48 protein-coding genes, 1 tRNA gene and 2 pseudogenes (2 of these 51 running past the window's edge) are annotated in these 57,671 nt (G+C 61.9%); 23 read left to right on the forward strand and 28 right to left on the reverse strand.

Going from position 1 to position 57,671, the window contains the following annotated elements:
• Together HF916_RS26735 and HF916_RS26740 are read right to left on the reverse strand one after the other, a co-directional pair.
• A protein-coding gene (locus HF916_RS26735) for a glutathione S-transferase C-terminal domain-containing protein (RefSeq protein ID WP_168791740.1) crosses the window boundary here: on the reverse strand, positions 1-463 show its 5' portion. It extends 254 nt beyond the left edge of the window; only the first 463 of its 717 coding nucleotides appear in the window; it begins with the start codon at positions 461-463; its stop codon lies beyond the left edge, outside the window.
• Positions 464-667: 204 nt separating this feature from the next.
• The gene (locus HF916_RS26740) at positions 668-1,687 is read right to left on the reverse strand and encodes an SGNH/GDSL hydrolase family protein (RefSeq protein ID WP_168791741.1); all 1,020 of its coding nucleotides are present in this window, start codon (positions 1,685-1,687) and stop codon (positions 668-670) included.
• Between the two features lie 495 nt (positions 1,688-2,182).
• Here HF916_RS26740 and ansB point away from each other — a divergent pair.
• Positions 2,183-2,471, forward strand: a pseudogene (ansB, locus tag HF916_RS51745) (L-asparaginase 2); the annotation flags it as partial.
• Positions 2,472-2,523: 52 nt separating this feature from the next.
• On the opposite strand, the gene HF916_RS26750 reads toward ansB, so the two are convergent.
• Entirely contained in the window at positions 2,524-3,111 is a 588-nt protein-coding gene (locus HF916_RS26750; RefSeq protein ID WP_168791742.1) for a hypothetical protein, read from the reverse strand.
• Positions 3,112-3,611: 500 nt separating this feature from the next.
• Entirely contained in the window at positions 3,612-4,001 is a 390-nt protein-coding gene (locus HF916_RS26755) for a hypothetical protein (RefSeq protein WP_168791743.1), read from the reverse strand.
• Between the two features lie 465 nt (positions 4,002-4,466).
• Here HF916_RS26755 and oxlT point away from each other — a divergent pair, with 465 nt between their 5' ends.
• The 8 genes from oxlT (at position 4,467) to HF916_RS26795 (ending at position 14,434) form a co-directional block, all read left to right on the forward strand.
• Positions 4,467-5,798, forward strand: a complete 1,332-nt coding sequence (gene oxlT / locus HF916_RS26760) for an oxalate/formate MFS antiporter (protein WP_168791744.1) — start codon at positions 4,467-4,469, stop codon at positions 5,796-5,798.
• Between the two features lie 64 nt (positions 5,799-5,862).
• A complete protein-coding gene (gene oxc / locus HF916_RS26765) occupies positions 5,863-7,605 on the forward strand; it encodes an oxalyl-CoA decarboxylase (protein WP_168791745.1) in 1,743 nt (580 codons plus the stop codon).
• Positions 7,606-7,629: 24 nt separating this feature from the next.
• On the forward strand, positions 7,630-8,880 hold the full coding sequence (gene frc, locus HF916_RS26770; protein WP_168791746.1) for a formyl-CoA transferase: 1,251 nt from the start codon (positions 7,630-7,632) through the stop codon (positions 8,878-8,880).
• Between the two features lie 106 nt (positions 8,881-8,986).
• Positions 8,987-9,418 (forward strand): PAS domain-containing protein, encoded by a 432-nt coding sequence (locus HF916_RS26775; protein ID WP_168791747.1) that lies wholly within the window; start codon positions 8,987-8,989, stop codon positions 9,416-9,418.
• Positions 9,419-9,514: 96 nt separating this feature from the next.
• Positions 9,515-10,441 carry a LysR family transcriptional regulator gene (locus tag HF916_RS26780; protein WP_168791748.1) on the forward strand — a complete coding sequence of 309 codons (927 nt, stop codon included), beginning with the start codon at positions 9,515-9,517 and terminating at the stop codon, positions 10,439-10,441.
• A 354-nt stretch (positions 10,442-10,795) separates the two neighbouring features.
• Positions 10,796-12,013, forward strand: coding sequence for a YbfB/YjiJ family MFS transporter (locus tag HF916_RS26785; RefSeq protein WP_168791749.1), 1,218 nt, complete (start codon positions 10,796-10,798; stop codon positions 12,011-12,013).
• A gap of 49 nt (positions 12,014-12,062) precedes the next feature.
• On the forward strand, positions 12,063-13,166 hold the full coding sequence (locus HF916_RS26790; RefSeq protein WP_168791750.1) for an NAD(P)H-dependent flavin oxidoreductase: 1,104 nt from the start codon (positions 12,063-12,065) through the stop codon (positions 13,164-13,166).
• Positions 13,163-14,434: an MFS transporter gene (locus HF916_RS26795; protein ID WP_168791751.1), complete on the forward strand. Its 1,272-nt coding sequence runs from the start codon at positions 13,163-13,165 to the stop codon at positions 14,432-14,434. Before HF916_RS26790 ends, HF916_RS26795 begins: the two co-directional genes overlap by 4 nt.
• An 18-nt stretch (positions 14,435-14,452) precedes the next feature.
• Here HF916_RS26795 and pstS (HF916_RS26800) read toward each other — a convergent pair whose 3' ends face one another.
• On the reverse strand, positions 14,453-15,487 hold the full coding sequence (pstS, locus tag HF916_RS26800) for a phosphate ABC transporter substrate-binding protein PstS (RefSeq protein WP_168791752.1): 1,035 nt from the start codon (positions 15,485-15,487) through the stop codon (positions 14,453-14,455).
• Positions 15,488-15,956: 469 nt separating this feature from the next.
• Here pstS (HF916_RS26800) and HF916_RS26805 point away from each other — a divergent pair, with 469 nt between their 5' ends.
• Positions 15,957-16,919 carry a CHAD domain-containing protein gene (locus tag HF916_RS26805; RefSeq protein WP_240975514.1) on the forward strand — a complete coding sequence of 321 codons (963 nt, stop codon included), beginning with the start codon at positions 15,957-15,959 and terminating at the stop codon, positions 16,917-16,919.
• Between the two features lie 49 nt (positions 16,920-16,968).
• Here the strand turns inward: HF916_RS26805 and HF916_RS26810 are convergent, their stop codons facing one another.
• Positions 16,969-18,006 carry a transporter gene (locus tag HF916_RS26810; RefSeq protein ID WP_168791754.1) on the reverse strand — a complete coding sequence of 346 codons (1,038 nt, stop codon included), beginning with the start codon at positions 18,004-18,006 and terminating at the stop codon, positions 16,969-16,971.
• A gap of 309 nt (positions 18,007-18,315) precedes the next feature.
• On the opposite strand from HF916_RS26810, the gene pstS (HF916_RS26815) reads away from it, so the two are divergent.
• Positions 18,316-19,341, forward strand: coding sequence for a phosphate ABC transporter substrate-binding protein PstS (gene pstS, locus HF916_RS26815; protein ID WP_168791755.1), 1,026 nt, complete (start codon positions 18,316-18,318; stop codon positions 19,339-19,341).
• A 71-nt stretch (positions 19,342-19,412) separates the two neighbouring features.
• Here pstS (HF916_RS26815) and HF916_RS26820 read toward each other — a convergent pair whose 3' ends face one another.
• The gene (locus HF916_RS26820) at positions 19,413-22,262 is read right to left on the reverse strand and encodes a DNA-binding protein (protein ID WP_168791756.1); all 2,850 of its coding nucleotides are present in this window, start codon (positions 22,260-22,262) and stop codon (positions 19,413-19,415) included.
• Between the two features lie 395 nt (positions 22,263-22,657).
• Here HF916_RS26820 and HF916_RS26825 point away from each other — a divergent pair, with 395 nt between their 5' ends.
• Together HF916_RS26825 and HF916_RS26830 are read left to right on the forward strand one after the other, a co-directional pair.
• A complete protein-coding gene (locus HF916_RS26825; RefSeq protein ID WP_240975515.1) occupies positions 22,658-23,272 on the forward strand; it encodes an arylsulfatase in 615 nt (204 codons plus the stop codon).
• Between the two features lie 319 nt (positions 23,273-23,591).
• Positions 23,592-24,224 (forward strand): helix-turn-helix domain-containing protein, encoded by a 633-nt coding sequence (locus HF916_RS26830; protein ID WP_168791758.1) that lies wholly within the window; start codon positions 23,592-23,594, stop codon positions 24,222-24,224.
• 30 nt (positions 24,225-24,254) lie between these two features.
• On the opposite strand, the gene HF916_RS26835 is transcribed toward HF916_RS26830, so the two are convergent.
• Both HF916_RS26835 and HF916_RS26840 read right to left on the reverse strand, forming a co-directional pair.
• A complete protein-coding gene (locus HF916_RS26835; protein ID WP_168791759.1) occupies positions 24,255-27,254 on the reverse strand; it encodes an FAD-binding and (Fe-S)-binding domain-containing protein in 3,000 nt (999 codons plus the stop codon).
• Between the two features lie 40 nt (positions 27,255-27,294).
• Positions 27,295-28,332, reverse strand: a complete 1,038-nt coding sequence (locus HF916_RS26840; RefSeq protein WP_168791760.1) for a DUF1338 domain-containing protein — start codon at positions 28,330-28,332, stop codon at positions 27,295-27,297.
• A 168-nt stretch (positions 28,333-28,500) separates the two neighbouring features.
• Between HF916_RS26840 and HF916_RS26845 the strand changes: the two genes are divergently transcribed.
• Entirely contained in the window at positions 28,501-29,433 is a 933-nt protein-coding gene (locus tag HF916_RS26845) for a LysR substrate-binding domain-containing protein (RefSeq protein ID WP_168791761.1), read from the forward strand.
• 19 nt (positions 29,434-29,452) lie between these two features.
• On the opposite strand, the gene HF916_RS26850 is transcribed toward HF916_RS26845, so the two are convergent.
• Together HF916_RS26850 and pcaQ are read right to left on the reverse strand one after the other, a co-directional pair.
• Positions 29,453-30,586 (reverse strand): 4-hydroxyphenylpyruvate dioxygenase family protein, encoded by a 1,134-nt coding sequence (locus tag HF916_RS26850; protein ID WP_168791762.1) that lies wholly within the window; start codon positions 30,584-30,586, stop codon positions 29,453-29,455.
• Between the two features lie 252 nt (positions 30,587-30,838).
• Positions 30,839-31,822 carry a pca operon transcription factor PcaQ gene (gene pcaQ / locus HF916_RS26855; RefSeq protein ID WP_168791763.1) on the reverse strand — a complete coding sequence of 328 codons (984 nt, stop codon included), beginning with the start codon at positions 31,820-31,822 and terminating at the stop codon, positions 30,839-30,841.
• Positions 31,823-31,930: 108 nt separating this feature from the next.
• Between pcaQ and pcaH the strand changes: the two genes are divergently transcribed.
• Positions 31,931-32,635 (forward strand): protocatechuate 3,4-dioxygenase subunit beta, encoded by a 705-nt coding sequence (pcaH, locus tag HF916_RS26860; RefSeq protein ID WP_168791764.1) that lies wholly within the window; start codon positions 31,931-31,933, stop codon positions 32,633-32,635.
• 3 nt (positions 32,636-32,638) lie between these two features.
• Positions 32,639-33,226 carry a protocatechuate 3,4-dioxygenase subunit alpha gene (gene pcaG, locus HF916_RS26865; RefSeq protein ID WP_168791765.1) on the forward strand — a complete coding sequence of 196 codons (588 nt, stop codon included), beginning with the start codon at positions 32,639-32,641 and terminating at the stop codon, positions 33,224-33,226.
• Between the two features lie 148 nt (positions 33,227-33,374).
• Here pcaG and HF916_RS52095 read toward each other — a convergent pair whose 3' ends face one another.
• The 3 genes and pseudogenes from HF916_RS52095 to HF916_RS26875 form a co-directional block, all read right to left on the reverse strand.
• On the reverse strand, positions 33,375-33,593 hold the full coding sequence (locus HF916_RS52095; RefSeq protein WP_431311418.1) for a hypothetical protein: 219 nt from the start codon (positions 33,591-33,593) through the stop codon (positions 33,375-33,377).
• Positions 33,594-33,678: 85 nt separating this feature from the next.
• A pseudogene (locus HF916_RS52100) lies at positions 33,679-33,816 on the reverse strand (serine hydrolase); the annotation flags it as partial.
• Positions 33,817-34,215: 399 nt separating this feature from the next.
• Complete coding sequence (locus HF916_RS26875; RefSeq protein WP_168791766.1) at positions 34,216-34,479, reverse strand: H-NS family nucleoid-associated regulatory protein; 264 nt, start codon at positions 34,477-34,479, stop codon at positions 34,216-34,218.
• A 466-nt stretch (positions 34,480-34,945) separates the two neighbouring features.
• Here HF916_RS26875 and HF916_RS26880 point away from each other — a divergent pair, with 466 nt between their 5' ends.
• The 3 genes from HF916_RS26880 to HF916_RS26890 all read left to right on the forward strand — a co-directional run bounded on the left by HF916_RS26880 (position 34,946) and on the right by HF916_RS26890 (position 36,595).
• A complete protein-coding gene (locus tag HF916_RS26880) occupies positions 34,946-35,581 on the forward strand; it encodes a LysE family translocator (RefSeq protein ID WP_168791767.1) in 636 nt (211 codons plus the stop codon).
• A gap of 296 nt (positions 35,582-35,877) precedes the next feature.
• Positions 35,878-36,081 (forward strand): cold-shock protein, encoded by a 204-nt coding sequence (locus HF916_RS26885; protein WP_012428559.1) that lies wholly within the window; start codon positions 35,878-35,880, stop codon positions 36,079-36,081.
• A 289-nt stretch (positions 36,082-36,370) separates the two neighbouring features.
• On the forward strand, positions 36,371-36,595 hold the full coding sequence (locus HF916_RS26890) for a hypothetical protein (protein ID WP_168791768.1): 225 nt from the start codon (positions 36,371-36,373) through the stop codon (positions 36,593-36,595).
• A 133-nt stretch (positions 36,596-36,728) separates the two neighbouring features.
• Here HF916_RS26890 and HF916_RS26895 read toward each other — a convergent pair whose 3' ends face one another.
• Positions 36,729-38,360 (reverse strand): acyl-CoA synthetase, encoded by a 1,632-nt coding sequence (locus HF916_RS26895; RefSeq protein ID WP_168791769.1) that lies wholly within the window; start codon positions 38,358-38,360, stop codon positions 36,729-36,731.
• Between the two features lie 92 nt (positions 38,361-38,452).
• Here HF916_RS26895 and HF916_RS26900 point away from each other — a divergent pair, with 92 nt between their 5' ends.
• Complete coding sequence (locus tag HF916_RS26900; protein WP_431311419.1) at positions 38,453-39,262, forward strand: Crp/Fnr family transcriptional regulator; 810 nt, start codon at positions 38,453-38,455, stop codon at positions 39,260-39,262.
• 180 nt (positions 39,263-39,442) lie between these two features.
• Positions 39,443-41,002, forward strand: a complete 1,560-nt coding sequence (locus tag HF916_RS26905) for a methyl-accepting chemotaxis protein (RefSeq protein ID WP_168791771.1) — start codon at positions 39,443-39,445, stop codon at positions 41,000-41,002.
• 106 nt (positions 41,003-41,108) lie between these two features.
• Here the strand turns inward: HF916_RS26905 and HF916_RS26910 are convergent, their stop codons facing one another.
• The gene (locus tag HF916_RS26910) at positions 41,109-41,462 is read right to left on the reverse strand and encodes a transposase (RefSeq protein ID WP_168791772.1); all 354 of its coding nucleotides are present in this window, start codon (positions 41,460-41,462) and stop codon (positions 41,109-41,111) included.
• A gap of 274 nt (positions 41,463-41,736) precedes the next feature.
• Between HF916_RS26910 and HF916_RS26915 the strand changes: the two genes are divergently transcribed.
• The gene (locus HF916_RS26915; protein WP_168791773.1) at positions 41,737-42,876 is read left to right on the forward strand and encodes a porin; all 1,140 of its coding nucleotides are present in this window, start codon (positions 41,737-41,739) and stop codon (positions 42,874-42,876) included.
• 139 nt (positions 42,877-43,015) lie between these two features.
• Here the strand turns inward: HF916_RS26915 and HF916_RS26920 are convergent, their stop codons facing one another.
• The 9 genes from HF916_RS26920 to HF916_RS26960 all read right to left on the reverse strand — a co-directional run bounded on the left by HF916_RS26920 (position 43,016) and on the right by HF916_RS26960 (position 53,051).
• A complete protein-coding gene (locus tag HF916_RS26920; protein WP_168791774.1) occupies positions 43,016-44,149 on the reverse strand; it encodes a porin in 1,134 nt (377 codons plus the stop codon).
• Positions 44,150-45,098: 949 nt separating this feature from the next.
• Positions 45,099-45,272: a hypothetical protein gene (locus HF916_RS26925; RefSeq protein ID WP_168791775.1), complete on the reverse strand. Its 174-nt coding sequence runs from the start codon at positions 45,270-45,272 to the stop codon at positions 45,099-45,101.
• Between the two features lie 203 nt (positions 45,273-45,475).
• Positions 45,476-45,682 (reverse strand): hypothetical protein, encoded by a 207-nt coding sequence (locus HF916_RS26930; RefSeq protein ID WP_168791776.1) that lies wholly within the window; start codon positions 45,680-45,682, stop codon positions 45,476-45,478.
• Between the two features lie 466 nt (positions 45,683-46,148).
• Positions 46,149-46,236 (reverse strand) — tRNA-Ile (locus HF916_RS26935).
• 156 nt (positions 46,237-46,392) lie between these two features.
• Entirely contained in the window at positions 46,393-48,798 is a 2,406-nt protein-coding gene (gene rpoD, locus HF916_RS26940) for an RNA polymerase sigma factor RpoD (protein WP_168791777.1), read from the reverse strand.
• 113 nt (positions 48,799-48,911) lie between these two features.
• Complete coding sequence (dnaG, locus tag HF916_RS26945; RefSeq protein WP_168792172.1) at positions 48,912-50,783, reverse strand: DNA primase; 1,872 nt, start codon at positions 50,781-50,783, stop codon at positions 48,912-48,914.
• Positions 50,784-50,863: 80 nt separating this feature from the next.
• Positions 50,864-51,310, reverse strand: coding sequence for a GatB/YqeY domain-containing protein (locus tag HF916_RS26950; RefSeq protein WP_168791778.1), 447 nt, complete (start codon positions 51,308-51,310; stop codon positions 50,864-50,866).
• A gap of 235 nt (positions 51,311-51,545) precedes the next feature.
• Entirely contained in the window at positions 51,546-51,713 is a 168-nt protein-coding gene (gene rpsU / locus HF916_RS26955) for a 30S ribosomal protein S21 (RefSeq protein WP_168792173.1), read from the reverse strand.
• 120 nt (positions 51,714-51,833) lie between these two features.
• A complete protein-coding gene (locus HF916_RS26960) occupies positions 51,834-53,051 on the reverse strand; it encodes an NAD(P)/FAD-dependent oxidoreductase (RefSeq protein ID WP_168791779.1) in 1,218 nt (405 codons plus the stop codon).
• Positions 53,052-53,172: 121 nt separating this feature from the next.
• Here HF916_RS26960 and tsaD point away from each other — a divergent pair, with 121 nt between their 5' ends.
• The gene (tsaD, locus tag HF916_RS26965) at positions 53,173-54,201 is read left to right on the forward strand and encodes a tRNA (adenosine(37)-N6)-threonylcarbamoyltransferase complex transferase subunit TsaD (RefSeq protein ID WP_168792174.1); all 1,029 of its coding nucleotides are present in this window, start codon (positions 53,173-53,175) and stop codon (positions 54,199-54,201) included.
• Positions 54,202-54,276: 75 nt separating this feature from the next.
• On the opposite strand, the gene folE2 is transcribed toward tsaD, so the two are convergent.
• The 3 genes from folE2 to HF916_RS26980 all read right to left on the reverse strand — a co-directional run.
• Positions 54,277-55,083, reverse strand: coding sequence for a GTP cyclohydrolase FolE2 (gene folE2, locus HF916_RS26970; protein ID WP_168791780.1), 807 nt, complete (start codon positions 55,081-55,083; stop codon positions 54,277-54,279).
• A 252-nt stretch (positions 55,084-55,335) separates the two neighbouring features.
• Entirely contained in the window at positions 55,336-57,243 is a 1,908-nt protein-coding gene (gene dxs / locus HF916_RS26975; RefSeq protein WP_168791781.1) for a 1-deoxy-D-xylulose-5-phosphate synthase, read from the reverse strand.
• 85 nt (positions 57,244-57,328) lie between these two features.
• On the reverse strand, positions 57,329-57,671 hold the end of the coding sequence (locus HF916_RS26980; RefSeq protein ID WP_168791782.1) for a polyprenyl synthetase family protein. Its footprint extends 539 nt past the window's final position; the window shows 343 of its 882 coding nt (coding positions 540-882); its start codon lies beyond the right edge, outside the window; the stop codon is at positions 57,329-57,331.

Here is a 57,671-nt window from a genome sequence, read left to right on the forward strand (position 1 = left end):
GCTCATAGCGGCCAATGCCTTGATAGTGATACCGCAACCGGTTGTATTCGCGCGCGGCTTCGAGATCGCCCGCGCTCACGTCTGCGTGTGTTGCGAGAATGGCGTCGCGGAAAGACGGCCAGAAGCGGTCGTCGCGCCAGCGTGAAAAGCTCATCGGCCAGTACAGGTCGTCGAGCGTTCTTCGGACCAGGAAGTCGAGATTCAATTGTCCCGGCGAAAGCGCGTGGTCGATGCGTAGATCGTACCGACGCTTTAAATGGGCGATGATGCGGTCGCTATCGCCGATCGTTTCTTCGCCATCCACCAGATACGGCAACTGTCCACGCGGCGCGAGGCTCGTGTCGAGGATGTGCCGATGCTCGAAGTCCATCCCGCACAGACGCATAAACGCGAATACCTTGAGACCGAAGGGATTGTTGTCGGCGACGCCAAACAGGTCGGGATAGGAATTAAGCGTCAGCATGAGGCACTCCTCGCCATGGGCCGTCACTCTACGAAGTAGTCGCTACTGCGGAGTGCGGAAGTGAGCGGGTACGATGCTCCCAAGCTTACTCGACTCGTGGTTGACCGTCATGTCATTGGCGTGCGAACGCATCGCGCGTGCGCGCGATGCCGATATATCGACGTGATCGGTTTTTCGCACGCGCCGTACGCCATCTCCCCTGCCTCAGTGACCCAGACCGCTCTTGGCGAGCTGCTGCTCCACGAACTGCGCGAACAGTGAATGCAGATGCGTCGTCGGATGAAGGTCGTCGGCGAACATGTATGTCTGGTCCGCGTTGCTGGTCGCGTAGGTTGGCGGCGAGCAGAGCAAGGACGTGTTATCGGGCGTTTTCTTGGGGTCGCAGGCCTGGCCGGTGTTCGACACGGCAAAGCCATTGGCCTGAAAGTTCGCGATGATCCCGTTCAACCACGTATAGGCATCGACCTGGATGACTTTCGCTTGCAGACCAGCGGTCTGCAACGCGCTGTTCAGGGTATCGTTGAACAGTTGCGATAACTGGGTCAAGTTAGCCCCGCCATCGGATGAGGCAAGACCGGTTGGCGAGAGCCCGACGTTCGGAAGATTCACCACCACGACGTGCGCGCCGCCGTTCTGGACAATCTGCCCGATTATCTGAGCCAGGGTGTTAGCCGCTGTCTGCACGGTCGGTGCAGCAGCCGGCAGTTGCCCGGCGCGAAGCACGTCGTTCGCGCCGGCCCAGACGAGCACCAGCTGATTGGCGTTAAAGCTCCCGTGCGCGGCCAGGTAGCTCGAAACCTGCTGATTAACCGGCATTTCGACGTTGCCGATCACTGCGGTCAGAAAATCGGACTGGTTTGCCGGCGTGGCCACGGTGGCGCCGCCTTCCGAATAACCGAGGCCGCCCTGCGCAGTGAGCTTATGTGTGATGTCGATCGTGTAGGCAGCCTTTAGCGTATCGCCGTAGTACTGCGCGACATTCTGACTCCACACCTGTCCGGGATTCGTCGTGAAACGCCCGCCGCCAACCGCGCTTGCGAGCGGCGCGTAGGTTCCAACGTCGGAAAGGCTGTCGCCGAACGAGACGATTTGCAGATTGATGCCGCCTGCCGGTGTGGCTGGGCTACTGTTACTCGAGTCGCCTCCGTGCCCGCCGCAAGCCGTAAGCAGTGAGAGCGCCACTGCAAAAATTGCAGCGCGTACCGTGTCATTTATTCCTCGCATCGCAACGTCTCCCTAGGTGGCCGGAGAGCCATTGCGACGTTGCGGCTTAACCGCCGGTCGCTCTCTCCCGCTAAGCCCTCTCCTTAAGCAAAAAGCGTGCGCTATCGTGGCTGGCGCTGCTGTGACGTCGTACAGCCTTCTAGGAACGGCGAGCGACGCGAAGCAATTAGGGAAACAGAGCCACCGTCAATCGAAGGATTCCGTATCAATCCGCTGTCCGGGTTTCGGCACGCACCTCATGGCGTATCGGACGCATTTCGCCAGCGTAGAATCACACACTCACTTCGAAACACGCACTCGCTACTACGCACAAAACCGATCCGACACGGAAATCAAGTGGATCGAGGACTTCATCGCACTTTCCCAGTATCAAAGCATCTCGCGCGCGGCGGAGTTCCGGAATGTCGCCCTCGACCCGATCAGGTACGAGCAGTTCACTGTGGGCGTCGATGTACTGCTGCCCGTTTGCCGACCCAATCCACGCGGTGCGCCTATCCGGCGAGCATTCGTTTCGTCGCGCCTGCGCTTGCCTCGACACGCGACACGCGACACGCTTGGCTTGCCGGCGAATGGCCGCTTGCCGCGCGTAGAAATCGTCGACGCGCGCAGCAACATGGACGGAGCGCAGATCGACCACGCGATCGCCGATGGAGCGAAAGGTATCGTGCTGGCGGGCGAAGGCGATGGAGATGCATCCAGGGAGGCGCTGGCCGCCCTCGATCGGGCCGCCAAGAAGGGCATTGTGGTTGTCCGCTCGACGCGTGTGATGTCGGGGTTCGTCAACGACGGCCCCGCGGCCGTCTTCGGTTGGCGAACTGCGATACCCGATCCGGACGTTAGTCTCGCGCCCGGTCGATCGCGCTGACAGCCAACTCCCGCGCAAGGTCCGCGTACAGTTCGGCCCACTTGCCTATTAAGCTGGGATCATCGGTCAGGAAAAGCGGGTGTTCGGCCCAGGCGCTGACGTCCGCACCTTTCCAGGCCATTTCGAATATCCGCAACTCCTCATCCTCGCTGACGCCGACGTCGACCAGCTCGCCGAACGAGGCGAGATTGGAGAGCGACACATTTTCGGCCGCAATGCCGTGGATAGCGGCCAGCGCGCCGGTCGCCCGTTTTCGCGCATCGTCGCGGCTGCCGGCAAACAGGAACACGATGCTTTCGTCGCGTGCGTTGTTGACCACCGCCCGATACAGCGAGGTTTTGCAGCGATGGCTCAGTTGCGTGCCCATGGTTGCCCCCGGTTCCGAAAACTGTTCGTCGTTTTGCTCCGCCGCCTGGGTTACGCTGGTTTGCGTCTCCAAGCGCTGCTGCCGGTCGCGGTATCTGTCGCTGCTCCAGTACAGGTAAATACCGCACACGACCAGGCAGGCCAGCGCGAGAATCCCGACGCCCCCAAGTATCGCCAGATCCGCATGCGCCATTTCGGGCCTCCTCTAGTCTCGCGCGTGCCGCGCCCGCCGTTTGCGGGATCTTGCCGGCACACCATCTATCAGAATACGGCGGCCCCACTCGACTTTTTAAACCGTCCCACGCATGAACCGGGCGTGAGCGGCGAAGAATCGGTCTGCTCGCATCGCCGGCGTGGCCATGATCTTGCGAGCGCAGGGAGGACGATGCTTCGAGTATCTGATGGGAGTGGCTAATGATCAACAGAGCACACCTCTCTATTGACCAATCGATCGCGCTATAGGACGCTATCAGGCTTACGCCAATACGCCGGACGGCAGTCACGCCGCGACCCCCATCTTCCGAAACTGCCCCGCCGCAGAAACGCCGGACCTAGATCGCGGCAACCAAGTCCAGCGGTTTCTCTTGCAGTTCGGCCGCGATGAAGTCGACGAATACTCGACCAGCCAGACGGGTGGCTCGCGCCATCGGCCGATAGGCCTGCACGGGCTGGCGCGCATGCCGTCCACCGCATCTACACGCCAGCCAGCGCCGGCAGTTCCACGTCGTACGAAACGCGTTCGCGCCAGCTGCTCATCTCTGGCTGATGAGCCACGCGACTCTGACGCGGCGCGCTTTCGACGCGTCTCGGCAGCGGCGCCGGATAACGCGCACGCTTCTTCTCAAGAATGGCCTGGCTCAAAAATTCTGCGCTATACGCTTTCAACAAGTGCGCATGATGCGCTTCGATGTACGCGGCGATCTGCGCCTGTTCACCATCGATCATGGCTAACAACGCCAGCGTCTGCGCATCCCAACGAAAGCGCAGGCCGAGTTCGTCGAAAGCGGCGTTATAGGCGCACAGTTGCGCCTGGATTTCAGCATGGTGCGCGCTGTCGCCAGCGTCGAATTGCAAGGGGGTCATGGTCGTCTCCATCAGGCATGGTGGCACGACCAAAGAGTAGAAGAGCCTATGAATAAACAATAGTTAAAGTTTTTTCGAAAAACGATAGTGCTTTGTTTATATATTGGTTTACCCCAAGTAGCCACAGCATCGAGATCTGCGCACCTTGGACAGCGAGTCGTCGCCCGCAATCAAGCCATGGTTAAGGCCGACAGCGCATCCATTAGGAATGCCGAATGCAAACCATAAAATGTTTTAACTTTTACTTATTGCTGTTCTCGCGCAGCATCCTCTCAGACGCGCTGCACGACCCATTGCCTCTCACCCGGCGGTTCTGCGCTCAACGGGTAAGGGTTTTCGTTAGTGCAGCTCCCTCTGGCCGACCATTGGCGCCTCGTTGCCGCAAATAAAACGGCGATGAAGCGGTTCGATCACGTAAGTCCAACGCGCCGCTTGAGCGCGACGGAATATACAGGAGACGGAGACATGGGACATTCCGGTGCATCGGAAAGAGGCCGCACTGCATTCACGCATCACCGCTGGGTGCAACTCGCGATCGGCATTGTGTGCATGGGACTCGTCGCGAATCTTCAATATGCGTGGACGCTGTTCGTCGTACCGATGGACAACGCGCACCATTGGGGACAAGCGGCGATCCAGACCGCGTTCACGATCTTCATCGTCACCGAAACCTGGCTCGTGCCCGTTGAAGGCTGGCTCGTCGACAAGTTCGGGCCGCGCCCGGTCGTAATCGGCGGCTCGCTGTGTGCGGCGCTCGGCTGGATCATCGACGCCCATGCGAGCAGTCTCGCCGAACTGTACGCCGCGGCAGTCATCGCCGGGATCGGCGCGGGCTGCGTGTACGGCACCTGTGTGGGCATGGCGCTCAAATGGTTTCCGGACAAGCGCGGTCTCGCCGCCGGTTTGACCGCGGCGGGTTTCGGCGCCGGCGCGGCCGTCACCGTGATCCCGATCGCCGACATGATCCAGCGCTCGGGCTACCAGCACACCTTCATGTTCTTCGGCATTTTCCAGGGCGTCTGCATTCTGTTGCTCGCCACCATGCTGATTCGGCCGAAGCCGCCCGCAACCGCCGTCGCCGCTAAACGCGTGGTGTCGAGCAAGATCGACTACACACCTGGCGAGATGATCCGTTCGCCGCTCTTCTGGGTGCTGTATCTGATGTTCGTGTTCGTTGCAGCCGGCGGCATCATCGCGACCGCGCAGCTCGGGCCGATTGCGAAGGAATTCGGCTTCGCCAAGCTGCCCGTGAGTCTGATGGGCATCACGCTGCCGCTCCTCACGATGACACTGTCTATCGACAACCTGTGCAACGGTTTTACCCGTCCCTTGTGCGGCTTTCTGTCGGATCGCATCGGCCGGGAAAACACGATGTTCATGATCTTTCTCGGCGAAGGCGTCGCGCTGCTGGGCCTCATGCAGTTCGGCCATAACCCGTACGCCTTCATGTTCTTCGCGGCCGCCGTGTTCCTGTGCTGGGGCGAAATCTTCTCGATCTTCCCGGCGACCTGCGCGGACACGTTCGGCAGCAAATACGCCGCAGCCAACGCGGGAACGCTTTACACCGCGAAGGGCACCGCATCGATGCTGGTGCCGCTTGCATCGGTGCTGTCGGCAAACGGCGGATGGAGCACGGTGTTCATCTCGGCCGCCGTGGTGTCGATCGCGGCAGCCGTGTCCGCGAAGTTCATCCTCGCCCCCATGAGAAAGCGCTGGATCGAAAACTCAGGCGCGCCGGCCAGCGTCGTCATCGCCGAAGCACGGCTGCAGCCGTTGCCCGGCGGCTCGCCTGATTGACTGACCACGTGAGCGCACCGCTCACGACACACCACACAACGCCCCGCCACCAAGGAGAGATGTCATGGCAGAAGCCGACCAGCCCACAACAGACAACACGTCGACACAACAGGCGACCGAGACGACCGACGGATTCCATCTCGTCATCGACGCGCTGAAACTGAACGACATCAACACCATCTTTGGCCTGGTCGGCATCCCGATCACCGACCTGGCGCGTCTTGCCCAGGCGGAAGGCATGCGTTTCATCGGCTTTCGCCATGAACAGCACGCAGGCAACGCAGCGGCCGTGTCCGGTTACATGACGAAGAAGCCGGGCATCTGCCTGACGGTGTCAGCGCCGGGCTTTCTGAACGGACTGACTGCACTCGCCAACGCGACTACCAACTGCTTCCCGATGATCCTGATCAGCGGTTCGAGCGAGCGCGAAATCGTCGATCTGCAGCAGGGCGATTACGAAGAGATGGATCAGTTGAATGCAGCCAAGCCGTACGCGAAGGCCGCATATCGCGTGTTGCATGCGGAAGATATCGGCATCGGCGTAGCGCGCGCGATTCGAGCCGCCGTATCGGGCCGCCCCGGCGGCGTGTATCTGGACTTGCCCGCCAAGCTGCTCGCGCAAACCATGGACGCCGTGAAAGCACAGCAATCGCTGGTGCGCGTGATCGACGCCGCGCCGCGTCAGTTGCCCGCACCGGAATCGGTCAAGCGCGCGATTGACGTGCTGAAGAGCGCCAAGCGTCCGCTGATCCTGCTTGGCAAAGGCGCGGCGTACGCGCAGGCCGACGCGGAGATTCGCGGGTTCGTCGAAGAAAGCGGCATTCCGTATCTGCCGATGTCGATGGCCAAGGGCCTGCTGCCCGATACACACGAGCAATCGGCGTCGGCGGCGCGTTCGTTCGTGCTGCAGGAAGCCGACGTCGTCGTGCTGATCGGCGCGCGTCTGAACTGGCTGCTCTCGCATGGCAAAGGCAAGACGTGGGGCGCCGAGCCGAAGAAGTTCGTCCAGATCGATATCTCGCCGACGGAAATCGACAGCAACGTCGCGATTGCCGCGCCGGTGATCGGCGATATCGGTTCGTGCGTGGCGGCGTTACGCGAAGGCCTCGATGCGAGCTACACGAAGCCGGGCGCCGAGTGGACCGGCGCGATCGCCGAGCGCAAGAACAAGAACCTCGCCAAGATGGCCGCGACGCTCGACAAGGACCCGTCGCCGATGAATTTCCACAGCGCATTGCGCGCAATCCGCGATGTGCTGAAGACGCGCCCGGACATCAACGTCGTCAACGAAGGCGCAAACACGCTCGACTACGCGCGCAGCATCATCGACATGGTCGAGCCGCGCAAACGCTTCGATTCGGGCACGTGGGGAATCATGGGCATCGGCATGGGCTTCGCGATCGGCGCGGCGGTGACGAGCGGCAAACCGGTCGTCGCCATTGAAGGCGACAGCGCGTTCGGCTTCAGCGGCATGGAACTCGAAACCATCTGCCGCTACGACTTGCCAGTGTGCACGATCGTCTTCAACAACAACGGCGTGTATCGCGGCACCGACGTGAATCCGACCGGCGGCAAGGACGTCGCGCCGACCGTGTTCGTGAAGAACGCGCGCTACGACAAGATGATCGAGGCATTCGGCGGCGTCGGCTACCACGCGACCACGCCGGAAGAACTGACGAAGGCGCTGCTCGAATCGATCGCCTCGGGCAAGCCGAGCCTGATCAATGCCGTGATCGACGAAGCGGCCGGCACCGAAAGCGGTCGACTGACCAATCTGAATCCGCAAAGCGCGGCAATGAAAAAGTAATCCAGGCAACCACGGAGATTCAACATGACCAAACCTCTCGACGGCATCAGGATCATCGACTTCACCCACGTTCAAGCGGGCCCCGCCTGCACGCAGTTGCTCGCCTGGTTCGGCGCGGACGTCATCAAGGTTGAACGGCCGGGTTCCGGCGACGTCACGCGCAATCAGTTACGCGATATCCCTGACGCCGACGCGCTGTACTTCACGATGCTCAACAGCAACAAGAAGTCGCTCACGCTGGACACGAAAAAACCCGAAGGCAAGGAGGTGCTCGAAAAGCTGATCCGCGAATCGGACGTGCTGGTCGAGAATTTCGGCCCGGGTGCATTGGACCGGATGGGCTTTTCGTGGGAACGCCTGAACGAACTCAACCCGAAGATGATCGTCGCCTCGGTGAAGGGCTTCAGCGACGGCCACCATTACGACGACCTGAAGGTCTACGAAAACGTCGCGCAATGCGCGGGCGGCGCGGCCTCCACCACGGGCTTCTGGGACGGCCCGCCGACCATCAGCGCGGCGGCCCTCGGTGACAGCAACACCGGCATGCATCTGGCCATCGGCATTCTGACCGCACTGCTGGGACGCGACAAAACCGGCAAGGGCCAGAAGGTCGCGGTGTCGATGCAGGACAGCGTGCTGAATCTGTGCCGCGTGAAACTGCGCGACCAGCAGCGGCTGGAACGTGTCGGTTACCTGGAAGAATATCCGCAGTATCCGCACGGCGAATTCAGCGATGTCGTGCCGCGCGGCGGCAATGCGGGCGGCGGCGGCCAGCCGGGTTGGGTGCTCAAGTGCAAGGGCTGGGAAACGGATCCGAACGCGTACATCTATTTCACGATCCAGGGCCATGCGTGGGAACCGATCTGCAAGGCGCTCGGCAAGCCCGAGTGGATCGACGACCCGGCCTACAAGACAGCGGAAGCACGTCAACCGCATATCTTCGAGATCTTCAAAACGATTGAAGGCTGGCTGGCCGACAAGACCAAGTTCGAAGCGGTCGATATCTTGCGCAAGTTCGATATTCCGTGCGCGCCGGTGCTGACAATGAAGGAACTGGCCAACGACCCGTCGTTGCGCGCGAGCGGCACGATTGTCGAAGTGCAGCACAAGAAACGCGGCTCGTATCTGACCGTCGGCAGCCCGATCAAGTTTTCGGATCTGAAGCCGGAAGTCACCGCCTCGCCGCTGCTGGGCGAACACACCGAAGAAGTGCTCGCGAGCCTCGGTTACAGCAAGCAGGACATTTTCAACCTGCGCGAAGTGAAAGCGGTTTAAATGCTGCTACGCAAGGCCGGGTATAAGCCCGGCCTTGCCGATGCGGTGCCCCTGGCGGCGCCGCATCTCATCCAGGCATTCGTGTTGTCACATTCGGGGGAGCGCCATGCAAAACGCCATCGACTTCCAGCAACTTGCCAACGCAATCGGCGACGCGATCATCATTTCAGACGCCCAAGGCAGCATCACATTCTGGAACCCCGCGGCTGAACGCATGTTCGGTTTTACGCAGAGCGAGGCGCTCGGCAATTCGCTGGACCTGATCATCCCGGAACGTCTGCGCGGCCGCCATTGGGACGGCTATCACAAGACCATGGCAACCGGCGAAACCCGCTATGGAAACGACGTGCTGCGTGTACCCGCCGTGCACAAGGACGGACGGTCGCTGTCGATTGCCTTTTCGGTCGCGTTGCTGCACTCGCCACAAAACGAACTCACCGGCATCGTCGCAGTGATCCGCGACGAAACCAGCCGCTTCCAGGAGGATCGCCTGCTGCGCAAGCGGCTTGCGGAACTGGAGGCGTCCGCCGGCGCTTGAGCGCTTGGCCGCTCGAGCGCCCCTGCTCCACTCCCTTTCGGTCCATCGCTGTAGACTCTGCCAGATCGCGTTTTCAATCACACCGGATCAGGCAACATGGATCGCATCGACGCAATGAAGGTGTTCGTCGCCACGCTCGACGAAGGCAGCCTGGCCGGCGCGAGCCGTCGACTCGGCCGCTCGCCCGCCGCGGTTAGCCGCGCTATTGCGTTCCTCGAAGAGCATGTCGGCACGGCCTTGCTGCATCGCACGACGCGCACCATCAAACTGAGCGAAGCCGGCGAACGCTATGCCGCCGCCTGCCGCCGCATTCTCACCGATCTCGAAGAGGCCGATCTGCTGATCGCCGGCGAGCGCTCCGCGCCGCGCGGGCTGCTCACGATCACTGCGCCGGTGGCGGCCGGCCAGGACATGCTGCAGCCGATCATCGACGAATTCGTCGACCGCTACCCGGCTGTGTCGGTACGCCTGAATATGCTCGATCGCCCGGTGAGCCTCATCGACGAAGGGATGGACCTGGCGTTGCGCATCGCTCATCTGCCCGATTCGACGCTGGTGGCGATCCCCGTCGGCGAAGTGCGGCGTGTTGTTGCCGCGTCGCCTCATTACCTGGCGAAGCACCCTCCAATCACCGAACCCGGCGATCTGGCCCAGCATCAGATCATCTCCATGACCCACTTCGGCCTGGATTCGTGGAGCTTTCCGCCGCCGAACGGCTCGACGATCCCGCGCGTCGTGCAGTTCACGCCTCGTTTTATCGTCAACAGTATTCAGGCGGCCGTGGCCTCGGCGGTCGCGGGACATGGCGTCACCCGCATGTTTTCCTACCACATCGCCGAACAGGTCAAGGAAGGCTCGCTCAAGATTGTCCTGAGCGACAACGAGCCCGCCCCGCTGCCGGTCCACCTGCTGACGCCGCACGGGCGCCTCGCCGTGCCCAAGGTGCGCGCGTTCGTCGATTTCGCGGCGCCGCGTCTGCGCCGGCATTTCACGCAGTCCCAGCGGATTACGACGCGAAATTGAACCGTTTCGCGGAAGAATGTCTGCCGAGTCGCGTGGATTCTCTCTTCAATCGGTTCAATCTAGACTTACCTCCATCGAGATCACCTGGCGCAAGCCGTCGGCCACCCCGGCAACTCACTGACACGACCGACGCCACGCTCGACTCGAATCGGCAATCTTCGTAACGGACAAACACCCCGCACATGGACGGCGGCCATAGCGTCGGCGCTCCAGGCATCGTTTGTCACATTGCGAGGTATTGCGGATTCAGTTTGCAATCCTCATGAGAGGCATTGCGAGCGGTGACCTTCGTACCTATCGTGTCGAGCCCGCCAGCAAGATGAGTCGGCGCGTAACCGAACAGTGGAGGCAGTAATGCAACGTGCAGTCGTCAACGAACCGATCCCGCCGGCATTCAATGTCTGGCGCGGCACGCGGGCAGGCGCCAGCGCGAGCCTTGTTGGTATCGGCCTCGCGCGCTTCGCCTATACCCCGTTGTTGCCGGCGATCGTCAGCGCGCACTGGTTTCCGGCGTCGACCGCCGCGTATCTCGGCGCGGCCAATCTCGGCGGCTATCTGGCGGGCGCGCTCGCAGGCGGTTGGCTGGCACGGCGCTTCGATGCCACATTTGTTTTACGCGCGATGATGCTGCTCGTGACCGTCGCGTTCGTCGCCTGCGCCTTTCCGGTTTCATTTCTCTGGTTCTTCGGCTGGCGCTTCGCATCCGGCCTGGCGGGCGGCGCGCTGATGGTGCTGGCCGCGCCGACGGTCCTCGCGCACGTGATCCCATCGCGCAGGGGCTTTGCGAGCGGCGCGATCTTCAGCGGTATTGGTCTTGGCATCGTGGCATCGGGGACGGTCGTGCCGATCCTGCTGCGTCAGGGCCTGATGCAAACGTGGCTGGGACTGGCCGCGATCTCCCTCGCGCTGACGGCCGTCGCGTGGAACGGATGGCCCGGGCGTGGCGAATCCGCCGCGCAGCACACGACGCATCACGCACAGCATGGCCAGACTTATCCGGCTGCGTCGCTGCGCGCGCTCTACACCGAGTATGCGTTGAACGCCGTCGGCCTCGTTCCGCACATGATCTTTCTCGTCGATTTCGTGGCGCGCGGCCTCGGCAAGGGTCTCGATGCCGGCGCGCAATACTGGGTGCTGTTCGGACTCGGGGCGATTGTGGGCCCGCTGCTGACGGGTCATCTGGCTGACCGCACCGGGTTCGGTCCGGCATTGCGTGTGGCCTATGTCCTGCAGATCGTCGCGGTCGCCTTGCCGGCTGTCGTGCGCGGGCCTGCGGCACTGATCGTGTCGAGCGTCGTAGTCGGCGCATTCGTGCCGGGCATCGTGGCACTCGTGCTCGGCAGGATCAATGAATTGCTCGCGCATCATCCAACTGCCCAAAAAGGCGCCTGGAGCGCGGCGACCACCAGTTTCGCCGTCTTGCAGGCCGTCGCGGCGTACGGTTTGTCGTTTCTGTTTGCGCACGACGGCGGCAATTACGCGACGCTGTTCGTGATCGGCGCGGCGTCTTTAGCACTTGCTCTCGCGGTGGATCTGTTCGCGGCGCTTCGCTTCGGTCCGAAGCAAGCCTAGCCACTCCGCTGCAGGCGACTCTACCCATTGCTCCAACTGTGAGAAACCCATGACCTCCAATACCCGCTTTCTGCAGGCACTCGGCGTACAGCATCCCATCATTCAGGCGCCGATGGCAGGCATCTCGACGCCCGCCCTCGCCGCCGCGGTCTCCAATGCCGGCGCGCTTGGCTCGATCGCCGTGGGTTCGAGCACCGCGCAGCAGGCGCGCGAACTGATCGTCGCGACACGCGCGCTCACGAGCCAGCCGTTCAACGTCAACGTGTTCTGCCATCGGCCGGCGTACAGCGATCCGCTTCGCGAAGCGACCTGGTTGGCGCATCTGCAGCCGCTGTTCGCCGAGTTCGGCGCCAGAACGCCCGTTGCGCTCAAGGAGATTTACACGAGCTTCGTGGTCGACGAGGCGCTGCTGCAGGGTTTGGTCGAAGAGCGTCCGGCTATCGTCAGTTTCCATTTCGGGCTGCCATCGCGCGAATGGATCAATGAACTGCATCGCGCCGGCATTCTGCTGTTAGGTTGCGCGACCACGCCGCACGAAGCCATGCAGATCGAGCAGGCCGGACTCGATGCGATCGTCGCGCAAGGTGCGGAAGCAGGCGGTCATCGTGGCGTCTTCAATCCGGACGACGACGCGATGATCGGCACCCTGGCGCTGGTCCGGCTGATCGCCAAACAGTCGACGCTGCCGATCATCGCCGCGGGCGGCATCATGGACGGTCAAAGCATTGCCAGCGCATTGCTCCTCGGAGCTAGCGCGGTGCAGATGGGCACCGCGTTCGTGCTGTGTCCGGAATCGGGTGCGGATGCCGCCTACCGGCACGCATTGACCACCCAACGCGCGTACCGGACGGCCGTGACGGCCGCGATCTCCGGTCGCCCTGCACGTGGTTTGAGCAACCGGTTGTATATCGACGTAGACTCGCCGGACGCGCCGCCGCTGCCCGACTATCCGATTGCCTACGACGCCGCCAAGGCGCTGAACGCCGCGGCCCGTGCAAAGGGCAACACCGAATTTGCCGTCCAGTGGGCCGGCCAGGGCGCGCCGCTCGCGAGAGCATTGCCTGCAGCGGAGTTGGTTGCCACCTTGGTGAACGAACTTGCCGAAGCAGAGGGCCAGTCACGCTCGCATGCAATTGCCGGGAAGACGATATGAACACCCCTCCGCAAGTTTCCCTGCCGTCCGGTCAGGCAACGCGCGGCCTCGATTATTCCGCGCGACATGAACGTTACTGGCGCCGCAATCTGGCTGTGTGCGTATTCGGCTCGTTCACCACGCTCGTCAGCCTGAGCATGCTGCTGCCGTTCTTGCCCATCTACGTCCAGCAACTCGGTGTGCAGTCGCAGGCCGCCGTCATCCAGTGGTCGGGCATCGCGTTTGGTGCCACGTTTCTGGGCACTGCCGTCACCGCGCCCGTGTGGGGACGCCTTGCCGATCGTTATGGCCGTAAGCCGATGCTGGTGCGCGCGGCCGTCGGCATGGCCGTGGTGATGTCGCTGATCGGCATTGCGCACAACGTGCATCAACTCGTCGCCCTGCGTTTGCTCGCGGGCCTCGTGGGCGGCTACTCGTCGGCGTCGACGGTGATGGTCGGCACACAGGCGCCGAAGGAACGCGCGGGCTGGGCGCTGGGCGTGCTGTCGACGGGTGCGCTGGCCGGCAACCTGATCGGGCCGCTCGTCGGCGGTTTTTTGCCGGGCTGGCTCGGCATTCGCGGCACGTTCTTGGCCGGCGGCGCCATGATCGCGGTCGCCGCGCTGCTCACGATTTTCGTCGTCAAGGAAGATTTCGACCCGGCCGCCCATGCCAAACGACGCCCGGCCGAGCGTGCGCCGGCGAGCACGCATCGCAACAACTATCCGGTCATCGCCGCGTTGCTCGTCACCGCGATGATGGTGCTGCTCGCCAACATGTCGATCGAGCCGGTCATCACCGTCTATGTCGGCAGTCTCGGCGTGCCGTCGCTGCATCTGACACGCGTGGCGGGAATCGTGATGGCCTGTTCGGCGCTCGGCAGCGTGCTGACAGCCGCCCGCCTCGGTGCATTGGCCGATCGGATCGGCAGCTGGAACGTGATCGTCGCTTGCCTGGTGTTGACCGGTCTGGTGATGATTCCGCAAGCGTTCGTTCACGCGTGGTGGCAACTGGCGGGATTACGCGCGCTGATGGGCATGACGCTGGCCGGTCTCTTGCCTGCGATTGCAAAACTGGCCCGGCATGCAGTGGAAGAGCACAAGACCGGTCAGATGCTCGGCTACCTGCAGTCGGCGCAATTCAGCGGACAGGTCATCGGTCCGATTATCGGCGGCGTGATTGCTGTCCATCTCGGGTTGCATTCCGTGTTCTTCGTCACCGGCTCGTTGCTGGTGGCGTGCGCCGCGCTTGCGCAGTGGGCGCGGACTCGTCAGGGCGTGGCTGTTTGATCGGAGACACTGCCGCCGTCATTCGCCCGCGACTGTTTTACCCGACGGATTCTTTACCCTCGCGTGCAACTGCGTGCGAATCTCACTCGCGACCGCCGGCGGCAGCGGAATATAGTCCAGGTCCTCCGCCGCCCGGTTGCCGTTCGTCAGCGCCCAGTCGAGGAATCTCAGCGTAGCCTCGCCGCGCTCCGGTTTGTCCTGCGCGCTGTGAAGCAATACGTACGTCGCGCCGACAACGGGCCATGCGTTCGCGCCCGCTTCGTTGGTCAGGATCGGAAAGAGCGATTTGGACCAGTCGGCGCTCGCGGCGGCGGCCTTGAATGTCTCCGGCCCTGGCTGAACCACGGCACCCGAGGCATTTTCCATGGCCGCGTACGACATATGATTCTGCTTCGTGAAATCCCATGCAACGTAGCCGATTGCACCAGGCAAATGTTGTACGAAGGTAGCGATCCCTTCGTTACCTCTTCCGCCTATTCCGCGCGGCCAGCGCACTGAAGTCCCCTCGCCGACCTTGCTCTTCCACTCCGGGTTAACCTGCGCGAGAAAGTGCGTCCAGATCAGCGTGGTACCTGAACCGTCGAGCCGACGGACCACGGCGATAGGCGTGTCGGGTAGCTTGATCGTCGGATTGATGGCGGCGATGGCCGGGGCATTCCAGCTGATGATTTTGCCCAGATAGATATCTCCGAGCACGCGTCCGGAGAGAATCAATTCGCCTGGCTTGATACCAGGTAGATTGATGACCGGCACGACACCGCCGATTACGGTTGGAAACTGAATCAGCCCATTCTTCGCCAACTCGTCGTCGCTCAGCGGCGCGTCCGACCCGGCGAAATCGACCTGGCTGACCATGATCTCCTTCAAACCTTCCGTCGACCCGACAGCGCGATAGCTCACCGTGCCGCCACCCGCACGCTGGTAGGCGTTGGCCCATTTCGTATAGATCGGCGCGGCAAAAGTACTGCCTGCGCCGGTGATGTCAGCGCTGTGCGCCGCGACCGCTAAAAAAGCGCCGGCCACGCTGGCCAACAATGTTTGTGTATAGCTCACGAAAGACCTCACTCGGAATTGTTGTTGAAGCTCGTGAAGTGAAGCTCGCCGGGTAACGACGCGTGGCGCGATGAAACTATTGTCTGGCGGGCTCTTTTAGACTTTCTATTTCCACCAGTTTGCCGTCGCGCTGCTGTGTGCCGATTTGAAAGAGGGCGGGCGCAGCGCTGAAATAACAACTTTTCTTATTACAGGACGATGAAGAGCGGGAGGCAAATTGAATCGCTCTATCACCACGGCATGAAAATGACTGTGATTCCGATTCGCCGTCCTGAACAGCGCGGCCTCTCCCTTCAAGCGAAAGTTCGTTGGAGGGTCGCGTGGACTCCGCTTCGTGCACAGCGCGGGCATGGCTCTCGAGATTTTTACGCTGTAGGATGGGTATCGCAGTTTGCTAAACGACCCGCCACGCGTCACCTTACGTTCACCTCACTTCCGTCCGCTTTTGGGACTCATGCAACTCGAGCCGATGAACTCCACACCTGACACGCGTGATCCCGCATCTGCAACCGCATCTGCACAAGAGCGGAACGCAGACAATCCCGGCAAACGAGGCGGCACGATTGCGCCGGACATGTCGCCGGCAGTGGCTTTTTCGACGCTGGCCACGCTAATGGCCGCGCAAGTGGCGCAACGCATCGGCAGCTTGTGCGTGAGCGCGGATGCGGAAAGTCCGCACAAACTGCGTGTCGTGCTGCGTCGCTTGCGTTCGCTGTGGTGGGCTTACGATCCGCTTATCGACAGATCGCAGGCAAGATGGCAGCGGCGCGAATTCAAGGCGCTCGCTGATTCCGCCGGTCAAACGCGTGACTGGGATATCCTGAAACACTTACTGGCGGAAGATGCGTCGACACTGCATTCTTTCGCGGCGCTGATCGAACGTCTCGATCTATTGCGTGGCAATGCGCTGTTGCGCAGTCGCGCAACGATCGCCGACGCGAACGCCGAAGCCATGCTGACGCAGCGAATAGCGGGCGTGATTCAGCAACTCGACGCGTGCTCGTTCGACGAACCGCTCGCGGTATTCGCCGCGAACCGTGTTGCAACGGCCAAGCAGGCACTGCGAAAACGGTTGAAGCGTGTGCTGGGAAATCCGGACGCCGGCTACGCCGAACTTCACGACGTCCGCATCGCGGGGAAGAAGGTGCGCTATCTGCTGGAGTTTTTCGCGCCGCTGCTCGATAGCGGTAACGAGATCAGCGTCGTGGAACTCACGCAATTGCAGGACGAACTGGGCAAGCTCAACGATATCGTTTCGAGTGAAGCGCTACTCCTGGCGCATGCGGATCGGCTGGGTGAGCCCGGCGTAGTCGACGACGCAATCGCGTATCTGAGGCATCGCAAAGGCCAGCACATGCAGCGCACGGATGCAGAGTTACACGCACTCAGCGACCGGCTTGCCGTCGAGCGTCCCGGCGCCGGCATGAACTGACGATATCGCGTTACACGGCCACTGATGCTGAAGCCGGACGCAACGTCCCTTATCGTTCCTTGCGTCGACGAAAGGCCCACCATCCCGCGAGCCCCGTAAAGCCGGCGACGAGTAACACCATCACCCAGAAGCCGTGCCGGTTTTCAGCGAGCGGAATACCGCCCACATTCATGCCGAAAAAACCCGCGACGATATTGATCGGCATAGCCAGAACCGTCACCAGCGTGAGCGTAAACAGCGTGCGGTTGTTCTGCTCTTCGAGGCGGGAGATGATTTCCTCCTGCAACAGTCTGACCCGTTCGATCAGCCCGGCCACATCGGAGAGAACCACGGAAAACTCTTCCGTCGACTCGCGCAGGTCCTGTACGTCCTCCGAATGAAGCCAGCGCGGCGGCCTTGCGAGCAGACGGAAGATCGCGCCGGGTTCAGGCGCGAGCATGCGCTGTAAGCGCGTCAGCATACGACGCATTGCGCCCAGGTCGATCCGGTTCTGTGTCGGCCGCTGCGACAGGAACCGGTCCTCGATCCGGTCGACGTCGGCGCTGGTTCGCCGGACGATCTGCACCAACAGGTCAGCCTGGTCATGCATCAGGTGAACCAGCAATTCCGCTGGCGACCTGAATACTTCGCCCTCCCGAACGGAGGCGCGCAATCGGTCGACCGAACGCAGTGGCTTGAGACGCGCGGTCACGATGATCCGCTGATTCGCGTAAATCCACAGCGTCGCAATCTCGGAGGGCGTGAACTCGAGATTGAACATGACGTCGTTCACGACCGCGCGAAGTGCGCCGTCCGCATGTTCGATACGCGTCGAGTGCGAGCCTTCGCGCAGTGCGTCGAAAAACGTCTCGGGCAAATCGAGCTGGGCTCTCATCCAGCGTTCGCTGGCACTATGCGCCAGATTGAAGTGAAGCCAGAGAAACTCGCTGCCTTCCTTCGCTGGGCCGTTTGCGTCGTGGGCCCGGAGCCATTCGACGACTTCGTCGGCGTCGACAGAGCGGCCGGCGCGAGTCGAAGAAAAAAGAAAGCCGCAGACCATGCCGGACGGGTCCGCGCCGTAGGTTTGCAGTAGCAGATCAGATTTCATAGGTCATTCAGCGTTTGCTTCCCATGCGGGATTGGCCTATCCAGCAATCTGGCGGCCGAAATCAGAACCGTGGTGATCGCCATACGATTCCAACTCCACGCGCCGCACAGATTGAACCGGAATCAAAGGCCTGAGCATATCGCGGCCGATCGAAAGAAGGTTAACCCGCTAGTTTTCACGACGTCGACTTAGCAAATGCTTAAGGTTAGGCAAGCGGATCATTTAATTTGAGTAGTCACAAGAACGTCATATTTCACCCTTAAGTTGCAGCCCATCGAAGGCGATCGCATCGCCATGAGGAGTCTCGCCATGAATCTCAAGCAACTTACGCTGGCTGTGTGTGCGCTGTGTGCCAGCGCCGCACATGCCGCCGACATCACCGGCGCGGGCAGTACCTTCGCCGCACCGATCTATACGAAATGGGCCGACGCCTATCAAAAGACCGGCGGCGGCAAGGTCAACTATCAGGGCATCGGCTCGTCGGGCGGCATCAAGCAGATCATTGCGAAGACCGTGGATTTCGCCGGCTCGGACGCTCCGCTCAAAGACGACGAACTGGCCAAGGACGGCCTGTTCCAGTTCCCGACGGTGGTCGGCGGCGTGGTGCCGGCAATCAACGTGCCGGGCGTGAAGGCCGGCGAACTGGTGCTGTCGGGCGAAGTGCTCGGCGGTATCTATCTGGGCAAGATCAAGAAGTGGAACGATCCGGCGATCGTCGCGCTGAACCCGAAAATCAAGCTACCGGATACCGACATCGCCGTGGTTCGCCGTGCCGATGGCTCGGGCACGAGCTTCATCTGGACGAATTACCTGTCCAAAGTGAGCCCGGAGTGGAAGTCGAAAGTGGGCGAAGGCGCGACGGTGAGCTGGCCGACGGGGACGGGCGGCAAGGGTAACGACGGCGTTGCCGCTTTCGTGCAGCGTCTGCCCGGCGCGATCGGCTACGTCGAGTGGGCGTATGCGAAGCAGAACCATATGACCTATGCTGCGCTGAAAAATGCAGCGGGTACGGTGGTCGTACCGGCGACTGACACCTTCAAGGCAGCGGCAGCGGGCGCGGACTGGTCGAAGTCGTTCTACCAGATCCTGACGAACGAGCCGGGCAAGAACGCGTGGCCCGTGGTCGGTGCGACGTTCGTGCTGTTGCACACGACGCAGGACAAAGCACCGCAAGGCGCCGAAACGCTGAAGTTTTTCGATTGGGCGTTCAAGAACGGCGGCAAGGCGGCGGATGATCTCGACTACATTTCGCTGCCGGAATCCGTGACGGCTGAAATCCGCGCGCAGTGGAAACAGAAAGTGAAGGACGCGTCGGGCAAGCCGGTCGCGCCGTAAGCGTTGGATTCATGGGGCGCGCGTCGCATGCGCGCGCCTTTGTTTACCAAGCCTCTGACCGACGGCACACGTCAGGTCGCGACCTTCGACATTACCGCCGTCGCTGGATCATAACGGTAGCCCTTCTGCGCAAGTTGGTGCGTCATCGTCGCGGCGATCAGTTTTTGCTGCATCTCCCTGGAGATCAATTCGTGATCCGGTTTGAGCCGCTCCAGTTCGGATGAAAGCCGCCTGACAAGTGCCACCTCGCCGGTGCTGCGTGCGTCGATGAACAAGATCTTCTCGCTTGCCAGGCCGAGCCGTTGTTTGAGGTCTTTTGCGTGCGCGACCCACTGTTCCGCCGTCGTGCGAAGCTCGCTCATGGCCTTTGCTTGGGCTTTGGCTTGCGTCGACACTTGACGTTGCAATGCCGCGACCTCCTCCGTACTGTCGTTCTCCTCGGCGCGGGCTGCTAGCTGCTGGGCGCGCTGAGTGTGTTGCGCGATGGCCGCAGTTTGCGCCGCGACGCGCTGCTCCAGTTGCACGACATGGCGTTCGGCGGCCTCTGCGCGTTCCCTTACGGCGGACGCATCCTGCGATAGCCGAGCGAGGTTCGCGCTGACGAGTGTCTTCGCCTCGGTCACGGCGCTGATCTGCTCCCGCGCCTCGTCCAGTTCACGCGTGACGCGCTGCAACTCGCTGAGTTGGGCCGACGTTTCCTCGGCCCGCGCTTCGGCTGCCTCGCGCTCTGCTGTCAGCACAGCGCGGGCTTGTTTCAACTCAGCTTCCACTGCGACGAACTGTGCGTGGTTCTCGCTTGCCTGCGTTTCAGCGGCTTTTGCGTGCGATGAAGCCGCGCTCAACTCCGCCGACAACCGTGCCGATTCTTCTTCCTTGGCTTGATAGGCGCTGCTCAGCGTTGCGATCTGCTGCTGGGCTTGATCGCGTTCCTCAGTGGCTCGCGCTATTTCATCGTTCTTGCTTGATATCGCTGCGGCCAACTCCGCTCGTGCCTTGCGTTCTTCCTCTAGCAAAGCCGTCGCGGCTTGCTGTTCGGCAGCTTGCGATGTTGCGCGCTGCGCGAGTTCCTCTACGCGTGCTTCGGCTGCTTGCGCGCGCGACGTTGCCGCGCTCAACTCCTCGGACAGTCGCGTCGCTTCTTCCGACTTCGCCTGATGGGCGTCACGCAAAGTGGCGAACTGCTGTCGCGTTTGATCGTGTTCCTGAGTGACTCGCGTTACATCGTCGTTCCTGGCTGAGACAACCGCTGTCAACTCTTCACGTGCTTTACGCTCCTCTTCCAGCAACGCGTTCGTCGCTGTCAGATTGGCATGATCCACCGATGCACGCTGTTCGAGTTCTTCTACACGTGTCTCTGCGGCTTGAGCGCGTGACGTCGCCGTGCTCGCTTCCTGCGACCATCGTGCCGCTTCCTGCGAGCTCGCCTGATACGCGGCGTCCAACGTCGCGACTTGCTGCAGCGCCTGGTCGCGCTCCTGAGTGACTCGCGTTATTTCGTTGGTTTTGCGGGAGACAGCCGAGGCCAATTCTTGACGTGCCTTGCGTTCCTCTTCAAGCGACGCCTTCGTGGCTTCCAGGCTGGCATCTTGCGACGACACGCGTTGCGTGAGTTCTGCCACGCGCGCCTCTGCCGTTTTCGCGCGTGACGCAGCAGCGTTCGCCTCGTGCGACTTGGCCTCATAGGCGTCGCGCAGCGATGTGATTTCCTCCAGCGCAAGATCACGCTCTTGAGCGACTTGCGTCATCTCATCGTTCGTGACGGAGACGATCGAAGCCAATTCCTCGCGTGCCCGGCGTTCCTCTTCGATCGATACCTTCGCAGATTCCAGGTCGTCATCTTGCAACGACACACGCCGCGTGAGTTCTTCCACGCGCGCCTCTGCGGCTTGTGCACGCGACGACGCGGCGCTCGCCTCTTGCGACCATTGCGTCACTTCTTGCGACTTCGCCTCATGGGCGTCGCGCAACGCGGCGATTTCCTGCTGAGCGTGATCGCGTTCCTGCGTGACTCGCGTTACTTCATCGTTCTTGCTCGTGACAACCGCGGCCAGCCCTTCGCGTGCCTTGCGTTCCTCTTCAAGCAACGCGTTCGACGCTTCCAGTTTGGCCTGGTCCACGGACGCGCGCTGCACGAATTCCTCGATGCGTGCCTCCGCCGCTTCAGCGCGCGACGTGGCCGCGCTCGCGTCTTGCGCGAATCGCGTCGCCTCCTCCGTCTTCGCCTGACAGGCATCGCTCAATGTCGCGGCCTCGTGCCGCGCCTGATCTCGTTCCTGAGTGACCTGAGCGACTTCATTGGTTTTGCCGGTCAGCGCCGTGGCCAACTCTTCACGCGCGACGCGTTCCTCGTCGAGCGAGGCCTTCATACCTTCCAGTTCGGCGCCTTGTGCAGACGCACGCTGCACCAGTTCGTCGACGTGCGTTTCAGCCGCTTCGGCACGACCGGCGGCGGTCGCGCGTTCCGCTTCGAGGCGTAGGGCCGCACTTTCCGACGCACTCAGCGCGTCCGTCAGCGCGCTGAGACGATTGCGCCCCGTTTCGATTTCATCGATGCTCTTTTGATACTCGGCAAGCGCTTCGTCCCGTTCCGCGAGGGCTGCTTCGAGGTCCTGGTTCACCGCGGCGAGACGTTGATTGAACGCCTTCTCCGCATCGTGTTGGGACGCCGCCCAGATCCGATCCGCGGCGCTGATGACCGTTTCGGCGAGGCCCTCCGGCAATCCGTGCTGGACCTGCGCTTGCGGTGTTTCGGCCTGCCGCGCTTCGCGCCAGCGTTGCAAGGCCGCGACTATCGCCACCAGCGAACCGCCGCGAACCTCTTTCCAGATTGTCACTGGCGAAACTCTTCTGCCCTCTTCGACCATGCGATCGGCGATTGCAGCGATCTGTTCATCGGTGATTGTGTCTGTGTCCGTGGACATATGCGCCTCAAGAATCAATGTAACGGGGCGAAAGGTTAAATTTTCAATACGTTACTACGTCTGCGGACGTCCGGCGACGTTCGGGATACAAGCTAAATGACAGCTAACAGCATGCGGACCGATGATATTAGGGCTCAACGGTCTTCTCGAATGCACGGAACAACGGACCATAAGGCGCCTATATCGTCGCTGATCGCTCGCGTGAGAGAGGTAGCAGCGATACCGGTAGAGGAGCTTGCCTTGTTAGCCCGCACCGACGTTGCAACAATGCAGCGGAACCGATTGGGGCGCCCGTCGGCGTGGAAATACGGAGCGGCGTCGACACGACACACCTGATACCGAGGCATACGGCAATGCGTATTTCGTTTCTGCATACGATGGATGGAAACCGCCAAGTGTTTGAGCAGGCAGCAAAAACGCTTGGACTGCGGGCCGAAGATCTTCACCATGAAGCGAGAGCGGATCTTCGCGAGGCCATCGACCAAACGGGGACCTTTTCGGACGAGTTGCGCGCCCAGACAAACCAGCGTCTTCTCGCGCTGGCAGCCGATTCCGACGCTGTCATTCTCACTTGCGCCACGCTCGGGCCCGCCGTGGCCGATATCAAGAGTCCGCCTGTGCCCATCGTCCGGGCGGATGTCGCTTTGGCTGCGGCGGCGGCAGAAGTGGGCGGGAGAATCGTCGTATTGTGTGCCGCTGAATCAGCAATCGAGTCGACCAGGAGGCTCTTCGCGGAGCACGCAGGCAAAAGCGCAGCGTCGGTGGAGATCGTTCACGTTGGCCACGTTTGGGCGCTGTTCAAAGAGGGGGACATTCAAGCATGCCTCGTAGCGACCGCGTCATCCGCCGATGCGGCGTATGAGGCAGGCGCGACCGTTGTCGCATTCGCTCATCCGTGGATGGCGCCCGCCGCCGACCTCGTCCAGAAGGGTAGACGGCCGCTCGATAGTCCGAGCGCGGCGCTGCACGCTGCAACACAGCGATTCAGCGAACGCTCGGGTCACGCCTGACCGGGATCGGCGCTAAATCAGCCACATCAGCCACAACTGGACTGAAGACAGCGGGTGTCAAAAGAGGAATCACGTTGCCCGACTCCTCGATAAATGCCAGCGCGCCGCCCGTCCGCCAAGAATCAAAGTTTCCGATGAGAAAAGCACGCGAACTTCGATCTCGCCGATTCGCTTCGCCGCTCAGGCCACGCGCGACGGCTCAAAGCGCCGCCGACCACCCCACCGCCTGACTCTCGCCTCCAAACTTGCCGCTCGCCTCAAATGTTATTATCGGAAACAACATCGTCCCTCCAAGCGCGCATTTAGAGCATCAAGCCCCATGGACACCCATCTCGCCAAATCCGCCGATCCGTCCATCACCGACCTCGGCCGCCGCGTCCGCGCGGCCCGCCAGGCGCAGGACCTGACGCTGGAAACCGCCAGCCGCCTGTGCGGCGTGTCCCGCTCGACGCTCTCGAAGGTCGAAAACGGCCTGATGTCCCCCACTTTCGACGTGCTGCAGAAAATCGTCCTCGGACTGAAGATTGAAATCGGCGAGCTGTTCGGCTCCACGCCGAAAGTGAGCGCCAGTGGCCGCCGCGCGCTGACCCGAAAGAACGAAGGCCAGCGCCACGCGTATCGCGGCTACCAGATGGAATTGCTTGCCACTGACCTCGCGCACAAGGCGATGCTGCCGTTTCGTATCCGCATCTCCGCGCACACGCTCGATGCTTTCGACGACTGGGGCCGTCACGAAGGTGAGGAGTTTCTGTATGTGATCAGCGGCAGCGTCTGCCTCTATTCGGAGTTGTATGCGCCGACGCATCTGAACGCCGGCGACAGTCTCTACTTCGACAGCCGCACTGGTCACGCAGCGGTCTCCACGAGCGAAGAAGACGCCGAAGTGTTGTGGATGGCGACCAGCGCCGACATTCCGCAAGCGCCGGCCACCCTCGAATCGACAAAGAAGTAACGCAAGCGCGTCAGCGCGCCTGAAGGCGCTTTAGCGCGTCGCCAACGCCCGCTGCGCGAGTTGCGCGATATGCATTGCGTGACGCCCCGTCCCCTGCTCGATCTGTTCGCGGCAACTGAAGCCGTTGGTCAACACGATCGTCTCCGTGGCCGCCGCACGCACCGCCGGAAATAGCTTGTCTTCGCCGATCTTCGTGGACAGCGCGTGGTGCTCCGCGTTGAACCCGAACGATCCGGCCATGCCGCAACATCCCGTATCGAGCAGTTTCCATTTCACGCCGAGCTTGTTCAGCAGCGCGGTATCGCCCTGCATGCCGAACAGCGCCTTCTGATGACAATGTCCGTGCACGATCACGTCCGCGGCGAGCGTCGGCCAATCGAACGGCTGACGGGCGACGAAATCGGAGAACAGGAAGGTTTGCGCCGACAGCTTCTTCGCCAACGCATGATTGGGCAGTTGCTTCAGCAATTCGTCCTTGAACACCGACAAGCAACCCGGTTCGAGACCGACTAGCGGCACGCCGGCGGCGATATCGTCCGCGAGGTCGTCGAGAATGTGCGTGAGCAGTTCGCGCGCGCGTTCGAGCAGCCCGAAGTCGTACAGCGGACGCCCGCAGCACAAACGGTTCTTCGGCAACACGACATGCCAGCCCAATTGCTTCAAAACATCGGCAGCGGCCTGCGCGATCTCGGGCGTGAAGTGATCGTTGAACGTATCGACCCACAGGATGACTTTTTTCATGTCGCCGCGAGCATCACGCGCCGCTTGCGGCGAACGTCGAGCGATCTGCCTGTATGTGGCATCCGCGAATCGAGGCAGTTCGCGCGTTTGCGCCACGCCGGCCACCCACTTGCCGAACGAAGACAAACCCGGCGCCGACGTCATGAAGTTCGTCAGACGTGGAAAACGCGCCGCCCACGGCGCCCATTCGCCGATACGTCCCATGAACAGCGCCTGCCGTGGCCGACGATTCGTCTCGTAGTAATGCGAAAGAAATTCCGCCTTGTATGAAGCCATGTCCGTATGCGTCGGGCAATCGGATTTGCAGCCCTTGCATGCGAGGCATGTATCGAGCGCTTCCTTCACTTCGCGGCTTTGCCAGCCGTCGGCGATCACGTCGCCTTGCAGCATTTCCCAGAACAGATGCGCGCGGCCGCGTGTCGAATATTTCTCTTCGCGTGTCGCGCGATAACTCGGGCACATCGTGCCGCCTTCGAGCGAGCGGCATTTGCCCATGCCGATGCATCGCTCGATCTCGCGCTGAAAACCGTCGCCTTCCTGGCTCGCAAACGTCAGTCTGGTTTGCAACGTGACCGGCTTGTAGGCCGGCCCCATGCGCAGGTTCTCGTCGGCGCGATACGCGTGCACGACCTTGCCCGGATTCAGACGATTGGCCGGATCCCAGATCGCCTTGAACTGCTCCATCGCCCGCATCAACTCGGGGCCGTACATGATCGGCAGAAACTCGGCCTTGGCCTGCCCGTCGCCGTGTTCGCCCGACAGCGAACCGCCGAATTCGACGACCAGTTCGGCCGCTTCGCGCAGAAACTTGCGCCACGTCGCGACACCTTCCGCACTGCGTAGATCGAAGGTAATGCGCGCGTGCACGCAGCCATCGCCGAAATGGCCGTAGAGACTCGTCTCGTAACCATGGCGATCCACCAGCGCCTGGAACGCGCGCAGATAATCGCCTAGACGCAGCGGATCGACCGCTGCATCTTCCCAGCCGACAATCGGGTCCGGCGTCCCGGAATCGACCGACAACGCCACCGCCGACGCGCCCGTCTCACGGATCGACCACACCTTGGCCTGTAACGCGCGATCTTCGACGAGCATCGCCGAGACGTTCGGCCCGGCTTCGCCCGAAGAGAAGTAAGCCGCGGCGGCTTGCGCTTCAAGCATCGCCGCCTCTTGCGTGTCCGCGCCGAATTCGAGCACGACCCATGCATCGCCTTCGGGCAGCAACGCGATCTCGTCCTTCTTCAAACCGCGCGCCTGCAAACCGCGAATGATCGCGCGGTCGAGTCCTTCGATGGCGATCGGATTGCAGCGCATGAAAAGCGGCACAGCATCCGCCGCCGTGTAGATATCCGTGAAGCCGACCACGACGATCACGCGCATCGCCGGACTCTTCACGAGCCGCACTTTCGCCTGCAAGGTGAGCGCGCACGTCCCCTCGGTGCCGACCAAAGCACGCGCGACGTTGAAGCCGTTTTCCGGCAGCAGTTGATCGAGATTGAAGCCCGACACGCGCCGCTTGATCTGCGGGAATTTCGCGCGAATCTGCTCGGCGTAGGTGTCGCGCAACTGCTTCAACGCGGCGTAGATCTCGCCCTGGCGGCCGCCCTCGGCGATGATGCGTTCGACTTCCTGATCGGATGTCGGACCGACCCAGAAACGCGCGCCGTCGAAGGTCGCGATTTCCAGTGCCTCGACGTTTTCGACCGTTTTGCCGGCCATCACCGAATGCGCGCCGCACGAGTTGTTGGCGATCATGCCGCCGAGCGTGCAGCGGCTGTGCGTCGCCGGGTCGGGGGCGAAAGTGAGGCCGTGCTGTTCGGCGGCATCGCGCAAGGTATCGCAGACCACGCCGGGTTCGACGATCGCGACGCGCGCGACTGGATCGACCGACACGACACGGTTCACATACTTGCTCGCGTCGGCGACCACCGCGACGTTGACGCATTGGCCGTTCTGCGACGTGCCGCCGCCGCGTGCGAGAAACGGCACGTCGTTGCGGCGGCAGGCGGCGAGCGTGGCCAACAGGTCGTCGACATCCGCCGGCACGACGACGGCGAGCGGCACTTGCCGATAGTTCGACGCATCCGCCGCATACAGCGCTTTCGAGCCCTGATCGAAGCGCACTTCGCCGCGGACGTGGCTGCGCAAATCGGCTTCGAGCGCCTGCATCACAGCGGCGGTGCCGGTGAAAGGCATGGCAACGTGCGGCGCCTGCTTCAATGCGCTAGTGCCGTCGTCGTGCAGTTCATCGACGCTCGCGCCCTGTTCCTCATCAAATGACGTTCCCACTGCGCTCCCCGTCGTTCGTGCTTGCTCTGCCGCTTCGCGCTCAGGCAGCCTGTCCCGCGGTCATCTTGAAGATGCCCTGTGCGTTGCCCGCGTCGAAACGCAGGTCCGTTTCCCAACGACGCGCGTCCTGATCAAAAGTCCGCCTACGCGTGATGAACTCGTAGAACGAGCCCGGCACTTCACGCGTCACGATGCCGCCGTCAGCCGCGCGGAACTCGCGCTGCACGAGGTCCGCACGATACGCAGTCTGAAACACGCGTCCCGATCGCGAGCGCTCCACTTCCAGTTTCATCGGACGACCCTTGGCCTTTTCGTCGTCGGACAGTTGAAAGACGTCCGCGACGCGATCGGTGGCATGGTTGAACGCGTTGCCTTCCGTGGCGATCCACGCCATCTCTGCCGATTCCTTCAACAATACTTCGTAATCGGCTTCGCGTGGCGTGTCGTGCTGGCGCGCAAACGCGCCGACGATCACCGGCAGCAATTCGTGCGCCGCGTCGAGCGGCAGCACGCCGTCGCGCTCGAGCTCCCACAACTGGCCGACGGCACGCGGCGTCAACGGATCGAGCGACGCGCCGATCACGTTGGTCACCGCCTGCTGAAACGCCGCCGAGAACCGCTCGGGATGCAATTCGCTGACGAAGAACTGCGCGATTTCATCGGGCGCGTCGTCATGCGCCCACGCGCGGCCGGTCATGCCGAGCCGGTCGAGCGGATAGCGGCCGTTGATGCTGAAGCCGAGCGGACGAAGAATACGCGCAAACGCGGCTTCGCCCGTCGGCAACGCGCCGCTGTGCGGCCAGCGCACCGTGCGCAACGCGCCGTGATCGAAGTACACGCTGCCGCCCTCCGCGATCGTCTCCTCGGTGTACTGGCGGCCGTTCGCCGAGCGCGCCAGCAGATCCTCGAACAGCGCCATGTTCATCGCCTGCGCGAGCTCGGCGCGCGTGACGATGCCGTCCTCCCATTCGTCCAGAATGCGCGGATGGTTCAGCGTCGCGAAGAGCCGTGTGGTCTTGTCCACACCGAGCAGCTTCAGCAGCAGTTGTTCAACATTCGCATTCTTGATGTTTTGCATAGCAGCTCTCTACGTGGCTTTTACGGGCGCTGAATCACATGGTCGAACAGACCTGCCGGCGCGGATGTAAAAGCACAGAACGGCATGGTCGAAGGCATGATTATTCAAATTAGCCGGCCTGCCGTAAAGCGAGATAAAATCGCCACTTGATGCGTTTCTGGAATCAACATGCGAAAGTTCAAGATCCCCAGCATGGGCGCGCTGCTCGCTTTCGAGGCCGCCGCGCGGCACGAGAGCTTCACGCATGCGGCGCGCGAACTCTTCCTCACCGAGAGCGCGGTGTCGCGGCAAATCAATACACTGGAGAGCAATCTTGGCGTGCGGCTGTTCGTGCGCGTCAAACAGCGCGTGGTCTTGACGAAGGCGGGCAAGGTATATAGCGCGCAGGTGCGGCGCTCGCTGGAACAACTCGATCGCGACACGCTGTCCATCATCGCGCACGGCAGCGGCGGCGGTTATCTGGAACTGGCGGTGCTGCCGACTTTCGCGTCGCAATGGCTGATTCCGCGGCTCGCGGCATTCAACACGCAGTATCCGGACGTGCGCGTGAACATGGGGGTGCGAACCGGCACGTTCCCGTTCGCCGAGACCCATTTCGAGGCCGCGATTCACTACGGCAAGCCCACGTGGCCGGGCACGTCGGCGGATTTCCTGTTCAGCGAGGAGGTCGTGCCGGTGTGCGCGACGAGTCTGCTGGAGCGGCCCGTTCAAAGCGCCGCCGATCTGCTGGATTATCCGCTGCTGCACTCCACCACCCGGCCGGACGGCTGGGCGTCGTGGTTCGCCAGCGTGGGCGTCGACGACAACCGGGCCATGCAGGGCGTACGCTACGAACTCCACACCATGCTGATCAGCGCGGCCGCGGCCGGTCTCGGCATTGCAGTGGTGCCGCGCTTTTTCGTCGATGCGCAGCTCGACCAGCTCGGGCTCGTGATTCCGCTCGATGCGCCCGCCGTCGCCGACTCGGCGTACTACCTCGTCTATCCAACCGAGTTGAGTCATGGCAAGCCGCTGGCGAGTTTTCGCGAGTGGCTGTTGCACGAAGCCGCGGCCTACAGCGCGGTGAATCCCGCGTTGGCCGGCCCGCCCGATACCGGGTAAGCCGGCGTCGGGTCAGGCCTCAAGCGCCGGCTTGTTCGCGCGCTTTGGCTAGTGCACTCAGATTGCCTTCGCCGAAGCCATGGTGACCCTGGCGCTGCACGATCTCGAAGAAAATTTCGCCGGCGCGGCGCCGCACGAAGGTCTGGAAAAACAGCAGCGGCACGCCGTCCGCGCCAATCTCGCCGTCCACCAGCACGTGCGTGCGCTTGAGTCGCGCGACATCGAGCCCATGACCCGGCAGGCGCGCGTCGAGTTGTTCGTAATAGCGCTGCGGCGGCTCGACGAATTCGACGCCGTCCGCGAGCAACTGCTCGACGCACGCGAAAATGTCGTCGGTCGCGAGGGCGATATGCTGCACGCCTTCGCCCGGATGGTCCGGTAAATACTCGTGCATCAGGTTGGTCCGGCTCGTGCCTTCCTCGTACAAGGGCACGCGAATCGCGCCGCACGGCGACACCATCACGCGCGATTCCGCCGATACATGCCAGTTGGCGTGCAACTCGTGAATCTCGCGGAAGTTGAGCAGGTCGCGATAGAAGTCGAGCCATTCCTGCATCCGGCCTTCGCCGACCGTTTGCGTCAGATGATCGACGGCGACGAGGCCGGTGCCCGCATGGTTCAGGTCGGCCTGCGCTGTGTCGATTTCGACGGGCCGGAAGTCGATGTCGAAGATCGAGATGTCGCCGAGGCCGCCGCGCTGGCCGCCGCGGCCGCGCCAACGGTCGACGAAATAGATATGCGAATCGCCGATGCCCTGAATCGCCGGAATCAGCAGTTCGCCCGTGCCGATCCTCTCGCCTTCGAACGCCCATGCGCCGAGGTCGATCGCGCGGTCGAAGGCGCGCTGCGCGTCCGCCACGCGAATGCCGATCGCGCAGATGCCCGCGCCGTATTCTTCCGCATAGCGCGCGGCGAACGAGTCCGGCTCGGCGTTGATGAGGAACTGCATCTCACCCTGACGATAGAGCGTGACGTCCTTGCTGATATGCCGCGCAATCGCCTTGAAGCCGAGTTGGGTGAAGGTTTCGCCGAGCGCCTGCGGATCGCGCGCGGCAAATTCCACGAATTCGAGGCCGGCAGTGCCGAGCGGATTGTGCTCAGGCGCCGACACGGCGCGCAGCGCGGCGTCTGGAGTGGGCAAGTCGCTGGGCATGGCAATCTCCTTTACAGTCTTTCGACGCTGTTCCCGCTATTTCTGGTGTTCGGTGCAAGCCGCCGCCACATCCGCAGTGTGACACCGCATACGTGGTGTGCCGCAGCATCGCGGCCCGCGACGGCTTTTGCATCGTGTTTGTACACCGAGTGGCCGGGCGTTCGCAACCTTCATTTTGTACCGAATGGTTCACACGATGGCGCCGCCCCACGCTTCGTGCCACTAGCCATTCACGATTGCGTACGAAACGCCCTATTTGCGGCTCCGCTTCTGCACCCTTTTACCCGTTGCCTTATCCGCACTCGACGCCATGCGCTGCTGCGCGACCTCACGCACCGCCTCGATAAACGCCCGTCCGACCGGCGACGGCTGCGTGTCCGAGCGACGAATCAACCCGACCGGCTCGCCGGTGCCGGCGAAGGGCAACGGCAAACGTACCAGCATGCCGTGCGCCAGCTCGTATTCGACCGCGCTCAGCGGGACGAACCACACCGCGCCGTTCTCGAGCGTCAACGCGCGGCCCGTCGAAACCGACAATACCTCGACGAACGCCGACAACGGCGGCACGCCCCATGCGCTCAACAAGCTGTCCGCCGATTGCCGGATCAACGTGCCGAACGGCGGCAACACAACCGGAAAATCCTCGAGCGACGTGGCCGGCAAACCCGTGCCCGCCGCCAACGGATGCCCTGCGCGTACCACCGCGATCAACGGCTCGCTGAAGAGCTGCTCGAAACTGAGCCCGACCATCCGCTCGGGATCGGCCAGACGTCCGATCGCAAATTCGATCGTGCCCGCTTTCAGGCGCTCGAGCAATTCCGGGTTGGCGCCGGTCGCGAGGCGCACGATCACGCGCGGCCAGAGCGCGGCGAACTGCTTCAGCACCGGCGGTATCAACGCCGCTGCGACGGTCGGCAAAATGCCGATTTCCAGCGTGGCCGCGGCCGCGCCTTCCGCCCGCGCCAGCAGATCGACACCCTGGCGCAAAGCGCTGACGCAGGCGCTCGCGTGCGGCATGAAAAGTTGCCCCTCACGGGTCGGCACGGCGCCGTGGCGGCCGCGCTCGAACAGCTTCACGCCGAGAATCGCTTCGAGTTCGGCAACGGTCTTGGAGACCGCGGGCTGGGTGATCGACAGGCTGTTTGCCGCCCGCTGGACGCTGCCGAACTGCGCGACGGCCAGAAAGCACTGGAGATGACGGAATTTGACGCGGCTATCCGCGAGGCTGCGTTGCATAACGGCAGGTTATACGAAAAGGGCGAAAACGTCATTTTGCATAACCTCTTAGGTTGGATAAAGTCTCTCCATAACGTCGTACCCCACAATTCCTCGAAGGAGACACTGATGGACGATTCCTTTCTCAGCGCGCGCGACTTCCCGTCCCACCCGCCTTATGTCTACCCCGGCTACGGTTCGTCGGTCAAACGCGGCCCGACGCGTCCGCTGATTCCGCTGAAGGAAAAGCTGCGCGACCAGCGCGTGCCGGTCTACGGCACCGAAGACCTCGGCGCGCTCGACCACGACCTGACACGTAACGCCGTGCGTAACGGCGAACCGCTTGGCGAACGCATCATCGTGACGGGCCGTGTGCTCGACGAAGGCAACCGCCCGGTGCGCAACACGCTGGTCGAAATCTGGCAAGCCAACGCCGCCGGCCGCTATGTGCACAAGGCCGATCAGCACGACGCGCCGCTCGACCCGAATTTCCTCGGCGCGGGCCGCTGCATCACGGACAACGAAGGCCGCTATCGTTTCCTGACGATCAAGCCGGGCGCGTATCCGTGGGGCAACCATCCGAATGCCTGGCGTCCGAACCATATCCACTTCTCGCTCTTCGGCGACCATTTCGGCTCGCGCCTCGTCACGCAGATGTACTTCCCCGGCGACCCGCTGCTGGCGTTCGACCCGATTTTCCAGGGTACGCCGGAGCACGCCCGTGACCGCCTGATCGCGGATTTCTCGCTCGACACCACGCAAGAGGCCTATGCGCTCGGCTACGACTTCGACATCGTGCTGCGCGGCCATAACGAAACTCCGATGGAGCGCTAAGCCATGACCACTCTCAAGCAAACGCCTTCGCAAACGGTTGGACCTTACTTCGCGTACGGTCTGTGCCCGCAGCAGTACGACTTCGAATTCAAGAGCCTGTTCACGCCTGTTCTGGCTGACCGCGAAGCGGCCGGCGAACACATCACGCTTGTCGGGCAGGTGTTCGACGGCGACGGCAAGGTCATTGGCGACGCCATGCTCGAAGTCTCGCAGGTGGACGCGGACGGGCACTTCCCGGAGTCGCGTGAGGAAATCCTCAAGACCGGCTTCCGCGGTTTCGCGCGCGTCGGCACCGGCACGGATCCGCACAAACGCTTCGTCGTGGAGACGGTGAAACCGGGCCGCGCCAGTCCGGATGAAGCGCCGCATCTGAATCTGATTCTGACCATGCGCGGCATGCTGCTGCACACCTTCACGCGCGTCTATTTCGAGGACGAAGCCGCGGCGAACGAGAAAGATCCCGTGCTGGCAACGGTTCCAGCGGACCGCCGCGACACGCTGATCGCGCGCCGCGAGCCGAATGTGGCGAACGTTTACCGTTTCGATATCCACATGCAAGGCGATAAGGAAACCGTATTTTTCGATCTTTGAAGCGGTTTTTTCTACACTTTCATATAGCTTTCACATACACTCAGCATGATCCTTCTAGCGACTGGATCGCGAAACTCCGAGTAGTTGAGCCCGCCTTGCGCGGGCTTTTTTTGGTCTTTTTTCAGGTTTCTTGTCTGATGAATACCGCTCACCGCAGCGAACAGCGCAGCCAGCAGCTGATTCTCACCACGTCGGCAATGTGATCGTGCGCGCGTGGCGCACCCAACACCACGATGTCCACCGGCCTGCCGTGCACCTTCATTCGCACCACGACGCAGTGCCCGGCCTCGTTGATGAAGCCGGTTTTCTGCAGCACGATCGAGCGGTCGCCGCCTCGCACCAGCGCATTCGAGTTGTGATAACTCAAGCTCGCCCGCCCGCCGCCGGGTAAAACCACCTGATCGCGATCGGTGGTCCTGAACGGTAACGTTAAGCGGTGCGTTCAATGCATGCCTCGCATCGAACGACACGACCGCCGTCATCAGTTTGGATACCGAAGCAATCGGCATGACTCGGTCGGCCTGCTTTTCGGTGAGCACGGCATGCGTTCGTTCGTCGACGACGTAGACGGATCTGGCGCGAAGCAACACGCGCGATTTCGGTGGGCTTCCTCGCTTTGCTCGAGTGTTTGGCTTTCGCTTTCGACGTGTGCCTGGCGGAAGGCTCGACCTGCCGGTTCACGCGAGCGGACGGCTGCCGTGCGGGCTCGTGAGCCGCACCAAACGACCCACCGATATTCAGCCACAACAGGCCGAGTACCGCGAGACAGCGGAGCCAGACAGGGAAACGAAAAGCAGGAAATTCAGATGAAGGAGTTCGACGACCGTACGACATGCAGCTTCCAGTTCTGTGCCGCATGTGCCCACATGAATGGGCACGGAATCGGCAACGACCTGCCGATCTTAAGGCAGATCGTGCATGCGATCAACGGCAAAGGAACCTGCCGGCTGGCCATGCGACAACTGGCACGCAAGCGGCAGACGCTGCCCTTAGCAACGGAAATGATCGATGTTCTGTCCAGCGTAAATTGCACGCGCGAGCCAGTCCGGTTTATCACCGTGACCGTCCCACGTATTGCCGTAGGCGTCGCGATACATCACGGCCCGGGTCGCGGCCGCATCGGTTTCGATCGCTTCGGCGAGCGCTTCTATCGTAATGCCGTATTCGTCCATGCGTCGGCGGATCCATGCGACCAGGCGCTCACGCGCATTCCCATCGAAGTCGAGCTGCCGTTGTTCCCCAGGCTCTTTCATAACGTACCAGTGTCGCGGCTAATAATGCTCGTGTTAGAAAAACAAAAGGCTTCGCTAAACAACGCGAAGCCTATGCGTGATTCAGATAGCTCGAGTGCGAATCGAACTCGCGATGCCTCTCCCGATGCGGGAAAATTCGCACCTGGAAATCATGCCCAATAAATCTTGGATTATGGGGAATTCGTCGGCAACCGGATCGAATTGCGCTCGTGTCTGGCCCCGTGGTTCGGGGCTGCTTCAGCGTATGGAAAGCGATTCTAGCATCCAATTTCTTTTGCTTGCAGCAACGAATGGTTAGTCCGCGATGCAGGGCTTTTCAATTCTGATTGGCTTATCCAGACTGCGAGCAGAAGCGGCAATATTTATCGACAAGAAATGAGCGCGCAGCAAGGGCAAAAAAGCAAAGCCCCTTCTCTCATGTTATGTTTTACTGACTAGCATGCTAGCGCATAGGAGACACTCGACCATGACCGCTTCAACCGCCATCATCACCATCCTCGCCGCACTCCTGTTAGGCGCCATGAGTCCGGGACCGAGCTTCGTGATCGTCGCCCGCAATGCGATCGGACTGTCGCGCGGCGATGGTCTCGCTACCGCCATCGGCATGGGCGTCGGCGGCGTGTTCTTTAGCGGCATCGCGTTGCTCGGTCTCTACACCTTGCTGGCGAGTGTCGAATGGCTCTACGTCGGCCTGAAAGTGGCAGGCGGGCTGTACCTGATCTACCTCGCGTCGAAAATCTGGCGCGGCGCCGCCAAACCGCTCGCCTTCGATGCCTCGCAAGCGGTCTCGGGCAATGCTCGCAAATCTTTCTGGATCGGCTTGAGCACACAACTCAGCAATCCGAAGACAGCCGTCTATTACGGCAGTATTTTCGCGGCGCTGCTGCCGCAACATCCGCCGCTGTGGTGCTACTTTGCATTGCCGCCTGCGATCTTCGCTATCGAAGCCGGCTGGTACACCGTCGTCGCGTTGTGTTTTTCGAGCAAGCGGCCGCGCGAAATCTACCTGCAGTGGAAAGCCTGGGTCGATCGCGTCGCCGCGAGCGCAGTCGCCGCGCTGGGATTGCGCCTGATCCTGACTGCACACAAAGTGGGCATCTGAAAACGCGATGCCGCTCCAACGGCTTGCCGCGCTGCGCGGCACGGCAAGCCGGGAACCAGGGCCCTATCTGCAAGCGCTCAGCACAAGCCCCGCGCGCACCCGGCAAAACAGTTACAAGATAAGTGTTGACGCTGATACACCCCCGCGGTTACTGTGGCACCCGAAGTTCAAGAAGTTCGATTGCTGTTCATCAATGTCTCGCTCCCTCAGCGGTATTCGTTGTCCTCTCCCTCCTTGACGCTTCACACGCTCTTTCACAGAGCACATCTTTCTATTTTTTACCTCAAGGATTCTTCATGGATACCGGTACCGTTAAGTGGTTCAACGACAGCAAAGGCTTTGGCTTCATCACTCCGGACAAGGGCGGCGACGACCTGTTCGCGCACTTCTCCGAAATCAGCGGCGACGGCTTCAAGACGCTGGCTGAGAATCAGAAAGTGAGCTTCGAAACGAAGCAAGGCCCGAAGGGTCTGCAAGCGGCTAACATCAAGCCGCTGTAAGTTTGAAGGGCTCGGTGTCCGGCAACGGACATCGGGCTGCAGCGACATCCTCGCGGAGCTTTGTCTCCCACAGTTGGCGCGTATCGCTTTGAGCTGCATGTCATTCAAGCAGCTTGCCTGAGCGCCAAACGCCTCGTTGCACCTCATTCTCTCCTCCGGCTTCAACGCCCATTTTTCGCTTTCCGACTGCGTCAGGATTCGGCTCGCAATGGCTTGAATCAGCTCGTCCGCGCGACTCGTACAAGGGTCCGCAAGGCAGGCGCGCACTCGAACATCATTAAAATATAAAATGCAAAACAAACATATTCATCACTACAACGGCTATGCCGTCAAACCCTCGGCGCATCGTTTGCCCGATGGCACTTTTTCATCCAATCTGTTGCTCGAACGCGCCGACAGCGCGCGTACCGACGGGCGCTACCAGTTCTATTCGCTCGATTACTTCACGAACGAAGAACAGGCTTTGCAGCACTCGGCACGCTGGGCACGTCACTGGGTCGACACGCGCGGCTAAGCGCGCGACCGGCGTGCGATCCTGCGCGATGACGCGCACGTGATCCACGCGCTCCCGTGCGCCTATTCTGCGGCATGAACTACCGGCACTGGCGTGTCATTCGGCACGCCACACCATCACTCGCGCGACCGCATCATGGCTTTTCTTCGGCCTTGATGCGCGCGCGCAGTTCGAACTTCTGAATTTTTCCCGTCGATGTCTTCGGCAATTCGCCGAAGCGCACCGCTTTCGGCAACTTGTATCCCGCAAGAAAGAGCCGGCAGTGCGCAATGATCTCTTCCGCGCTCACCTGAGCACCCTCCTTGAGCTCGACAAAGGCACACGGTACCTCGCCCCACTTCGGATCAGCCATCGCCACCACGGCGGCGACAGACACCGCAGGGTGACGGTACAGCGTGTCTTCGACCTCGATGCTCGAAATGTTCTCGCCGCCGGAAATGATGATGTCCTTGCTGCGATCGCGAATGCGGATATAGCCGTCGGGCATTCGCACGCCGAGATCGCCGGTATGGAACCAGCCGCCCTGGAAGGTGGCTTCCGTCGCGCGCTCGTTCTTCAGATAGCCCTTCATGCAGATGTTGCCGCGGAACATGATCTCGCCGATCGTCTCGCCATCGTCGGGCACGGGTGTTAGCGTGTCCGGGTCGAGCACGGTCACTGCGGCCTGCAGGTGATAGCGCACGCCTTGCCGCGCGTTCAGTTCGGCGCGCACGCTGTCGTCGAGCGTCTCCCACTCCTCCTGTTTCGCGCAGACCGCGGCCGGCCCGTAGGTTTCGGTGAGTCCGTACACGTGCGTAAGATCGAAGCCGATCTCCTTCATCTTCGCGATCACCGCAGGAGCGGGCGCCGCGCCCGCCACCATCGTCGACACGCGATGCTCGATGCCCTCGCGCCATTCCATCGGCGCATTCGCAAGCGCGCTCTGCACGATCGGCGCGCCGCAATAGTGCGTGATGCCTTCACGGCGAATCAGATCGAAGACCGTCTTCGCATCGAATTTGCGTAGACAGACATTGACGCCGGCACGCGCGGCCACCGTCCACGGAAAACACCAGCCGTTGCAGTGGAATAGCGGCAAGGTCCACAGGTAGACCGCATGCTTGGGCATATCCCATTCGAGGATATTGCTGAGCGCGTTCAGATACGCGCCGCGATGGTGGTAGACCACGCCTTTCGGATCGCCGGTCGTGCCCGAGGTGTAGTTCAACGCAATGGCGTCCCACTCGTCGGCCGGCGGGGCCCACGCGAATTCGGGGTCGCCGGACTGCAGGAACGCCTCGTAGTCCGTTGTGCGGATGAATTGCGAAGGATCGGCGGGCATCGCGTCCGCCACGCTGATCACGCGCAGATCCGGGAATTCCAGCGCGGCGCGATGCGCGAACTCGCCGTACTCGGTATCGACGATCAGCGCCTTCGCCTCGCCGTGCCGCAGCATGAACAACAGCGAAGACACGTCGAGCCGCGTATTCAGCGTATTGAGCACGGCGCCGGCCATGGGCACGCCGAAGTGCGCCTCTATCATCGGAGGAATATTGGGCAGCAAGGCCGCGACCGTGTCGCCACGCTGAATGCCGGCCCGCTGCAACGCACTGGCTAATCGCCGGGCGCGTTCGTAGGTTTCGCGCCAGTTGCGGCGAATCTCCCCATGGACGACCGCCGGCCGCTCACCGTAGACTTCCGCTGCGCGCACGATGAAATCGATCGGCGTGAGCGGGACATAGTTGGCCTCACGGCGCTCGAGGCCTGCTTCGAACATGTGTTTCATCGCATCGTCTCCAGAGGCGCTGGCCGCGCCGTCGATTATTCTGATTGATGAACTAGGCTAACAATGGTCATGGTGAACTGTCTGTCATTCAAATGACAGAGTGGCGCGCCCTGGCGCCTCCGCACTCACTTCCGCCCGAAAACCCGCAAGCTGCCATGAACGACGCTCCGCTCACCGCCCCCGCCGATGCCCGCCCGCGCAGGCCGGAGCGGGTCGCGCGCGCCGATCTGCCGGGCCTGTTCGCCACGTGTGCGTGGTTCCGGGCGCTCGCCGCCGAGCATCAGGCCATGGTGCTCGCCAGCGCGCACGCGGAGCATCTGGAAGGCGGCGCATGGATCGCGCGCCGCCAGGAGCCGTCGGACTACTGGATCGGCGTGCACTCCGGCCTTATCAAACTTGCCATCTACAGCCCTTCGGGACGCAGTTGCACGCTGTCCGGCGTGCCGCCCGGCGGCTGGTTCGGCGAAGGCAGCGTGATCAAGCGTGAACTGCGCAAATACGACGTGGCGGCGATTCAGTCTTCGCTGGTCATGTTCGTGCCGTCGGAGACGTTCCACGCGCTGCTGGAGTCGAGCTTGCCGTTCACCGGCTTCGTGATTCGCCAGTTGAACAACCGCATGGGCGAATTCATCGCGTCGATCCAGAATAGCCGGCTGCTCGATGTCGATGCGCGCGTCGCACAATCGCTCGCGCAATTGTTCAACCCGGACCTCTATCCCGACACCGGCCGCACGCTCGCCATTTCGCAGGAAGAAGTCGGCCTGTTGGCGGGCGTTTCGCGTCAGCGGATCAATCAGGCGTTGCAAAACCTCGAACGGCTGCAGATTTTGCGCCTCTCGTACAACCAGATCGACGTGCTCGACCTCGACCGCCTGGGTGCGTTCGGCCGGGAACAGATCTAGCGCCCAACGCCCTGCCAGCCCCTTATGCCCCGCTTGTTTCGGCGGCCGCCTGCGCGCGGCCGTTCGACTGTTTTTTGAGCAACCGGATAAAGAAAGCGCCGCACGCGCCGTTATGCGAGCTATGCAGCGCAGATTGCAGCCCGTCCCTATTCCGAGCTCAACGTATTGTCGAATCCGATAATGAACCGTATGACACTGAAACAGAAGTTGTGGGTGCCGTTGCTGCTGTGCTGGGCCGCGCTCCTGATCGTGACCGTTGTGAACGCGTACGAAGCACGTAACGGTCAAATGGACGCACGGCGCGCCGATCTGGCCGACGTCACCGATATGGCGGCATCGATCGTCGCCGACTATGCGAAACAGGCCGACGCCGGCAAGCTCTCCGTCGACGACGCGAAGCAACAAGCCATTGCCCGCGTCAATGCCCAACGTTACGGCGCCTCCGGCTACGTGACGATCGTGCGCAGCGATTCGGTCATGATCGACCACCCGATGAGCCCGAAGCTGAACGGCAAGGAGATGAGCGGCTTCCGCGACGCCAAAGGCAACGCGCTGTACCACGACATCGCCCAGGCCGGCGGCTCGGCGGCCGGCGCCGGCTACCTGCGCTACTGGTGGCCGAAACCCGGCGAAACGACGCCCAGCGAAAAGATCGGCTATGTGAAGCGCTTCGGCCCGTGGGGTTGGGACTTCATCGCCGGCGCTTACATGGATGACATTCAGGCGCAGTTTTACACGACGCTCGCGCGCTCGGCCGGCATGCTGGTGGTACTCGGCTTGATCGTGTCGTTCGTAGCATCGCGCGTGGTGCGCAGCGTGTCGCGCTCGATTGGCGGCGAGCCTTCCGCGGCGGCCTCGATTGCGATGCAGATCGCGCGCGGCGATCTGGCCACTCGCATCGACTTGCGCCGTGACGACACGTCGAGCCTGCTGTTCTCGTTGCGCGAGATGCGCAATCAACTCGCGTCCACCGTCGCGCGGATCAAGAACTCGGCGGAGACGATCACCGTCGCCTCGAAAGAAATCGCCGCGGGCAATCTGGATCTGTCGAGCCGCACCGAGGAACAGGCCGCGTCGCTGCAGCAGACCGCCGCCAGCATGGACGAACTCACCAAGACCGTCACGCAGAACGCCGACAATGCGGCGACCGCGTCCGAACTGGCCAGCGACGCATCGAGCATCGCCGCGCGCGGCGGTCAGGTGGTCAACGACGTGGTCGAGAAAATGGCGGGCATCACCGATAGTTCGCGCAAGATCGGCGAGATCATCAGCGTGATCGAGGGCATCGCGTTCCAGACCAATATTCTGGCGCTGAACGCCGCGGTGGAAGCCGCGCGCGCCGGCGAGGAAGGCCGCGGCTTCGCGGTAGTCGCGGGCGAGGTGCGCAATCTCGCACAACGCAGCGCGACAGCGGCCAAGGAGATCAAAGTGTTGATCGACCAGTCGGTCGCGCAAGTCGGCGAAGGCTCGACGCTCGCGGGCAAGGCGGGCAGCACGATCGGCGAGGTGGTCGACGCGGTGCGCCGCGTGACCGCCATCATGAACGAGATCTCGGCGGCTTCGAAGGAGCAGAGTTCAGGTATCGGCGAAGTCAATCTCGCGATCCGTCAGATGGACGACGTTACACAGCGCAATGCCGCACTCGTCGAGCAGGCGGCCGCAGCAGCCGGTTCGCTCGATGAGCAGACCGAACAACTGCGACATGCCGTCTCCGTGTTCAAGGTCGAGCAAACTGCGTAATCGGGTTATACGGGTCATAAGATCCGCAGACCTCTTGAGCGATCAGATAAGGCTGTCGCCGGGAATCCGGTGACAGCCTTTTTATTTGTCGTTGCGAAACAGCGATCTATGCAGCACGCACGCCGCTCCTTCGCGTGACAGGCCGCTCGAGGATCGCATCGGTCTCGAACAGCGTGAACACGATGTCGGCCAGCACGCCCGACTTCTTCCAGCGCAGGTAGTAGCGATGCGCCGTCTGATACGCCGCGTAGCGCTCCGGCATCGCGCTCCATGGCGCGCGCGCGTGCAGCACCCACATCACGCTATTCACCACCCAGCGGATCTCGATGCTGGGACGCCCACGCCGAGGTCCAAGGGCCTTCATTTCAGGCAGCAGCGGCACGATGCGATGCCATTGCTCGTCAGTGAGATCGTAAGTGGTCGGCAAATGAGGCTGCGGCTTTCGAGTGGAATTATCCATGCGGTAAAAACGCGCGGCCGCTGCATACAGGCTGGCGTCGCCGCGAAATAGCGTCTATCAATCAATGGATTTCAGACTAACCGAAGCACGCTTCCGCGAAGGTTAACTCTTGTCAGACAGGCCGGGATAATTGTCAGAAACGGCAATAAGTTATCGCTCTAAAGGACTTTTGGCGCGACGAAGGTGCTGGTCTATCATCGGCGCGCCGGCGCATGGCCAGCCCGCACGCGCTGGACTCGAATGAATAATCCATAACTGCATAGCAGGAATTCCAGTGAGACAAATAAGACGCCTCAAGACCGCCGCCATCGTGGGTGGCGCCACCCTCGCGTTGACCTCCGAGCACGCCTCGGCACAGAGCTCGATCATGCTATACGGCGTCGCCGACGTGAGCGTGCGCTATCTGACCAACTCCAACGCCAAAAACGATGGCCGTCTGTTTATGACGAACGGCGCGATCACCAATAGCCGCTGGGGTCTGCGCGGCTCGGAAGATCTGGGCGGCGGACTGAAGGCGATCTTCGATCTGGAAAGCGGCATCAACCTGCAGGACGGCTCCGCCTCGGACAGCCAGCGGCTCTTCAACCGCAATGCCTATCTGGGCCTGAGCAGCCAATACGGCACGCTCACGCTGGGTCGTCAGAAGACGCCGTTGTTCGACCTGCTCGGCGACACCTACGACCCGCTCACGGTCGGCAACTACTTCGAGAACTCATGGTTGCCGGGCGCACTCGGCGCGGGGCTTTACGCGGACAACGCCGTGAAATACACCGGCACGTACAAAGGCCTGACCATGGCCGCGATGTACTCGTTCGGCACCAACTCGGAATCGACCGGCGCCGGCGGTTTCTCCGGCCAGGTGCCGGGCCATCTCGGTGCCGGCACGATGTACGGCTTCACGTTGTCGTATGTGGCCGGCCCGTTGAGCGTCGCAGGTGGCGTGCAGCAGAACAGCGACAACAGCAATCACAAGCAGACCATCTTCAACGCAAACGCGGTGTACGCGTTCAGCACAGCGAAGGTGTACGTCGGCTATCTGCATTCGAAAGACGACACGGGTTTCGTCGACAGCGCGCTGGCGCAGCAGACGCTCGTGCCCGGCGTCGATATCTTGAAGGGCTCGGGCCGCGTCGACAACGGTCCGTTCGCCGGCGTCACGTGGCAGGCGACGCCCGCGCTCACGTTGACGGGCGCGGCGTACTACGACCACATGTCCAATGCAGCGATCGGCAACGGACAACGGGGCAGCGGCAATCGCTATACGTTGGTGGCGTTGGCTGAATACGCCTTGTCCAAGCGCACCGAGGTGTACGGTACGGTCGATTTCGACAAGGTATCGGGCGCTGCCTCGGTCGAATTGCCGGGCAAGAACAAGCAGACCGGCGTTGCACTCGGTCTGCGTACGATTTTCTAAACCAGGCAGGGCCACCTGAGCCCTGCAAGGCGCGCGGCATCCGGCATTCACGCCGGGTGCCGACCATCGAATCGCGCGCGCATAAAAAAAGGTGCCGCGAACGGCACCTTTTCGTACAACAACCAGCTTCTGCTGAAGCTTAGAAGCGGTGACGCAGACCGACCGTAGCAGCCGTCTGGTTCTTCGACGACGACGGCAGTTGCGTGTTGTCGCCGCTGTAGATCGAAGCGACACCGCCGTCGCCCATTGCGTGCTGGTACACGGCTTGAGCGTAGACGTCCGTACGACGCGACAGCGAGTAGTCAGCTTGCACGCCGATCTGGTGGTAACGCACCGACTCCGAACCACCGTTCGCGCCAACGCCGTAGCCCTTGCCGTCCGTGAACGTGTAAGCAACGCCCAGGCCCAGAGCCGGGGTCAGGTTGTACTTGCCGTTGACTTCGTAGTTGTTAGCGCGCAGCGATTGCTGGCCAGCCAGGAAGTTGTCCGAACGCGATTGCGTCCATGCCAGACCAACGGTTGCCGGGCCAAAGGAATACGAACCCGCAGCGCCGAATTCACGTTGACGGAAGTTGCCGACGTTGCCTGCCAGTGCGTTGACGTACGAACCGTCCGAAGCACCCGTGTTACCTGCGCCCGGGTTGTTTTGCTGTGCGTAAGCAGCGCCCAGGTGCAGACCTTGCCACTGGTATGCAGCACCGACGCTGTATTCGCGGTTGTTTGCGAATGCGCCAGCCTGGTTCGAGAAGCCGTACGTGCCGCCGAACGAGAAGCCAGCGTAGTTAGCGCTCGCGTACTTGATCGAGTTGTTGACTGCGTAGCCGCCGTTCGTGTTCAGGTTGTCGTTGTTGAACGGGTGCGCGAAGTACGTACCGCCCCAGCTGCCCGTTGCGGTCAGCGGTGCCAGGTAGTCTTGAGCTGCGTCATATTGACGACCCAGCGTGACCGTACCGAATTGCGCGCTCGACAGACCGACGAACGCTTGACGGTTGAACATGCCGTTGTTGTTAGCGAACTTGCCGTTGTTGATATTGAAGCCGCTTTCCAACGTGAAGATTGCCTTCAGACCGCCGCCCAGATCTTCCGAACCGCGCAGACCGAACATGCTTTGGTTGATGCCGCCGCTACCAGCTGCCCACTTGGAATTGTGGTTGACGTTGCTCGTGTACGTCAGGCCCGCGTCCAGCAGACCATACAGGGTCACGCTGCTTTGTGCGTGAGCGACGGAGGCGAACGATGCGGCAACCGCAACGACGATGAGACTCTTTTTCATGTGGGACTCCTGTTCGATAAATTTACGCGGGGAGCGGGGCCTGCCTCGGCAGCGTGTGCATCGCACCTGTTACCGCCCTGTTAACCGACCCGTTTCGGATCGGTCGGGCACCCTTGGAACGAAGCGTGAGTGTAGGGGGACGCCCTGGTAGCGACGCCGGCAATTCACGCAACAGGATTTTTCGAAATCAGCAACAATCAAATTGCCGCAGGCATTAAGTCTTTGTTTTTTCACCATTTATTGCGAAATCATACGGATGTCGCACCTGCTCTGGTCATAAGTAATTTGCAACTTCTCAATATTGTCAGTTGTGTGAATGCAACAGCATTTAATAATCCTGACGTAATCGGGTCGGAACAATTAAAAATCACAGGCGTCTGATTGCCCGGAAATAAGGCAATTAGGCCGCAGATATTCGACCGGTGTAAATTTATTTTGGAAAAGCGGGAACTTAATTGAATTAATGCAGTCGCTTTGCTCGGGCCGAATTAGCCCGTGTTAATTGGCCTTGATCATTAACTTCTTTTGCGAGGGCGAATGAATTTGATGGTGTGCTTTTATTCTCGCGCTGTGCAGTAGAACAGCTTGATAGCGGTGAGGGTCCGTGCGCGCGCCGAATGTGCAGCCTGTTGTGTGCCTGTCGCGCGGAACGGGTGACGGCATGCAGTCCCGGGAAGTGCCCGTAGAGCCCGCCGCCGTCAGCCGGTCTGAAGGAGTTCGTCGTGCGAGTCCGCACCTTTTGAGGTGTCTTCAGAAAGCCCATGCGTCGAAGAGGAAAGCCTTCAGCACGGGCATTGCCCGGAGGTGAAATGCGGCGCCAACCGCCGCGTGACAAAAAACCCGTGTTGAAAGCAGATGGCAAACATCGAACAGCCTTCCGCCTCCATTAAACGGCACGAGCGTGCCATTTTTTTACACGGAGTTTCCCTAGTTCCCGACAACCACGGCCTTATGCCTTGTCTTGCGACCGCCGGAGCGCCTCGTCGTCCTCGGGAGAAGCACCCGGCGCGAGCGGATCGATTTCGGGCGACACGCCGGGCAATGGACGCGGTTGCTCGCCGGGTTCATCGAGCGGCTGGTTGGCGGGATCGGCGACGGGGTCGATGGTGGGATCGGTTTGCATGATGAGCGTCCTGAGGATGGGAATGTCTCCCAACGTTCAGCCCGCAACGGCTATTCCCGAAGTCCCGGCGCTGCGGCCGAACTGCCGGGCCTTCGCGTGATCGTCTCGATCGGTTGATTTCCGGCTGTAGAAATTGCCCCAATGTGTGGAGAAACTTTCAACGCCGAATCGCACGACTGCGTACGCCGCGCTATGTCACGAGACTATTGACGATCGAGCCGCGAGCGCGGCATCTCGCCGGTCGCCCCGGTCAGGAACGGCTCCAGCCCGAACAGCCAGGCAAAACAGAACGTGACGCACGCCAACGCGTTGGTATGACGTTCCGGCGCGCTTCCGCAATCGCTTTCCAGCGGCGTAGGCAACAAGGGTTGCGTCTGGACAAACTCAGTAGCGGTGTGGTCGGGTCGCATGGTCGTTCTCGTTATTGATATGGTTTGGAAGCCGAACTCATGCAAACGACGTGCCACTCTCGTTGAGCGGACTTTGGGCCGACTGGTACTCAGATTAGCGCCGCTATCGCGATGGAGTCTGTGCGCCAGAGCGCCAAACGGAAGCCAGCAAATGACGAGACGGATCCCGAAGATGACGGATTAAATCGAATGGAGTTTGCGCCGGCAAGGGCGGGAGGAGTGACGATATTGCCGCGCCGCGAAATGGGTTGCTCAACACGCTCGCTTGAATTCGCAGCGTTCAATCTCAAGCGCTTATGAATGCAGCCCATACAGCGACGAACACCTTTCATCCAACAGGATAGAGATCCGTGGCGCAAAGATTAATAGCGGAACGGAAGTGACATATTGCCGCGCCCCAATATCCGCTTCACGCCATATAAACAAAAAGGGTTCCGACATTATCGGAACCCTTTCTTTGCATCGATGGTGGGCCGGGTCGGATTCGAACCGACGGTGTCCTTTCGGAGGCGGATTATGAGTCCGCTGCCTGCAACCAGCACGGCGTCCGGCCCAAGAAAAAAGACCCGGTCATGAAGGCCGGGCCTATTCGTTGATTGGCCGACATACTACACGAAAAAGGGGCCTTCGCAACCGCTTCGCTACGGCGAAACAACCGCGAGGCCCCCTTCAAAACCGCTACATCATTTGCAACCCAACGCCAGCTTCGATCAATTCCCTTCGAGGAACGACTTCAGCTTGTCCGAACGGCTCGGGTGGCGCAGCTTGCGCAGCGCCTTCGCCTCGATCTGACGAATCCGTTCACGCGTCACGTCGAACTGCTTGCCGACTTCTTCGAGCGTGTGATCGGTGCTCATCTCGATACCGAAACGCATGCGCAGCACCTTCGCTTCACGCGGCGTCAGCGAGTCGAGCACGTCCTTCACGACATCGCGCATGCTGGCATGCAGAGCTGCGTCGGCCGGCGCAACCGTGTTGTTGTCTTCGATGAAGTCGCCTAGATGCGAATCGTCGTCGTCACCGATCGGCGTTTCCATCGAGATCGGCTCCTTCGCGATCTTCATGATCTTGCGGATCTTGTCTTCCGGCATTTCCATCTTCTCGGCCAGCGTTGCCGGATCCGGCTCCAGACCGGTTTCCTGCAGAATCTGACGCGAGATGCGGTTCATCTTGTTGATCGTTTCGATCATGTGAACCGGAATCCGGATCGTGCGCGCCTGGTCGGCGATCGAACGCGTAATGGCCTGACGGATCCACCACGTTGCATATGTGGAGAACTTGTAGCCACGACGGTATTCGAACTTGTCCACCGCCTTCATCAGACCAATGTTGCCTTCCTGAATCAGGTCGAGGAACTGCAGACCACGGTTCGTGTACTTCTTCGCGATCGAGATCACGAGACGCAAGTTCGCCTCGGTCATTTCGCGCTTCGCCTGACGGGCCTTCAGTTCACCCGCCGCCATCTGACGGTTGGTTTCCTTCAGGTCCTTCAGCGGCAGCACGACGCGCGCTTGCAGATCCAGCAGACGTTGCTGCTGTTCGCGAATGGCCGGAATGTTCCGCGTGAGGATCGCGCTATAACCATGACCTTCACCGACGATCTTGTCGGCCCACTCGAGGTCCGTTTCGCTGCCCGGGAAACGCGCGATGAATTCCGCACGCGGCATGCCGCACTTATCGACCACCGTGTGCAGGATCTGACGCTCGACCTGACGCACTTCGTCCACTTGCGCGCGCAGCGTGTCGCACAGACGCTCGACGGTGCGCGCGGTGAAGCGGATCGTCATGAGCTCGTTCTGGATCGTTTCCTGTGCCTTCAGATACGACTTGGACTTGTAGCCTTCCTTCTCGAACGCGCGACGCATCTTGTCGAACCATTCGCTGATCATCGCGAATTTTTCGAGCGACGCACGCTTGAGCGCTTCCATCTGCGCTGCGTTGGCCGTAGCTTGCGCCGTGCCGTCGTCTTCTTCCTCGTCTTCTTCCGAGTCCTCTTCGACTTCCTCGTCTTCGCTCTCGATCGCTTCCGCTTCTTGCGCGGAGAAGCCGTCCGCGTCTTCCGCGTTGGCGTCGATCAGGCCGTCGACCAGTTCATCGATGCGAATTTCCTCATTCGCGACGCGCTCCGCCATCGCCAGGATGTCGGCGATCGTGGTCGGGCATGCGGAGATGGCCATCACCATGTGCTTCAGGCCGTCTTCGATCCGCTTGGCGATTTCGATTTCGCCTTCGCGCGTGAGCAGTTCAACCGTGCCCATTTCACGCATGTACATGCGGACCGGGTCGGTGGTGCGACCGAATTCCGAGTCGACGGTGGACAGCGCGACTTCCGCTTCCTCTTCCACTTCGTCGTCCGACGAAGCCGCCGGGGCGTTGTCGTTCAGCAGCAGCGTTTCAGCGTCCGGGGCCTGTTCGTACACCGCCACGCCCATGTCGTTGAACGTGCTGATGATGCCTTCGATCGCCTCGGTCTCGGTGAAGTTGTCCGGCAGGTGGTCGTTGATTTCAGCGTACGTCAGGAAGCCGCGCTCCTTGCCGAGTTTGATCAGCGCGCGCAGTTTGGAGCGGCGCTCCTCGAGTTCCTCGACCGTGCCCGGCTGTGACGACGCGAAAGCGTCTTTCAGCAGCGCTTTTTCCTTTGCACGACGGTCGCGAGCCTTGGCCTTTTCCACCTTGGCCGGAGCAGCAGCCGCGGGGGTTTCTTCGCTTTGGGTTGCGTCGTCATCGACGGGTACTTCGTTCAGCTTTTTCGTCATGGAGTTCGCCGTACCGGCTGTAGTCTCGACTCGCGGCTGGTGGACGCCAGCCGGTTGAACCGTGGATACTGGAACCTCGCGCACTGCCGCATCGTCCTGCGCGGCAGCCGCTTCCCTTGCGCTTCTGACACCCGACCCCTTCGTGGCCGGTACTGCTACAGCTTTCGTCGCCTGGACCGGCTCCGCTCGCGCAGCCGAAGTGGTCGAGGACTTCTTCCCGGCAACCGGTGCAACACTGACCGCAGACGCTTTTCTGGCGGAAGAAACTAACCTGGCTTCGGTGACCTTTCTGGTCGGCTCCCTGGAGCTTGTGTCCGTCGTTTTCTTTCCACCCGTCGTTCCGCCCGCAGTCTTTGCCATCGCATCGCCTTTTCGCCTTTGCTAGGAAAACTTTTCGCTTTTGCTAGGAAAACCCTTGAAAAACAACCCGCTGGAAACCTTTTATTATAGCACTCAGGCTTCCTGCGTTCCGCCTACAGCCCGAGCTGGCGCTTCATGTCAGACCGCTTCCGATTGAGCTCCGAAAGCTCCGCAAACTCCTCCGGTGTGTGCCGGGATTGCCGTGAAAGCTGCTCGAGACGATCACAGTAAGCGTCATACCGCATCTTCAGGATCGCCGCCTTCAGTTCCTCTCCAACGATCCGTTCCTGCTCGCGCCGTTCCTCGATGACGGTCGCATCTTCCGGGTCCTTCAGCAGCAAATCCCGGACGTTTTCATCATAGTCTAGAATTTTGCGAAAGATTTCCTCGAAAGTTGGGGCGTTCGCGCCGTTTCGCAATAGGTCGGACAACAACTGAAACTCCGCCGAATCGCCCAGCGCACGCGCGTGCGTCGTCACTTCCTCGAACAGTTCACCGTGCCGCGTGACCGTGAGCAACGCCTGTTCAGCCTCTTCGTCCAGCACGCCCACCGTGCGCGGATACATCACCAGATTGCGCAGCGTTTTTTCCTCGATCCCGGTCACACTGCGCCGGTCTTTGCGGGCCGGCGCGGCGCGGGCGGCCGCCGCGATTCGGGAATCGACCTCGCACAGCGCGGCGACTTCGTCGAATGGCACGTCGAGCCGGTCGGCGAACATATGCATGATCTGCGCGCGCAGCGCATTGGCCGGCAGCGCCTGCAGCAGCGGCTTGGCGTCGAACAGCGCGCGGGCGCGGCCTTCCGGCTGATCCAGCTCCTTGCCGGTCAGCACCTCGTTCAGCATGAACTGCGACAGCGGCATGGCCCGCTCGACCTGCTCGGCGAAGGCCTCGGTGCCGTATTCACGCACATAGCTGTCCGGATCGTGCTCGGACGGCAAAAACAGGAACCGGATGGTCCGGTTGTCGGCCGCGTGCGGCAAACAGGCATCCAGCGCACGGCGAGCAGCGCGCCGGCCGGCCGAATCGCCATCGAAACTGAAGATGACCGTGTCGGTCTGGCGCATCAGTTTCTGCACATGAATCGGCGTGCAGGCCGTGCCGAGCGTGGCGACCGCGTTCTGAAACCCCAATTGGGCCAGCGCGACCACGTCCATGTAGCCCTCCACGACCAACACGTAGTGCTGTTCGCGGATCGCCAGACGCGCCTCGAACAGCCCGTACAGCTCGCTGCCTTTGTTAAATAATGGCGTTTCGGGCGAATTCAAATATTTGGGCTCGCCGCTGTCCAGCACGCGGCCGCCGAAGCCGATCACCTGCCCCTTCACATTACGTATCGGGAACATGATCCGCTCGCGAAAGCGGTCGTACCGGCGGTTCTGGCCCTGAGCGTCGGACTTTTCGCTGACGATCACCAACCCCGATTCGACCAGCGAATCGTCGCGGTAGTTCGGAAAGGCCGGTTCGAGGTTCTGCCAGCCGTCCGGGGCGTAGCCGAGTCCGAAACGGGCTGCGATCTCGCCGGTCAAGCCGCGCTTCTTCAGATACTGGATCGCGACCGGCGCGCTGCGCAGTTGCTTGCGATAGAAGTCGCAGGCGGTCTGCATGACATCGGAAAGCGCGGTGGTGACTGCTTTGGACGCCGCCGGCGCATAGCCACCGCCTGAGCCGCCGCCGCCATATCCCGGCGATGGTTCATTGGGCACGGTCAAGCCGACCGACTGCGCCAGTTCGTTGACCGCTTCCGGAAACGAGGAACCGGCATGCTCCATCAGAAACCCGATGGCCGTACCATGCGCGCCGCAGCCGAAGCAGTGATAGAACTGTTTAGTCGGACTAACCGTAAACGAAGGGCTTTTCTCGTTGTGGAACGGGCACAGCCCCATGAAGTTCGCGCCGCCCTTTTTCAACTGCACATACCGGCCGACCACGTCGACGATATCGACGCGGTTGAGCAGGTCCTGCAGGAATGACGGTGGAATCACAGTAAATGACGCTGCCTTAAAAAACTCAACGCCGCGCACGCCGTCGAAAAACAGCATGCACGACGCGAAAATACGGAAATTTACTTCGCGAGCGCGGCTTTGACTTGCGCCGAAACAGCGGTCATGTCGGCGCGGCCGGCCAGCTTCGACTTGAGCACGCCCATCACCTTGCCCATGTCCTGCGGTCCGTTTGCGCCGGTTTGCGCCACCGCGGCCTGGACTTCGGCAACGATCTCCGCCTCGGACATCTGTTCCGGCATATAAGCAGACAAGATCGCCAGCTCGGCCTTTTCCTTGTCGGCCAGGTCGGTGCGGCCAGCGGCTTCGAACTGGCTGATCGAGTCCTTGCGCTGCTTGATCATCTTGTCGATGACAGCGGTGATCGCGGTGTCGTCGAGCGTGATGCGCTCGTCGACTTCGCGCTGCTTGATCGCGGCGAGCAGCAGGCGGACCGTGCCGAGGCGCTCGGTCTCACGTGCCCGCATGGCGGCCTTCATATCGTCGTTGATCCGGTCCTTGAGACTCATCACTCACCTGAATGCGTTGGAATTTGAAAAACCGGCCAGACTCACCACCTCAACACGCGCATCAACACGAATACCCGCTTGGGACTGCTTCCTCAAGCGGGTTGGCACACTGTGCGTTGTGATTGCGACCCTGCCGGCTGGCCCGAAGGGCCGTGTTTTCCGTGATGGCACCTGTCGCGCCCTCACCGGTTGGATGTCGCCGCTCCGTTAAACGGGAACCGCGGCAACGCCAGAATCAGTAGAACTTCTTTGGCAGCATCTGGCTACGCAGACGCTTGAAATGACGCTTTACCGCAGACGCCTTCTTACGCTTGCGCTCGGCCGTAGGCTTTTCGTAAAACTCGCGAGCGCGAAGTTCCGTCAGCAAGCCGTTTTTCTCCATGCTGCGCTTGAACCGGCGCATGGCAACTTCAAACGGCTCGTTGTCTCGTTGTCTTTTACGCGGATGGCCGTCATTTTCAATAACGGAACTTTGTAAAGGTTCAGGAGTATAGCAGAGCTTTCTCACAAAGCCAGAGCGCCGTCAAGCCCCGCTGGCATACTCCGCGGCGGCCTCGCCGGCCGCCACACCCGACGCCCATGCCCACTGAAAATTGTAGCCGCCCAGCCAGCCGGTTACGTCGACGGCTTCGCCGATGAAGTACAAGCCCGGCGCGCGCGCGCTCATCATCGTCGATGACGACAGGTCGCGCGTGTCGATGCCGCCGCGCGTCACTTCGGCTTTGCGATAGCCTTCCGTGCCGTTGGGCGTGAGCGTCCAGCGCGACAAAGCCTCACCGACACGACGCAGGGTTTTGTCCGGCAAATCGGCCACGCGAGCTTCGGCGGGAATCTGATGGGTTTCCAGCCAGACATGGGCGAGCCGCTGCGGCACCCATTCCGACAACAGATTGGCGATCTGCCGCTTCGTGCCGGTCTTTGCTTCGAGCAAGGCGGTCGTGGCGTCCCGCTCAGGCAGCAAGTCGATGTGAATCGGCTCGCCGGGCTGCCAGTAGCTCGATATCTGCAGCACACCCGGGCCGGAAAGACCGCGGTGAGTGAGCAGCAGGTCTTCGTTGAATTCGGCACCGGTCTTTTTGTTGCCGGTCGCCAGTTGCACTTCCAGCGAGACGCCGGACAGCGCCGCGAACGGCTCCCAGTCTGCGGCAGCAAAGGTCAGCGGGACCAGCGCGGGGCGCGTATCGATCAGCTTGTGACCGAACTGCTTGGCAAGACGGTAGGCGAAATCGGTGGCGCCGATCTTGGGAATCGACAGCCCGCCGGTCGCGACCACGAGCGCGCGCGCGACGATCGGCCCCGCCTGCGTATCCAGCGTGAAGCGCCCTTCCGGATCCTGCCGCACCTGCTCGACCGACAACGGCGCGCGCCACGCCACGCGGCCCGCGTCGCACTCATTCTTCAGCACATTGATGACCGCGTCGCTCGACTGGTCGCAGAAGAGTTGGCCCTTGTGCTTCTCGTGCCACGTCACATGATGGCGCTTGAGCAGCGCCATGAAGTCACGCGGCGTATAGCGCGCGAGCGCCGAGCGGCAAAAATGCGGATTGGCCGACAAGTAATTAGCCGGGCCTGCATACAGATTCGTGAAGTTGCAGCGGCCGCCGCCGGAGATGCGGATCTTCTCCGCGAGACGCTGCGAGTGGTCGATCAGCACCACACGGCGGCCGAGTTGCCCGGCCACGGCCGCGCACATCATGCCGGCCGCGCCCGCGCCGATCACTGCGATATCGAAGGATTCCATGGGGCCGCATTGTACCCGCGCGTCGGCGGCGCCTTGCCCGCGCTGCTATACTTTGAAGCTTGCCTTCTCACTTTCGGGCGCCGGAGTTTTGTCGCTTCTGCGTCCGCTCAAGCCCACCATCATGCTCGTTCTCGGCATCGAAAGCTCCTGCGACGAAACCGGTCTCGCGCTCTACGACACGGAGCGTGGCCTGCTCGCGCACGCGCTGCATTCGCAAATTGCGATGCATCGGGAGTACGGCGGCGTCGTGCCGGAACTGGCGTCGCGCGATCACATCCGTCGCGCGCTGCCATTGCTCGAAGAGGTGATGGAACGCGCCGGCACGGTCCGCAGCGACATCGACGCAATCGCCTATACGCAAGGCCCTGGCCTCGCGGGCGCGCTGCTGGTCGGCGCGAGCGTCGCCAATTCGCTGGCCATGGCGTGGGACAAGCCGACCATCGGCATTCATCACCTTGAAGGGCATTTGCTGTCGCCGCTGCTGGTGGATGAGCCGCCGCCGTTCCCGTTTGTCGCACTGCTGGTGTCCGGGGGTCATACGCAACTGATGCGCGTGACGGACGTGGGCGTCTACGAAACGCTCGGCGAAACGCTGGACGACGCCGCTGGCGAAGCCTTCGACAAAACCGCCAAGCTGCTCGGCCTCGGTTACCCGGGCGGCCCGGAAGTGTCGCGCATGGCTGAATTCGGCACGCCCGGCGCGGTGGTCCTGCCGCGTCCCATGCTGCATTCCGGCGACCTCGATTTCAGCTTCAGCGGCTTGAAAACCGCTGTCCTCACGCACGCCAAGAAGCTCGGCGGCTCGAATATCTGCGAGCAGGCCAAAGCCGATCTGGCGCGCGGCTTCGTCGACGCGGCTGTCGATGTGCTGGCGGCGAAGTCACTGGCCGCGCTCAAGAAGACCAAGCTCAACCGGTTGGTCGTCGCGGGCGGTGTCGGCGCGAACCGGCAGTTGCGCGAGGCGCTGTCCGCCGCCGCGAAGAAGCGCAATTTCTACGTGCACTATCCGGACTTGTCGCTGTGCACGGACAACGGCGCGATGATCGCGCTGGCCGGCGCCTTGCGACTGCAGCGCTGGCCGGATCAGTCGGGCAAAGACTACGCGTTCACGGTGAAACCGCGCTGGGATCTGACGTCCCTCGCACGCTGAGCCACGCGTTGTTTGGTCGTAAAAAGGCCGCTTTCAAAAGAAGCGGCTTTTTTGTTCAGTCAGCTAAAGCGCCTATCAAGCCGCCCGCTTATCCCGTTCGATCACCGCGTACGCGCTGTGATTGTGAATCGACTCGAAGTTCTCCGCTTCCAGCACATAGGCGACGATCCGCTCATCCGCGTTCAAACGTTGCGCGACGTCGCGCACGAGGTCTTCGACGAACTTCGGATTCTCGTAGGCGCGCTCGGTGACGAACTTCTCGTCCGGGCGCTTGAGCAAGCCCCACAGTTCGCACGAGGCTTCTTCTTCGGCGATACGGATCAGTTCTTCCACGGCCACATCGCCCGTCAGTTCGGCGTTGATCGTGACGTGCGAGCGCTGGTTATGGGCGCCGTACTGCGAGATCTTCTTCGAACACGGGCACAGGCTAGTCACCGGTACCAGCACCTGCAGAAACAGACGCGTCGCACCGTTGCGAGTCTCACCCGTCAACGTGACTTCGTAGTCGAGCAGGCTTTGCACGCCCGACACCGGCGCGGTCTTGTTGACGAAGTAAGGGAACGACACTTCGATGCGGCCGGCCTCAGCCTCGAGCTTTTCGAGCATCGCGGCGAGCATGGTGCGGAACGTGGCCGGCTCCAGCGGCGCCTTGTTCTCTTCGAGCAACGCGACGAAACGCGACATATGCGTGCCCTTCTGGTCAGCCGGCAGATGCACGTCGAGATTCCACGTACCGACTGTCGGCTGCACCTCGCCGCTTTGCGTGCGCACCGCCAGCGGATGGCGCACGGCCTTCACGCCGACCCGTTGAATCGGGATCTGACGGGTGTCGGGCGTGCTTTGCACATCGGGCATCACAAAGGCGGGATTCATCTGATTCATTTCTTGTCCTTTCAGGAAACGCCGGACCGCTCCGAGTCTTTCGCTCCGCAGAAAGCCCTTGGGGCATTCCGCTCACGAGGGCTGTCGCGAAGCGACAGGCTTGGCGGCTCCCAGCGGCCGCGGATCAAGGCGCGCAACGGCGAACGCCGGCCCCTGCCGGCGTTGGATGATGGGCCCGAGGCCCACCGGATTCAAGTTGGAGATTGCTTATGGCCGCCATGGCACGGCGGCCGCACCGCGAGCGGCGACGCTTTACGCGACGCGCTTCACCGACGACTGGCCGCCGACCGCTCCGCTCGACAGGAAGCGCTCGCGGATCGACTTGGTGATACCCGCGGCGTCGAGACCACACGCGGCGAGCAGCTTAGCCGGGTCCCCATGATCGATGAACCGATCGGGAAGGCCCAATTGTAGTACGGGTCGCATAACCCCACTTTCAAGCAGGGCTTCGACGCAAGCCGAGCCCGCGCCGCCCATCACGCAGCCTTCTTCGACCGTGACGATGGCGTCGTGCGTTTCGGCCAGCTGACGGACCAGATCGGCGTCCAGCGGCTTCACGAAGCGCATGTTCGCGACCGTCGCGTCCAGCTGCTCGGCGGCGGCCAGCGACGGCGCGACCATTGTGCCGAACGCCAGAATCGCAATACGTTTGCCCGCCGGCTGCGACGTTTCGCGACGAGTCTCGCCCTTGCCCAGCGGCAGCGCCACCATCTGCTTGACAGTGGCGACGCCCGTGCCGGCGCCGCGCGGGTAGCGCACCGCCGTCGGGTTCGACTGCTGCAACGCGGTGTACAGCATCTGGCGGCATTCGTTTTCGTCCGACGCGGCCATCACCGTCATGTTCGGGATGCAGCGCAGGAACGCCAGATCGTAAGCGCCCGCGTGCGTTGCGCCGTCCGCGCCGACCAGACCCGCGCGGTCGATGGCGAACACCACCGGCAGGTTCTGCAGCGCGACGTCGTGAATCAGCTGGTCGTAAGCGCGTTGCAGGAAGGTCGAATAGATCGCGACCACCGGCTTCATGCCTTCCGCGGCCAGACCGCCGGCGAACGTCACCGCATGCTGCTCGGCGATACCGACGTCGAAGTAACGGTCCGGGAAACGCTTCTCGAACTCCACCATGCCCGAGCCTTCGCGCATGGCCGGCGTGATGCCGACGACACGTGCGTCCAGCTCGGCCGCGTCGCACAGCCATTCGCCGAACACCTGCGTGTAGGTTTTCTTCGACGGCGTGGTGGCGGGCTTGATGCCTTCAGCCGGATTGAACTTGCCCGGGCCGTGGTACAGCACCGGATCGGCTTCGGCCAGCTTGTAGCCTTGGCCTTTCTTCGTCACGACGTGCAGGAATTGCGGGCCGCGCAGTTCCTTGATGTTCTGCAACGTCGGGATCAGCGAATCGAGATCGTGGCCGTCGATCGGGCCGATATAGTTGAAGCCGAACTCTTCGAACAGCGTGGCCGGCACGATCATGCCCTTGGCGTGCTCTTCGAGCTTGCGGGCGAGGTCGAGCATGGGCGGCGCGACGCGCAGCACGCGCTCGACGCCGGCACGCGCGGCGGCATAGAAGCGGCCCGACATCAGGCGCGCCAGATGGCGATTCAGCGCGCCGACCGGCGGCGAAATCGACATGTCGTTGTCGTTCAGGATGACGAGGAGCGGCACGTCGTCTTCGACGCCGGCGTTGTTCATCGCCTCGAACGCCATGCCGGCCGTCATTGCGCCGTCGCCGATCACGGCGATGCCCGTGCGGTTGTCGCCCTGCAGCTTGCTCGCGATCGCCATGCCGAGCGCGGCGGAAATCGACGTGCTGGAGTGCGCAGTGCCGAACGTGTCGTACTCCGACTCGTCACGCTTCGGGAAGCCCGAGATGCCGCCCAGTTGACGCAGCGTGTGCATCTGGTCACGGCGGCCCGTCAGGATCTTGTGCGGATAGGTTTGATGGCCGACGTCCCAGACGATCCGGTCGTGCGGCGTGTCGAACACATAGTGCAGAGCAATGGTCAACTCGACCGTGCCGAGGTTGGACGAAAGATGGCCGCCCGTCTGCGATACGCTGTCGAGCACGAAGGCACGCAACTCGTCGGCAAGCGGTTGCAATTGGCGGCGATCAAGGCGGCGCAGGGCTGCCGGGTCGTCAATGGTTTTCAGCAAGTCGTACATCGTCGTTCCATTGTAGGAAAACTTACGCGCCCGCACTTCATACATGCGCCTCGCAACGGAGGCGCGCGGCGGCGGGCTTTCGCGTTCAGCTAACCCGGTTCACCACCAGGTCGGCCAATTCGGCAAGACGCTGCGCGCGTGCGCCGAACGGCGCCAGTGCGGCGTGAGCGTCGCTGCGCAGTTGCGCTGCGAGCGCGCGCGATGCGTCGAGCCCAATAATCGACACGTAGGTCGGCTTGCCGTCCTTCGCGTCTTTACCTGCCGTTTTGCCGAGCGTCGCGGAATCGGTCGTGACGTCGAGAATATCGTCGACGACCTGAAACGCGAGGCCGACAGCGGCCGAATACGCGTCGAGCGAACGCATGGCGTCCGCGTCCGGCGTTTCGCCCGCCAGCGCGCCCATGCGCACCGCGGCGCGCAGCAACGCG

Source organism: Paraburkholderia aromaticivorans (assembly GCF_012689525.1).
Classification (GTDB): Bacteria; Pseudomonadota; Gammaproteobacteria; order Burkholderiales; family Burkholderiaceae; genus Paraburkholderia; species Paraburkholderia aromaticivorans_A.

What these genes read in the sequence shown, in the direction of transcription:
- HF916_RS26740 (WP_168791741.1), bottom strand. Translation starts at nt 1,687, where the DNA reads ATGCGAGGAATAAATGACACGGTACGCGCTGCAATTTTTGCAGTGGCG.
- HF916_RS26750 (WP_168791742.1), bottom strand. Translation starts at nt 3,111, where the DNA reads ATGGCGCATGCGGATCTGGCGATACTTGGGGGCGTCGGGATTCTCGCG.
- HF916_RS26755 (WP_168791743.1), bottom strand. Translation starts at nt 4,001, where the DNA reads ATGACCCCCTTGCAATTCGACGCTGGCGACAGCGCGCACCATGCTGAA.
- oxlT (WP_168791744.1), top strand. Translation starts at nt 4,467, where the DNA reads ATGGGACATTCCGGTGCATCGGAAAGAGGCCGCACTGCATTCACGCAT.
- oxc (WP_168791745.1), top strand. Translation starts at nt 5,863, where the DNA reads ATGGCAGAAGCCGACCAGCCCACAACAGACAACACGTCGACACAACAG.
- frc (WP_168791746.1), top strand. Translation starts at nt 7,630, where the DNA reads ATGACCAAACCTCTCGACGGCATCAGGATCATCGACTTCACCCACGTT.
- HF916_RS26775 (WP_168791747.1), top strand. Translation starts at nt 8,987, where the DNA reads ATGCAAAACGCCATCGACTTCCAGCAACTTGCCAACGCAATCGGCGAC.
- HF916_RS26780 (WP_168791748.1), top strand. Translation starts at nt 9,515, where the DNA reads ATGGATCGCATCGACGCAATGAAGGTGTTCGTCGCCACGCTCGACGAA.
- HF916_RS26785 (WP_168791749.1), top strand. Translation starts at nt 10,796, where the DNA reads ATGCAACGTGCAGTCGTCAACGAACCGATCCCGCCGGCATTCAATGTC.
- HF916_RS26790 (WP_168791750.1), top strand. Translation starts at nt 12,063, where the DNA reads ATGACCTCCAATACCCGCTTTCTGCAGGCACTCGGCGTACAGCATCCC.
- HF916_RS26795 (WP_168791751.1), top strand. Translation starts at nt 13,163, where the DNA reads ATGAACACCCCTCCGCAAGTTTCCCTGCCGTCCGGTCAGGCAACGCGC.
- HF916_RS26805 (WP_240975514.1), top strand. Translation starts at nt 15,957, where the DNA reads ATGAACTCCACACCTGACACGCGTGATCCCGCATCTGCAACCGCATCT.
- HF916_RS26810 (WP_168791754.1), bottom strand. Translation starts at nt 18,006, where the DNA reads ATGAAATCTGATCTGCTACTGCAAACCTACGGCGCGGACCCGTCCGGC.
- pstS (WP_168791755.1), top strand. Translation starts at nt 18,316, where the DNA reads ATGAATCTCAAGCAACTTACGCTGGCTGTGTGTGCGCTGTGTGCCAGC.
- HF916_RS26820 (WP_168791756.1), bottom strand. Translation starts at nt 22,262, where the DNA reads ATGTCCACGGACACAGACACAATCACCGATGAACAGATCGCTGCAATC.
- HF916_RS26830 (WP_168791758.1), top strand. Translation starts at nt 23,592, where the DNA reads ATGGACACCCATCTCGCCAAATCCGCCGATCCGTCCATCACCGACCTC.
- HF916_RS26840 (WP_168791760.1), bottom strand. Translation starts at nt 28,332, where the DNA reads ATGCAAAACATCAAGAATGCGAATGTTGAACAACTGCTGCTGAAGCTG.
- HF916_RS26845 (WP_168791761.1), top strand. Translation starts at nt 28,501, where the DNA reads ATGCGAAAGTTCAAGATCCCCAGCATGGGCGCGCTGCTCGCTTTCGAG.
- HF916_RS26850 (WP_168791762.1), bottom strand. Translation starts at nt 30,586, where the DNA reads ATGCCCAGCGACTTGCCCACTCCAGACGCCGCGCTGCGCGCCGTGTCG.
- pcaQ (WP_168791763.1), bottom strand. Translation starts at nt 31,822, where the DNA reads ATGCAACGCAGCCTCGCGGATAGCCGCGTCAAATTCCGTCATCTCCAG.
- pcaH (WP_168791764.1), top strand. Translation starts at nt 31,931, where the DNA reads ATGGACGATTCCTTTCTCAGCGCGCGCGACTTCCCGTCCCACCCGCCT.
- pcaG (WP_168791765.1), top strand. Translation starts at nt 32,639, where the DNA reads ATGACCACTCTCAAGCAAACGCCTTCGCAAACGGTTGGACCTTACTTC.
- HF916_RS26875 (WP_168791766.1), bottom strand. Translation starts at nt 34,479, where the DNA reads ATGAAAGAGCCTGGGGAACAACGGCAGCTCGACTTCGATGGGAATGCG.
- HF916_RS26880 (WP_168791767.1), top strand. Translation starts at nt 34,946, where the DNA reads ATGACCGCTTCAACCGCCATCATCACCATCCTCGCCGCACTCCTGTTA.
- HF916_RS26885 (WP_012428559.1), top strand. Translation starts at nt 35,878, where the DNA reads ATGGATACCGGTACCGTTAAGTGGTTCAACGACAGCAAAGGCTTTGGC.
- HF916_RS26890 (WP_168791768.1), top strand. Translation starts at nt 36,371, where the DNA reads ATGCAAAACAAACATATTCATCACTACAACGGCTATGCCGTCAAACCC.
- HF916_RS26895 (WP_168791769.1), bottom strand. Translation starts at nt 38,360, where the DNA reads ATGAAACACATGTTCGAAGCAGGCCTCGAGCGCCGTGAGGCCAACTAT.
- HF916_RS26900 (WP_431311419.1), top strand. Translation starts at nt 38,453, where the DNA reads ATGACAGAGTGGCGCGCCCTGGCGCCTCCGCACTCACTTCCGCCCGAA.
- HF916_RS26905 (WP_168791771.1), top strand. Translation starts at nt 39,443, where the DNA reads ATGAACCGTATGACACTGAAACAGAAGTTGTGGGTGCCGTTGCTGCTG.
- HF916_RS26910 (WP_168791772.1), bottom strand. Translation starts at nt 41,462, where the DNA reads ATGGATAATTCCACTCGAAAGCCGCAGCCTCATTTGCCGACCACTTAC.
- HF916_RS26920 (WP_168791774.1), bottom strand. Translation starts at nt 44,149, where the DNA reads ATGAAAAAGAGTCTCATCGTCGTTGCGGTTGCCGCATCGTTCGCCTCC.
- HF916_RS26925 (WP_168791775.1), bottom strand. Translation starts at nt 45,272, where the DNA reads ATGCAAACCGATCCCACCATCGACCCCGTCGCCGATCCCGCCAACCAG.
- HF916_RS26930 (WP_168791776.1), bottom strand. Translation starts at nt 45,682, where the DNA reads ATGCGACCCGACCACACCGCTACTGAGTTTGTCCAGACGCAACCCTTG.
- rpoD (WP_168791777.1), bottom strand. Translation starts at nt 48,798, where the DNA reads ATGGCAAAGACTGCGGGCGGAACGACGGGTGGAAAGAAAACGACGGAC.
- HF916_RS26950 (WP_168791778.1), bottom strand. Translation starts at nt 51,310, where the DNA reads ATGAGTCTCAAGGACCGGATCAACGACGATATGAAGGCCGCCATGCGG.
- rpsU (WP_168792173.1), bottom strand. Translation starts at nt 51,713, where the DNA reads ATGCGCCGGTTCAAGCGCAGCATGGAGAAAAACGGCTTGCTGACGGAA.
- HF916_RS26960 (WP_168791779.1), bottom strand. Translation starts at nt 53,051, where the DNA reads ATGGAATCCTTCGATATCGCAGTGATCGGCGCGGGCGCGGCCGGCATG.
- tsaD (WP_168792174.1), top strand. Translation starts at nt 53,173, where the DNA reads ATGCTCGTTCTCGGCATCGAAAGCTCCTGCGACGAAACCGGTCTCGCG.
- folE2 (WP_168791780.1), bottom strand. Translation starts at nt 55,083, where the DNA reads ATGAATCAGATGAATCCCGCCTTTGTGATGCCCGATGTGCAAAGCACG.
- dxs (WP_168791781.1), bottom strand. Translation starts at nt 57,243, where the DNA reads ATGTACGACTTGCTGAAAACCATTGACGACCCGGCAGCCCTGCGCCGC.